Raw genomic sequence first — 55,846 nt, forward strand, 5'->3', positions numbered from 1 at the left:
AGATCTTCGCTTCCTTGAACTTTTCGGCGAACTCGGCGTCGAAGACCTCCTGGAAGATGTCCTTGAAGCGGCCGTCATAGACCTTGAGGATGGTGTTCTTGGTCGAGAGATAGACCGGCACCTTGCGTTGCAGGCCGTAGTTGAACGAGGCGCGGGCGAATTCGGTGATCGAATCGTCGAGGTTGTACATGCCCATGGCGACACCGGCAGACGGCGCGTCGAAGACGTCGTATTCGATTTCCTTGCCGTCCTCGCCGACGAACTTCATCGTAAGCTTGCCCTTGCCGGGGAACTTGAAGTCGGTGGCGCGGTACTGGTCGCCGAAGGCGTGGCGGCCGACGATGATCGGCTTGGTCCAGCCGGGCACGAGGCGCGGAACGTTCTTGCAGATGATCGGCTCGCGGAAGATGACGCCGCCGAGGATGTTGCGGATCGTGCCGTTCGGCGACTTCCACATCTTCTTCAGCTTGAACTCCTCGACGCGGCCTTCGTCCGGGGTGATCGTCGCGCACTTGACGCCGACGCCGTACTGCTTGATGGCGTTGGCAGCGTCGACGGTTATCTGATCGTCCGTCGCATCCCGGTTCTCGACGCTGAGGTCGTAATACTTCAGGTCGATGTCGAGGTAGGGGTGGATCAGCTTTTCCTTGATGAACTGCCAGATGATGCGGGTCATCTCGTCGCCGTCGAGCTCGACGACCGGATTTGCGACCTTGATCTTAGCCATGAAATTCCTCGCTGCCTGATGGGGGCGGACTGCCCCGTTTCGTGAAAGGACGGATCGTGTGCGCCTATAGCATCGCGCGTGCGCAAGGCAAAGGCAGCGCGGCCCGCGCAGGGATTATTTTCCATTTCGCCATGGCTTCGACTATGGTCCGCGCCGCCTCATGCCGGCTGCGTCGCGAATTGATTCGCGTTGCCGGAATTTGTCCCAATTGACGCTGTTAGGCTTGGCGCGTGACGAACACGATAGGGCCTACCGGCCCGATAGCCGACCTGCTCGGGAGACGACCATGATACGAATGAGCCTTGCTGCCGCCCTTTTCGCCCTGCCGTCGTTGGCCGTCGCGGCCGACGCAACCGCGCCGGTGCGCGAAATCATGGACGTGGCGACGAAAAACTGGGCCGACGTGGCCGACGACAACGCGACGCCGCCTGATTATGTCGATTACTTCGACGACACCTTCCTTTCGCGGCTTTACAGCAAGGATTTTGTTACGAAATATCGGGACGCCGCCAAATACCCGGTCTTCGAGGACAGCGGCTCGCCGTTCGACTACGACGTCATCGCGATGGGGCAGGACGGCTGCTCCTTCAAGGATCTGAAGATCGAGGCGCAGCCGCCCGTCAACGGCATGACCGTGGTCAAGACGACGTTCGACAACACCTACTGCTTCGGCGAACGTGAACCGGACTGGAAGCCGTCGGAAGTCGATTTCAACGTCATCGATGAAGACGGCCGCGCGGTGATCGACGATATTCTTCGTCCGCAGGATGGCGATCCGGGCTCGCTGAAGGCGGAGATGCAGGAGATCAGCACCGAAGGGGCCTCCATGCCGCAGGATGGCGGCGGTGAGGAAGGTGCCGGCCCGAACGGCGCAACGCAGGATGGTCAGTAGGCTTCTGCGAGGAAGGTGGCAGCGATGCCGTTGCACTGCACACCTTCTCATTTCGCGCCATTTGTGCCAGTGAGGCCTTAAACCGGCACGAAGGATTGAAGACGGCATGGCGGGTACGAACAGCGAGCGGCAACTGATTGCGGAGGGACCGGCGATCATCCTGGTCCACCCGCAACTCGGCGAAAACATCGGCATGGTGGCGCGCGCCATGGCCAATTTCGGCCTTGCCGAACTGCGGCTCGTCAATCCGCGCGACGGCTGGCCCAGCGAGAAGGCGATCTCGGCGGCGAGCAAGGCCGACCATGTGATCGCGGCGACGAAGGTGTTTTCCTCGCTGGAGGCGGCGGTCGCCGACCTCAACTTCGTCTATGCGACGACGGCACGCGACCGCTACGGCTACAAGGAAGTGCGCTCGCCGGTGGTGGCTGCCGAGACGCTGAGGACGCGGTTCCGGGCCGGGGAGGCGACCGGCATTCTGTTCGGACGCGAACGCACCGGGCTGACCAACGAGGAAATCGCGCTTGCCGACGAACTCGTCACCTTTCCCGTCAATCCCGCCTTCGCCTCGCTCAATCTGGCGCAGGCCGTGCTCCTGATGAGCTACGAATGGATGAAGACGGGTATGGGCTCGCTCGAGGAAACCGCCTTTTCCGCCCTGCCGCAACGGCCGGCGCAGAAGGACGAACTGCAGGGCCTGTTCGACCATGTGGAGGAGGCGCTGGATGCGCGCGGCTACTTCCGCCCCGCCGCCAAAAAGCCGAAATTGATAGAAAACCTGCGTTCCGCTCTTACCCGTCCCTCTTTCACCGGTTCGGAAATCCAGGTCTTGCGCGGCATCATCTCCTGTCTCGATCGTTTCACACGGGACGCCCCGCGCGGCACCCCATCGCCAAACCGCACCCGCAACAGAAGGCCGAAGGCCGCGCGTGACGACGAATAGCCCCAAGCCCATACTGGTCTTCGACAGCGGCATCGGCGGGCTGACGGTGCTGCGCGAGGCGCGCGTGATGATGCCGGAGCGCCACTTCACCTATGTCGCCGACGACGCCGGTTTTCCCTATGGCGGCTGGGAGGAGGAGGCGCTGAAGAAGCGGGTCGTCTCGCTGTTCGACAAGCTTCTTGCGCAGCACGACCCGGAAGTCTGCATCATCGCCTGCAACACCGCCTTCACGCTGGCCGGCGCGGATCTGCGCGCGGCCTTTCCGCAGATGCGCTTCGTCGGCACGGTGCCTGCGATCAAGCCGGCGGCTGAACGCACCCGCTCTGGCCTCGTTTCCGTGCTTGCGACCCCCGGGACGGTCAGGCGCGCCTATACGCGCGACCTGATCCAGTCCTTCGCCAGCCAGTGTCATGTGCGGCTGGTGGGCTCGGAGAACCTCGCGCGCATGGCCGAAGCCTATATTCGCGGCGAAACGCTTTCGGACGAGGCGGTCCTTTCCGAGATCGCGCAGTGCTTTATCGAGCAGGACGGCCGCAAGACCGACATCGTCGTGCTTGCCTGCACGCATTATCCGTTCATGGCCAACCTTTTTCGCAGGCTGGCGCCGTGGCCGGTGGACTGGCTGGATCCCGCCGAGGCGATCGCCCGCCAGGCGCGGCGGCTGGTGCCGGCGCTCGAAGCCATTGCGCCCGGCGAGGATGTTGCCGTGTTCACCTCCGGCAATCCCGATTTTTCGACGCGGCGGCTGATGCAGGGCTTCGGGCTGCGGGTGTAGTTTCGCGCCGCTGGCCAAACCTTCCTGTGGGTTTTGTATTTTGGGGTCCCCGCAGGCGCAGTCTTTCATGCTAGGTCTTCGCCGTTTTTCCCGGCCACGCGCGCCGGACGAATCGTTTGGTTGGGCACGAGGGTCGCATGAAGGTCGGCATCGACATGGGAACGGCGCAGGGCGGCGCGCCGGCCGCGCTCGATATCGAGGAGTTGCTTGCGACCCGTCTTCTCGTCCAGGGCAATTCCGGCTCGGGCAAGTCGCACCTGTTGCGGCGACTGCTGGAGCAGTCGGCGCCGTGGGTGCAGCAGTGCATCATCGATCCCGAGGGTGATTTCGTCACGCTGGCCGACAAGTTCGGCCACATCGTCGTAGAGGGCGAGCGCACCGATGCCGAACTGGTCGGCATCGCCACCCGTATCCGCCAGCACCGCGTCTCCTGCGTCCTGTCGCTGGAGGGGCTGGAGGTGGAGCAGCAGATGCGCACCGCCGGCATCTTCCTCAACGCTATGTTCGACGCCGACCGCGACTACTGGTATCCCGTGCTCGTCGTGGTCGACGAGGCGCAGATGTTCGCGCCCTCGGTTGCCGGCGACGTCGGCGAGGAGGCGCGCAAGCTTTCGCTCGGCGCCATGACCAACCTGATGTGCCGCGGGCGAAAGCGAGGCCTTGCCGGCGTGATCGCCACCCAGCGCCTTGCGAAGCTCGCCAAGAATGTCGCCGCCGAAGCCTCCAACTTCCTGATGGGGCGCACCTTTCTTGACATCGACATGGCACGCGCGGCCGACCTGCTGGGCATGGACCGCCGGCAGGCGGAGATGTTCCGCGACCTGAAGCGCGGCTCCTTCGTCGCACTCGGCCCGGCCCTGTCGCGCCGGCCGCTTGCAGTGACGATCGGTGCGGTCGAGACCTCGGCCCGCTCGACCAGCCCGAAACTGATGCCGCTGCCGGAAGCGCCGGAGGATGTCGCCGACCTGATCTTCACGCCGGATCCGGAGGAATTCACGCGTCCGATCTTGCGCCGCGCCCCGCCGCAGCCGCGGCCGACGACCGACATCCTCGCCGAATTGTCACGCGCGCGGCCCGAACCCGTCGCGGTCGAGACCGCCCGGCCCGCGGTCCCCGAAATGCCTGCCGAAGAGCGCGAGGCGATGCTCGATCATGTGCTGGCCGAGATCCTCGACAATCCGGGAGCTGCCTTCCGGGCGGATGCCGAACTGTTCCAGGACTTCCTCGTGCGCTGCCGCATTCGTCGCGTGCCTGGCGCGCCGTTGTCGCTTCCTGCATTCCGTCGCAAGATGGCGGTGGCCCGCTCCGGCGTCGATGCCGAGACGGCGGCCACCGAGGTCTGGCAGACCGCGCTCGACCTCTCCCGCCAGGTGAGCGAGGACCTGCAGGGCGTATTCCTGCTGGTCGCGCAATCGGCGGTACGCGGGCTTGCCTGCCCGTCGGATGCGATGATCGCGCGCGCTTACGGCACGCATTCGGCCCGTCGCGCGCGCCGGCTGCTCGGCTATTTCGAGGAGCAGGGGCTCGTCGTCGTCCACAGCGATATCGCGGGGCACCGCATCGTCGCCTTCCCGGATCTCGCCTGCGAAACGGCGCCGGGCGATCCGAACGCGTCGGACCCCGGCGCCGATTCCCGCGACGCCGCCGAGTAGGGTTTAGGCGTCTTCCGTCAGCGGCTTTGCCTCCTCGTTGCGGGTGGCCCAAAGCGAGCCGACGATGCCGGCGGCAAGGATCGCGACGGTGACCCCAAGGGAGATCATCGGCGGGATCTTCGCAAGACCCAGCATGTCGGCGACGAAGATCTTCGAGCCGATGAAGATCAGTACGGTCGCCAGCGCATATTTCAGATAGGCGAAGCGGTGGATCAGGGCGGAGAGCGCGAAGTAGAGCGCACGCAGTCCGAGGATCGCGAAGATATTCGACGTATAGACGATGAACGGATCGGTGGTGATTGCGAAGATTGCCGGGATCGAATCGACGGCGAAAACGAGGTCGGCGAACTCGACCAGCACCAATGCCAGCAGGAGCGGTGTGACGAAGGTGCGCAGACGGCCTGTTTTCTCGTCGACCTGGCGGACGAGGAAGCGATCGCCGTGCAGCCGGTCGGTAACGGGAAGGCGGCGGCGCAGCAACTTCAGCAGCGGGTTGTTGGCGACGTCATAGGCCTCCTCGGACGAGAAGAGCATCTTGATGCCGGTGAAGACGAGGAAGGCGGCGAAAAGGTAAAGCACCCAGCCGTAGTTCTCGACGACGGCCGCACCCGCTCCGATCATGATGCCGCGCAGCACGATGACGCCGAGGATGCCGTAGAGCAGCACGCGGTGCTGGTAGTGCCTCGGAATGGCGAAATAGCCGAAGATCATCGCGATGACGAAGATGTTGTCCATCGCGAGGCTCTTTTCGACCACGAAGCCGGTCAGATACTCGATGCCGGCCTGCTGGCCGGATTGGAGCCAGACGAAACCGCCGAAGGCGAGGCCGAGCGCGATGTAGAAGGCGGAGAGAAGAAGGCTCTCACGTATGCCGATCTCCTTGTTTTCCTTGTGGAGAACCCCGAGATCGAGAGCGAGGAGGGCAAGGACAATCGCCAGGAAGGAGAGCCACATCCAAACGGCGGTCCCCTGGAAGTCGTGCATAAGAAAATCCATGAAAGGGTTTCCTACGCCGGATATGTTGATGTTTGCAGCTCCGACATCACGGGTCATCCGGCTTCACACGTCAGAGGGGCCCGGTGCTGCGTGAGCCGGCAGATAGGGGCGGGGGTTTCGGTCCGCAAGATGCGTTGACATTCTTGTGAAAACGTCCTACAGACCCGCCCAACGCCGGGCAGCGATGCCCGGTGTTTCATTTGACATGTCCCGTGGTTTTTCCGGTCGCGTATCGTGAGGAACCTGTCAGAAAGCCGAAAACGGCATTCAGAGGAGGGCGTGTTTCCTTGATCCGGATTGGTAACGATCCGGTGTAACACTATGAAAGGAAATGCGATGAGCAAGCGCGCTTCATCCAAGTACAAAATTGACCGCCGTATGGGCGAAAATATCTGGGGTCGTCCGAAGTCCCCGGTCAACCGCCGCGAATACGGCCCGGGCCAGCACGGCCAGCGCCGCAAGTCCAAGCTTTCCGACTTCGGCGTGCAGCTGCGCGCCAAGCAGAAGCTGAAGGGCTACTACGGCGACCTGCGCGAAAAGCAGTTCCGCGCCACCTACGAGGAAGCCAACCGCCGCAAGGGCGACACCGGCGAGAACCTGATCGGCCTGCTCGAGTCGCGTCTGGACGCGATCGTCTACCGCGCCAAGTTCGTTCCGACGGTCTTCGCTGCCCGCCAGTTCGTCAACCACGGCCACGTCAAGGTCAACGGCGTCCGCGTCAACATCGGTTCCTACCGCTGCAAGGCCGGCGATGTCATCGAAGTCCGCGAGAAGTCCAAGCAGCTCGTTACGGTTCTGGAATCGGTCGGCCTCGCCGAGCGTGACGTTCCGGACTACATCGAAGTCGACCACAACAAGATGGTTGCGACCTTCGCACGCGTTCCGGGCCTCTCTGACGTACCGTACCCGGTCGTCATGGAACCGAACCTGGTCGTCGAATTCTATTCGCGCTAATTTCGGCCAAAAGCCTGTCGAATGCGAAAGCCGCCCCGAAACGGGCGGCTTTTTTGTCATACGGAATCTGAATTCGGAGGATTGCCGCATGCCGGACCTGCAGACGATCGTCGGCGAAATACATCGCGAGCTGTCGCCGCGCTTCGGCGAAGGGCGCGTGGCGGATTACATTCCGCAACTGGCAAGGGTCCGGTCGGACCGGTTCGGAATTGCGGTGCAGACGGTCGACGGCGACGTCCATCTTGCGGGCGACGCGGACGTTTCCTTCTCCATCCAGAGCATCTCGAAGGTGTTCACGCTGACGATCGCGCTCGGCAAGCTCGGCGACGCGATCTGGAAGCGGGTGGGGCGGGAGCCTTCCGGCACTGCCTTCAATTCGATCGTGCAGCTGGAGCGTGAGGCGGGCATTCCGCGCAATCCCTTCATCAATGCCGGTGCGCTTGCCATCACCGATCTTCTGCTTGCCGGCCATCCGCCGAAGGAGGCCATCGGCGAGATCCTGCGGTTCGTGCGCTATCTCGCCGACGACGAGGACATCGTCATCGATCACGAGGTGGCCAGGTCGGAGGCGGCGACGGGATACCGTAACGCCGCGCTTGCGAATTTCATGCGCTCGTTCGACCGGCTGAACCATCCCGTCGAGCATGTGCTCGGCGTCTATTTCCACCAGTGCGCCATCGCCATGAGCTGCCGGCAGCTTGCGCGCGCCGGTCTTTATCTCGCCGCCGGCGGCAGCAATCCGCTGACCGGTTATCGCGTAGTCTCGCGCCTGCGCGCGCGCCGCATCAACGCACTGATGCTGACCTGCGGCCATTACGACGGATCTGGCGATTTCGCCTATCACGTTGGCCTTCCGGGCAAGAGCGGTGTGGGCGGGGGCATCCTTGCCATCGCGCCCGGCAAGGCCTCCATTGCGGTCTGGTCGCCGGGATTGAACGAGGTCGGCAACTCCGCGCTTGGCACGGTCGCGCTGGAGATGCTGGCGGCGCGCACAGGCTGGTCGGTTTTTGGCGCTTGATTGTCGCGCCCGTTCGGGGCATTCCAACCCGGACGACTTAACGACGGAAGCTTTGATGACGCTCGCGCTCAGGACCGAGGAAGACGCCGACGATGGCGGCCCGCGCCACCCGCTGTTTTCCGATGCGCCCTCGTCGGTCTCCTTCAACAAGCTGCGCAAAAGGCTCCTGCGGCAGGTGCGGCAGGCGATCGACGACTTTGACATGCTGAAGGGGCAGAAGCGCTGGCTAATCGGCGTCTCCGGCGGCAAGGACAGCTACAGCCTTTTGGCTTTGCTGATGGATCTGAAATGGCGGGGGCTCCTGCCGGTGGAGCTGATCGCCTGCAATCTCGACCAGGGCCAGCCGAATTTTCCAAAGCACGTGCTGCCGGACTATCTTTCCTCGATCGGGGTCGAACACCGGATTGAGTATCGCGACACCTATTCGATCGTGAAGGAAAAAGTGCCGCAGGGGGCGACCTACTGCTCGCTCTGCTCGCGGCTCAGGCGCGGCAATCTCTATCGCATCGCCCGCGAGGAGGGCTGCGACGCGCTGGTGCTCGGCCATCACCGGGAGGACATCCTCGAGACCTTCTTCATGAATTTCTTCCATGGCGGCCGACTGGCCGCGATGCCAGCGAAGCTTCTCAACGACGACGGCGACCTGATGGTGCTCCGTCCGCTTGCCTATGCGGCAGAGGACGACCTTGCCAAGTTCGCCGCCGCCATGCGCTTTCCGATCATTCCCTGCGACCTGTGCGGCTCCCAGGACGGGCTGCAGCGCAATGCGATGAAGGCCATGCTGGCCGACATCGAGGCGCGTATGCCGGGGCGCAAGGACACCATGCTGCGGGCGCTGTCGCACGTGAACCCCTCGCATCTGCTCGATCCCAAGCTTTTCGATTTTTCCTCCCTTGCAACGGTAACTTCAAATGACGATCAACTTTGACATCAATGCGCTTGCGTTCCTGCTGAGTTCGGCAGCGGAAGCCGAGATCCGCCCGCGTTTCCGGGCGCTCGGAAAGGACGACATACGCGAAAAGACGAGTGCCATCGATCTTGTTACGGAGGCTGACGTTGCGGCGGAGCGCTTCATCAAGGCCGGCATGGATGCGGTGCTGCCGGGAGCGCTGTTCGTGGGCGAGGAGAGCGTGGCGGCCGATCCCTCGCTGTTGCGGAAACTTGCCGAGGCGGATCTTGCCGTCGTCGTGGACCCGATCGACGGGACCTTCAACTTCGCAGCGGGCGTACCGCTCTTCGGCGTCATGGCGTCGGTCGTCTCCGGCGGCGAGACGATCGCGGGCGTCATCTACGATCCGATGGGCGACGACTTCGTGCTGGCCGAAAAGGGAGCTGGCGCGTGGCAGACGGGCGGCCATCGTCCGGCCAGCCGGCTTAAGGCCGCCGCTGCGGTTCCGCTCGCCGAAATGACCGGCATGGCATCGACCGGGTTCCTGCCGGCGGACAAGCGCGCCGGGATCATGGCCAACCTCGCCAAGGTGGCATTCGCCTCGAACTACCGCTGCGCCGCGCACGAATACCGTACCTTTGCCGCAGGTCACGTCCATTATCTGATGTACAACAAGCTGATGCCCTGGGATCACCTGGGCGGCACGCTCATCAGTCAGGAAGCCGGCGCCTATGCCGCGCGCTTCGACGGCTCGCGCTACCTGCCGAGGCATGTCGAGGGCGGCCTTCTGATCGCGCCCGACAAGGACAGCTGGGAAATGATGCGCCGGGAAGTCTTCGTTCTCGATTGATCGACCTCACGCTTAACGCAAAAGGCCCGGACGAGCGATCGTCCGGGCCTTTTGCTATTGTCAGTTCGGCCGTCCTCAGGCCGCCTTGTTGTGCGGCTGGAACAGCTTGCCATGCTCGGCGATCAGAACGAATGCCAGGCCGATGACCGATAGCGTAAAGAAGCCCGTCACAAGCGGCAGGGCGGTGCCATTGTAGGCCTGGCCGATGATGCCGCCGATGACCGCGCCGCCGGCGGTGCCCATGAAGCCGAGGACGGAGGAGGCGGTGCCGGCGACGTGGCCCAGCGGCTCCATCGCCAGCGAATTGAAGTTCGAGCCGATCCAGCCGAACTGGAACATCGACAGCGCAAACAGCGTGATGAAGATCGGGAACGGCACGAGGTGGTTTGTCCAGGTCAGCGTCAGGACCAGCCACAACGCGTTGATGGCAAGGAAGCCCAGCAGCGCGCCGTGTGACAGCCGCCGCATGCCGAACTGGCCGACCAGCCTCGCATTGACGAAGGAGGAGAACGCCATGAAGGCCGCGACGCCCGCAAAGGCGACGGGAAACCAGACGCCCAGCTCATAGATGCCGACATAGATCTGCTGCGCCGAGTTGATGAAGCCGAACAGCGCGCCGAAGATGAAGGTGCTGGCAAGCGTGTAACAGAGTGCCACGCGATTGGTCAGCACGATGCGGAAGCCTTCGATGACCGAGGCCGGCGTGAACGGGCGCACGTCTTCCGGCGCCAGCGTCTCGGGCAGGCGCAGGTACATCCACGCGCCCACGACGGCCGCAATGACGCCCATGAAGATGAAGATCAGGTGCCAGTCGCCGAACAGCATGACGACCTGCCCCGTGCCGGGAGCCAGCACCGGCACGACCATGAAGACCATCATGATCAGCGACATTACCTCGGCCATGGCGCGACCGCCGAAAATGTCGCGGACGATCGAGATCGTGATGACGCGCATGGCGGCCGATCCGATCCCCTGGACGAAGCGCAGCGCCAGCAGCGCAGCGAAGGAGGGGACGACGACGGCGGCGAGCGCGGAAACGATGTAGATCGCCAACCCTACGAACATCGGCGTCCGACGTCCGAAGCGATCCGAAATCGGGCCGTAAAGAAGCTGGGCGAAGGCGAAGCCGATGAGATAGGCCGAGATGACGTACTGGCGATGGTTCTCGTTGGCAACGCCGAGGCTCGCGCCGATTTCCTGCAGGCCGGGCAGCATGATGTCGATCGCGAGCGCGTTCAGCGCCATCAGCATCGCCATCAGCGCGATGAATTCCCCCTTTCCCATGCCGTTCAGGCGCTGGGACGCTTCGGGTGAGATTGCTGTCATGATGAAAATCCAAAAATGAGAGAAGGCGCCGTCGGTAACGGCGCCTTGTAACAGTCTGATGATGTCATGCGGTTGACGCTCAGGCGGCGCCCTTCACCGCAATACCTTGTCCCTGAAGATGTGTTTGCAATTCGCCCGACTGGAACATCTCGCGGACGATATCACAGCCGCCGACGAATTCGCCCTTGACGTAGAGCTGCGGAATCGTCGGCCAGTTGGAATAGTCCTTGATGCCCTGGCGCAGATCGGCATCCGCCAGCACGTTGATGCCTTTGTAGTCGACGCCGACATAGTCGAGAATCTGCACGACCTGACCGGAGAAACCGCATTGCGGGAACTGCGGGGTGCCCTTCATGAAGAGCACGACGTCGTTGTTCTTGACTTCGTTGTCGATGAAATCGTGGATGCCACTCATAGTCCGAATCCTTTCCTGCCCGGATTCAAGGTCCGGACCGCGTTTGCCCTTAGATAACATGTGCGAGGCGATTTTCCATCACCCGCACGGAATTGATTCATCAATTGTGATGATGACGGGATCAGCCCCGGCTGCGCTGCTTGCTGCGGGCAGCCGCCGTTCTCCGCCGGCTGACCTGCTTTCGCGCGGGCTTGCTGCGAGCCGACTTGCTGGGCGTGGACCGGGGCTTTAGCGCCGCTTCGACGATGTCCGCGATCAGGCCGCCAGGCTTCGGCTTGGCGGCGCGCCGCCGCGTGCGCCGGGTGGTTTTCCTGACGCCGGTTTTCTTCAGCACTTCCTTCAAGGCACTGCTGACGACACCGGATACGAAATCCTCGATGACACCGGCCATGTGGATCGCCTACTCCGGCGCGGACGTCTGCAGGGCGAGGGCGTGCAGGACGCCCCCCATGTTTCCCTTGAGGGCGTTGTAGACCATCTGGTGCTGCTGAACGCGGGTCTTGCCGCGGAAGGCTTCCGCGACGACCTCTGCGGCATAGTGATCCCCATCGCCTGCCAGATCGCGGATCGTGACCTTGGCTCCGGGAATCCCGGCCTTGATCATGTCTTCGATTTCACCTGGTGCCATGGGCATAATGCGTGCTCCCTTTTGTTTTATTTGGCGGCAGCGGCTGCGTTGGAGCTGCCATCCATGAAGTCAGGGAACCACGATTCATGGGTGTCGCGCAATTGCTCAATCGACACCGCCAGAAGATCGTCGATGACGAGTTCACTGCCGCCGACCTTGCCCAGGCGGCGGAACGGGACGCCCGCACCTTCCGCATTGGCGCAGAGGAAGTTCGCCATGTCCGCGGGCATGGCGACGACGTAGCGTGCCTGGTCTTCGCCGAACAGCAGGGCATGCGCCGGGCCGTTGCAGTCCTTCAGGTTGACCTGCATGCCCTTGCCGGAGGCGATCGCCATTTCGGCAAGCGCAACTGCAAGGCCGCCCGAGGAAATGTCGTGGCAGGCGGAGAACTGGCCGTTGCGGATCGCCGAGCGGACGAAATCGCCGTTGCGGCGTTCCACCACGAGGTCGACTTCAGGCGCCGGGCCGTCGACGATGCCGAGAACGTCGCGCAGGTAGACCGACTGGCCGAGATGGCTGCCGTCGATGCCGATCAGCACGATCTCGTCGCCGTCCCTGGCGCCGCCGACCTTGGCCATCTTGGACCAGTCAGGCAGCAGGCCGACGCCGGCGATGGTCGGGGTGGGCAGGATCGCCACGCCGTTGGTTTCGTTGTAGAGCGAGACGTTGCCGGAAACGATCGGGAAATCGAGCGCACGGCAGGCTTCACCGATGCCTTTGATGGCCATGACGAACTGGCCCATGATGTCGGGCTTTTCGGGGTTGCCGAAGTTCAGGTTGTCGGTGGCCGCCAGCGGCTCGGCGCCGGTGGCGGTAATGTTGCGCCAGCATTCGGCAACCGCCTGCTTGCCGCCCTCGAAGGGGTCGGCCTCGACGTAGCGCGGGGTGACGTCGGAGGAGAAGGCGAGCGCCTTGCTCGGATGGCCCTCGACGCGCACGACACCGGCGTCGCCGCCCGGGATCTGCAGCGAGTTGCCCTGGATCAGCGTGTCGTACTGCTCGTAGACCCAGCGTCGGCTCGACTGGTTCGGCGAGCCGACGAGCTTCAGCAGAGCCAGGCCGTAATCGTTGGGCTCGGCGACCATGGACGCGGGCAGGGGGGACGGCTTGCCCGGCTCGCGCCAGGGGCGGTCGTATTCCGGTGCTTCGTCGCCAAGCTGCTTGATCGGCAGGTTTGCGACCTCTTCGCCCTGGTGCAGGATGCGGAAACGCAGGTCATCTGTGGTGTAGCCGACGATGGCGAAGTCGAGGCCCCACTTGACGAAGATCGCCTTGGCGACCTCTTCCTTCTCGGGCTCCAGAACCATGAGCATGCGCTCCTGGCTTTCCGAAAGCATCATCTCATAGGCCGTCATGTGGTCCTCGCGGACCGGCACGAGATCGAGGTTCAGCTCGATGCCGAGGTCGCCCTTTGCGCCCATTTCGACGGCCGAGCAGGTCAGGCCGGCCGCACCCATGTCCTGGATCGCGATGACGGCACCGGTCTGCATCAGTTCGAGGCAGGCTTCCAGCAGGCATTTTTCGGTGAAGGGGTCGCCGACCTGCACGGTCGGGCGCTTCTCTTCAATCGATTCGTCGAATTCGGCCGATGCCATCGTCGCGCCGCCCACGCCGTCGCGGCCGGTCTTGGCGCCGAGATAGACGACCGGCAGGCCCACGCCCTTGGCTTCGGAAAGGAAGATCGCGTCGGACTTTGCAAGGCCGGCGGCAAAGGCGTTGACGAGGATGTTGCCGTTGTAGCGCTCGTCGAATTCGACTTCGCCACCAACAGTCGGCACGCCGAAGGAATTGCCGTAGCCGCCGACGCCGGCAACGACGCCGGAGACGAGGTGGCGGGTCTTGGGATGATCCGGCGCGCCGAAGCGCAGCGCGTTCATGGCCGCGACCGGACGTGCGCCCATGGTGAAGACGTCGCGCAGGATGCCGCCGACGCCGGTGGCAGCACCCTGGTAGGGCTCGATGTAGGAGGGGTGGTTGTGGCTCTCCATCTTGAAGACGACGCAGTCGCCATCGTCGATGTCCACGACGCCGGCATTTTCGCCGGGACCCTGGATGACGCGCGGGCCCTTGGTCGGCAGCGTGCGCAGCCAGCGCTTGGATGACTTGTAAGAGCAGTGCTCGTTCCACATCGCCGAAAAGATACCAAGCTCGGTGAAGGTCGGCTCGCGACCGATCAGCGACAGAATGCGCTCATATTCATCCGGTTTCAGACCATGGGCGGCAATGAGCTCCGGGGTGATCGGGCGGCTGTTGGAGATGGTCATCGTCTCTCGTCTTGTCCGTGAATGGGGGCTTTGCGGTCTCTTTAGCGCATGAGCACGGACGGCGCGACAGGAAAATGCCCCCCGCCAACAACCTGCGATCCAAAGGAGGTCAGAGGATCTCGTCGACCCGCTCCACGGGACGGCACAGCCGTGCCCCCTTTGCGGATATGACGATGGGCCGTTCGATCAGGCTCGGATTGTCCAGCATGGCATCCATGATTTCTCGATCGGTGCGGGCGGGGTCAAGCAATGCGAGTTGTTTGGCCAGCGGTTCTTTCGTCCGCAGGATATCGCGGGGCTCGGCGCCCATCGAAACGAGGATGCCCAGAAGTTCCTCGCGGGTCGGCGGGTGTTTCAGATATTCGATGATTTCCGGCTCGGCGCCGGTGTCGCGAATTCTGGCCAGCGTGTTTCGGGAAGTGGAACAGCGGGGATTATGAAGGATCTGTATGGTCATGGTGGCCAGAAACGACGCCACCGCCGAAAGGTTCCGGCACGGCGATTTTTTCTTGAGATTATATGAACTTGTAGAAAGCGTGTCAGCTGCAGCCGGTTGCGCCAGCGGCCCAGCGCTTGACGTCGCTGGCAATGCGGGCCGAAACCGGTTCGTCCATCAGCGGGCCGAAGGCACTGAGCCGTGCCGGGTTTCCTTCCGCCTGGACGACGAGGAGGGGGCGCGATTCCGGCGAGCGCCGCGGGACGACCAGGATGCGCGGCTTACCCGAGAAGGAGTTCAGCTCGGGGGCGAGGCGATAGGTCTTGAAGGCTGCGTCGCCCGATTTGAACCAACAACCGTTGGCCCCCAGGGCGATGCGTTCCATCGTCGGCAAGGCTGCGGTATTTGCCTTCGGCGCCGGCGGCGTGGACTGGCAGGCGGCGAGGGATGCAGCGGCTGCGAGCGCAGCCGCGCAGGCGGCCTTTGAGAGGGCATGAGGGCGCATGAAGGGCCTTTCAGACGGGAACACGCGCCCCTGAATAGAGGCTTATGGTTAAGCGGCGATTACGTCGAGCGCGGAAGCGAAAAGGCCGCGTCCGTCCGAGCCGCCATGGGCCGCCTCGATGAGGTTTTCCGGGTGCGGCATCATGCCGAGCACGTTGCCCCGCTCGTTGATCACACCGGCGATGTCGTTCAGCGAGCCGTTCGGGTTCGTGCCCTCGGCGTAGCGGAACACCACCTGGCCGTTTCCTTCGATCCTCGCTGCCGTCTCCGCATCGGCGAAGAAATTCCCGTCGTGGTGGGCGACGGGGCAACGCAGGATCTGGCCCTTCTCATAGGCGCGGGTGAAATCCGTCTCGGCATTGGTCACTTCGAGCCGGATTTCCTTGCAGACGAACTTCAGCGAGGCATTGCGCATGAGCGCGCCCGGCAGCATTCCCGCTTCGAGGAGGATCTGGAAGCCGTTGCAGACGCCCAGCACCTTCACGCCGGCCTCTGCCTTCGCCTTGATCGCCTGCATGACCGGCATGCGCGCGGCAATCGCGCCGCAGCGCAGGTAGTCGCCGTAGGAGAAGCCACCGGGGATCACGATCAGGTCGACGTCGGCCGGGATCTCGGTCTCCGTCTGCCAGACGGTGACGGGCGCCTTGCCGCCGATCTTGGTGAGGGCCGCGATCATGTCGCGGTCACGGTTGAGGCCGGGGAGCTGGACGACTGCTGATTTCATGGGTGTGGCTCAAACTTTGCCTGGGCCTCGGCAAGCTCGCGCAATTCGAGGCGGTTTTCGATACGGTCGAGGCGGGTTTCGTGGCGGCCGAGCACGCCGTAGATGTTGTGAATGTCTTGCTGCATCGAAATCATCGTACCCCGCAGCGCACCCAGTTCCGCCTTTATTTCGGACTGTCCCTGCTTCAGGTTGTTGGTGTCAGCCTGAATCTTCTTCAGCAACTCAAACATCAACTCATTCGTGATCTCGGCCACCGCTGCCTCCTTCAACCATTAGGCGAGGGCGATAGTATAATTCTCGATAACCGTGTTTGCCAGAAGCTTCTCGCACATGTCCTTGAGCTCGGCTTCCGCCTTCGCCTTGTCGGCGGTCTGCAGTTCGAGATCGAAGACCTTGCCCTGACGGACGTGGCCGACGCCGTCGAAACCGAGGCTGCTGAGCGCGCCTTCGATCGCCTTGCCCTGCGGGTCGAGAACGCCGTTCTTCAGCGTCACCGTTACGCGTGCCTTGATCATGTGTTCCTCTTCAGTCGCTTTCCTATATGGCCACACGGGCCCGGCGGGAAAAGTCCCGCCCTTGATTACTTTACCAGAACCGGGCCAGTGCCCCGGATCGGCTCGTTCTCGTTGATGATGCCGAGACGGCGCGCCACTTCCTGGTAGGCCTCCAGCAGTCCGCCCATATCGCGGCGGAAGCGGTCCTTGTCCATCTTTTCCTGGGTGTTGACGTCCCACAGGCGGCAGCTGTCCGGCGAGATCTCGTCGGCGATGATGATGCGCATCATGTCGCCTTCGTAGAGGCGGCCGCATTCGATCTTGAAGTCGACGAGCTGGATGCCGACGCCGAGGAAGAGGCCGGAGAGGAAGTCGTTGACGCGGATGGCGAGCGCCATGATGTCGTCGAGTTCCTGGGGGCTTGCCCAGCCGAAGGCGGTGATGTGCTCTTCGGAAACGAGCGGATCCTCGAGGTTGTCGGCCTTGAAATAGAACTCGATGATCGAGCGCGGCAGAACGGTGCCTTCCTCGATGCCGAGGCGCTTGGACAGGGAGCCCGCGGCGACGTTGCGCACGACGACTTCCAGCGGAATGATCTCGACTTCCTTGATCAGCTGCTCACGCATGTTGAGGCGGCGGATAAAATGGGTCGGGATGCCCATCTTGTTGAGATGGGTGAAAAGATACTCGGAAATGCGGTTGTTCAGCACGCCCTTGCCGTCGATGACGTCATGCTTCTTCTTGTTGAAGGCGGTGGCGTCGTCCTTGAAGAACTGGATCAGCGTGCCCGGCTCAGGACCCTCGTAGAGAATCTTGGCCTTGCCTTCGTAGATACGGCGGCGACGGTTCATGGATTTTTCTCTGTAGTTGGCGCCCTTGGGTAGCGCATATATCAATTCTTCCCGGGTCCATAAACGAATTGTACCAGTTTAACAATCGGTCCGTCGATCGATCCCCTTATTTCCGGGCTTTCACGCAATCGGCATCGTGCGCCTGAAAACTTCACATTGCACTTTTGACAGGCTTTTGATTTATGGATCGTAGTCCCAACCGGAACAGATCCAAATATACGGGAGTCGAGACATGACCGCCATGCAAGATCGCGAAAAGGCCTTCGAAGCGAAATTCGCCAAGGACGAGGAGCTTCGCTTCAGGGCTGAGGCGCGGCGCAACAAGCTTCTGGGGCTTTGGGCCGCTCAGCTGCTCGGAAAGAGCGATGCCGAGGCCTATGCGAAGGAAGTCGTGGCGGCCGATTTCGAGGAAGCTGGTCACGAGGACGTCGTGCGCAAGGTCAAGGCCGACTTCGATGCGGCCGGTGTCGCCAAGAGCGAGGACGATATCCGTCTGCAGATGGTCGAGCTTCTCGGCGTCGCCATCGACCAGCTCCAGAAAGACTGACGGTCGACCGCATTTCGAAACGCCAGACAGAAAGGGCGCAGCCATGGCTGCGCCCTTTCTCATGCGATGCATACAATCGGACTTGCCGGATCAGGCCTCGCCGAAGACGCGCTTGAAGATCGTATCCACATGCTTGGTGTGGTAGCCAAGGTCGAACTTTTCGCGGATCTGCTCTTCGGAGAGGGCGGCCCGCACCTCCTGATCGGCCAGCAGCTCTTCAAGGAAGTCCTTGCCCTGTTCCCACACCTTCATGGCGTTGCGCTGGACGAGGCGGTAGCTGTCTTCGCGGGAAACGCCGGCCTGGGTAAGCGCGAGAAGCACGCGCTGCGAGTGAACAAGTCCGCGGAACTTGTTGAGATTCTTCTCCATATTCTCGGGATATACCACGAGCTTCTCGATGACGCCGGTGAGCCGGTTCAAGGCGAAGTCGAGGGTGACCGTCGTGTCCGGGCCGATGGCGCGCTCGACGCTCGAATGGCTGATGTCGCGCTCGTGCCAAAGGGCGACGTTCTCCATGGCCGGAACGACGGACATGCGAACGAGGCGGGCGAGACCTGTGAGGTTCTCGGTCAGCACGGGGTTGCGCTTGTGCGGCATGGCGGACGAGCCCTTCTGGCCGGGCGAGAAGAACTCCTCGGCTTCCAGAACCTCCGTGCGCTGCATGTGGCGGATCTCGATGGCGACGTTTTCGATCGAGGAGGCGATGACGCCGAGCGTTGCGAAGAACATCGCGTGGCGGTCGCGCGGGATGACCTGCGTGGAGACGGGCTCGGGCACGAGGCCGAGGGCGGCGCAGACATGCTCCTCGACGCGCGGGTCGATGTTGGCGAAGGTGCCGACGGCACCGGAAATCGCACCGGTTGCGATTTCAGAACGGGCTGCGACGAGGCGGGCGCGGTTGCGGTCCATCTCGGCATAGAAGCGGGCGAGCGTAAGGCCCATCGTCGTCGGTTCGGCGTGGATGCCGTGGCTGCGGCCGATGCGAACCGTGTCCTTGTGTTCGAATGCCCGGGCCTTGAGCGCGGCGAGAACACGGTCGAGGCCTGCCAGCAGGATGTCGGAGGCGCGCACGAGCTGGATGTTCAAGGTGGTGTCGAGCACGTCCGACGACGTCATGCCCTGGTGGACGAAGCGGGCGTCCGGACCGACGATCTCCGCCAGATGGGTGAGGAAGGCGATGACATCGTGCTTGGTGACGGCCTCGATCTCGTCGATGCGGGCCACGTCGAAGACGGCCTTGCCGCCCTTGTCCCAGATCGTCTTTGCCGCTTCCTTCGGGATGACGCCGAGTTCAGCCAGCGCATCGCAGGCATGCGCCTCGATCTCGAACCAGATGCGGAACTTCGTTTCGGGCGACCAGATGGCGACCATTTCCGGACGGGAATAGCGGGGGATCATAGGCTTTCTGCTTTCGTTGGAAGGGGCGTTGGCGCCCCTCTACCAAGAATGGCCGAAAAGCTCAACGCATCGCTTTGGCCAGCCACAGGCTCGCGCCGGCAAGGATGGGCAGGCCAACCGGCAGATAAAGCCGCATACCGAGAACGGCGAACTGATAGGAGGCTGACACGGTCGTACCGAAAAGCTGCTTCACACCGATCCTCGAAAGGATCGGCTCGTGCCATTCCGAATAGAAGACGCGGTAGTCCATCGCAAAGAGCAGTGCGGTCACGCCAATCGTGCCGAGGGCCAGCAGCACGAAGCAGGCGGCAAACCTGGTTTCCACTGCCGCGTTTCTTGCGACGAGACCTGCTGCGAGCACAACGAACGGCCAGGCCAGTGCTCCGCCCAGAAAGAAAAGCGTCACCAGTTCCGCCAGATGGAGCGTCTCGAAACCGTTGCGGAAGTAGAGCGAGATCGACGCCGATAGTGCCATGAGGGCGCCCCATGCGAGCGCGCCCGCGACAAGGCGAGTGATGCGGGAGGGGAGCGATACCGAAAGCTTGCTTCCCTGGCCGGCATTCTGGAGGCGGAAGGGCCGGGGCTGCGCGTCCATGGTCAGGGCTTCAGGGGAACGGCGAGCCAGCGGCCGTCCAGCCCCTCGAAACCTAGCCGCAGCACCATCACGAGCGCCATGTGGATGGTCTGCGGCGCGCCGTCATAGGTTACGACACCGGCAATGCGGTAGCCGGTCGGGCAGCCGCGGCTCTGCGGCGTCCGGTCTTCCGAATAGACGGACTGATTGGCAGGCTTTCCGGATTTCTCGGTGAACTCGAGCTGGAAACCGGCGCCCTTCTCGATCAGGCCGCTGCAGATCTCCGGCACCGGCGCAGGCGTTTCGGTGAGCTTCAGAGTGTAGGGCTCGCCGACACGCGGCTCGGCGGGAAAGGCGTAGTATCGAAGCGTGTCGCCGACGGGGCCGACTTCGCTGTAGGGATTGAGGGCCACAAGCTGGCCGGGGTGCTCGTTCAGACTGTAATGCGCAACCGCGGGGCTGGCTTTTGCCGCAGCTTCTGCCCGGACACGGCGCAGGCCGGAATCGTTCTCAGGCGCCTGCACGCGGATCGGAGAACCCGGCAGATACTCGTCCTTGGCGGTGTCGATGAAGTAGATATTGGAGTAGGCGGAGCCGGAACCATCCTGGATCCCGAACTCCTCATAGGCGAAAATCCCGCCATCCGCGGAAAATCCGATCGGCCGAACCTGCGCGAAATCGCCTGCCCAAGCTGTCGCCGGCGCCAGCATCATGCAGGCGGCAATGGCGACAAATACTCCGGTTTTCCTCAATCGCGAGCCCTTTCCGCGTTCGCGCGCAGAGTGTCGATTGTTTTTCGATAGGCGTCAACATGGCCGCCACCGAAGATGGCCGAGCCGGCGACAAAGACGTTGGCGCCGGCTGCGGCGGGACGTGCGATTGTGTCGATGGTGATGCCACCGTCCACCTGAAGCTCGATCGGACGGTCGCCGATCATCTTGCGCACCCGGGCGATCTTCTCCTCCATCGCCGGGATGAACTTCTGCCCGCCGAAACCGGGGTTGACGGTCATGATCAGGATGAGGTCGAGCTTGTCCAGAAGATAATCCAGCACCGCTTCGGGGGTGGCGGGGTTGAGCGAGACGCCCGCCTTCTTGCCGAGGGCCTTGATGGCCTGGATGGATCGGTCGAGGTGGGGACCGGCCTCGGCATGGACGGTAATGCTGTCGCACCCCGCCTTGGCGAAGGCTTCGAGATAGGGATCGGCGGGCGCGATCATCAGGTGGCAGTCGAAGAAGGCGTCCGTATGCGGACGCAACGCCTTGATGACATCGGGTCCGAAGGAGATGTTCGGAACGAAATGCCCGTCCATGATGTCGAGGTGGATCCAGTCGGCGCCGGCTGCGACGACGTCGCGCACTTCCTGGCCCAGCTTGGCATAGTCGGCGGCGAGGATGGAGGGGGCGATCCGGATGGGCGGCGTCATGTTCTGCTCCAGGCGTCAAGGCGTGATGGGTCAGGCGTGCCAATAGCACCGGCGGCAGCGGCGGACAACGCCGGATCGCCGTTCACGGTGTCGCGTCCCGCCATGCCGGCACCAAATCGCCGGCAGAAGGCGTTGCCGCATGGACGCCGCGTGCGATGGCGCGCGCCATCGTCGAGGCCGCGGTGGCGCACAGCGGCACGAAATCCTCCAGCGTCATGGCCTTGCCGCTTCGGCCCGTAGCGATTGCGAAGACGAGGTCGCCGTCGAGCGGGGTGTGCGCCGGCCAGAGCGCGCGCGCAAAGCCGTCATGGGCGGAAACGGCCATCCGCTTCGCCTCGGCCTTGGTGAGGACGGCGTCCGTGGCGATCACGGCGATGGTGGTGTTGTGCAGCCCGGATGCCGGGGTGTTCAGTTTCGTCCGGATCTGCCGGGCATCGTCCGAAAGCGCGGCCGGGAGACCGAGGCCGCCAAATTCGCTGTCTTCCTCCAGTGGCGCCGCCCAGAAATGCTGACCGGTGCCGACAGTTGCCGAGCCGAGCGCATTGACGGCGACGAGGGCACCGACGCTGACGCCGTTTCCGAGCACGGTCGAGGCCGAGCCGAGGCCACCCTTGAATGTGGCAGTCGTGGCTCCCGCGCCGGCGCCCGCCGTTCCGATCGTGAAATCTTCGGCGGCAGCCAGCGTGGCCGCATAACCGAGTTCTCGATAGGGTGGATAGCGACCCCAGTCCTTGTCGCCGCCGTTCGTCAGGTCGAAGAGGATGGCTGCGGGGACGATCGGGATGCGGAACGCGCCGACGGCGAAGCCGCGCCCCTGTTCGCGCAGGGCCGCCTGCACGCCGGAGGCAGCATCCAGCCCGAAGGCGGAGCCGCCGGACAGGCAGATGGCATCGATCGTCTGCACGGTGTTGTGGACGTCGAGCAGATCCGTCTCGCGCGTTCCCGGCGCTCCACCCAGCACCTGTACCGCGGCGACGGAGGGCTGCTCGCAGACGATCACCGTGACGCCGGATTTCAGTTTTTCGTCCGTGGCGTTGCCGACGGTGAGGCCCTTCACGTCGGTGATCAGGTTGCGCGGACCGGGTCGCATCTCAGTTGCTCTCCATGACCGGCACGAAATGGCTGCCCTTCCATTCCATCAGAAGATAGGGGTTCGTCCGCAGCTCATGGTCGGCGCCGAAACCGATCGTGCCGAGCACTGTGGGGAAGGTCTCGCTGGAAAGCGTCTCCATCAGCGGCACACCCGATCTTTCGGACGCTGTGGTGGCTTCCATGAGCAGCGTGACGGCCGCATGCGCAGGCAGGACGTAGCCTTCCGCGGCGATGTCGTCCGCCTTCATCTCGTCTGCAAGGGCTGCGGCTGCCTGCGTGGCGCCGTCGAGCGGCAGGACAATGGCCTGCGCACCCTCCTGCAAGGGCACCGGTCCCTCAGCCGCCATCATCGCTTCGCCGCCAAGGAAGGTGAGGGGCAGCTTCTCGGCGCGCGAATCGCGCTGGATGATCGCCATGTCCCCCCGGTCGCCACCGACGAATATCCGGGTAGCGCCGGCCTTGGCCAGTCGGCGCACGAGTCCGATCTGCTGCTCCTGCGCGGGGCGATAGGTATCGACGAAGACCGGCTTCATGCCGTTTTCCTCGAGCTTGACGCGCACCGCCTCGACCAGTTCGCGGGCGTGGATCGTGCCGTCGTCGATCAGGGCGAAGGGTTCGGCGGCCCAATGCGCGGTAATGATGTCGGCTGCGGCCTCGGCTTCCATCCCGGGTGCGGGGGCCAGCCGGAACAGCGGCCAGCCCTTCTTCAGCGCGTCCTCCATCAGCACGCCCGAGCGGGCCGACAGCGTGAGCGCGGCCATGCCGGTTTCTGCCAGCGCGGGCAGGGCGGCCTGCAGGTCCTCAGTGCAAAGGAAACCGATCGCCGCCGTTGCCCCGGAAGCGCGAATGGTTGCCGCGATGCTCTCATCACCGTCCTCGGTGCATGCCTCGCCGATCTCTACCAGTTCTGCGCCGCCTGCCCGTGCGGCCAAGCGCGCGCCAGCGCGCACCTGGTCGCCGAGGATCGCAAGCGGTCCCTGGTCGGGCGCCACGACGGCGATCTTCGGGGCCGCGGCGGCGGCCTCGAAGGCGAGCGCCAGAATTGCGGCGGCGAGGGGTAGAAGGCGGCGTGGCATGAGCGGGTCCGGGCGATCTGGCTGCAACTTCTGAAGGAATGAAGCGCCCCGGGGGCCGCAGGGGCGCGCGAGGGGCATGACGCAATCCGATGCCGTGCAGGCAAAAGACATTGGAAAACGCCAGCTTCGGGCTTACATATTTTTTTATTCTTTCCATGTATCCCCTTTTGCAACAAGGGAGTTTGTTGTGTTGGACCGACTGTTGCTGGATCCGCCGCTCTACCGCGATGCCATGAGCCGCTATGCGGGGCACGTCCAGATCGTTACCACGGCATTCGAGGGCGAACGGCGCGGTGTGACGATTACCGCGGCCTGTTCGGTATCCGACAATCCGGCAATGGTGCTTGCCTGCCTGAACGTTTCCAATCCGCGCAATGAGATCTTCCGGCGCAGCGGCCATTTCGCGCTCAACGCGCTTGCCGCCGATCAGGTGGCGCTTGCCAACATCTTTTCCGGGCGCGACCCCTCCATTCCCGGCGACCGCTTCACCGAGGGGCAGTGGGGCGAACTCGTGACGGGCTCGCCGATCCTCAATGACGCGCTGGCGTCGTTCGACTGCCGCCTGACCGAGGTGAAGGTTATGGCGACCCACATGGTCCTGTTCGGCGAGGTTCTCGGCCTGACGCACGGGCCGCAAAAACCGGCCCTGATCTATATGGACCGCGACTACCGCTCGCTGTAACTTTGCCTCCAAAGTGGAGGAAGCATGGCAGCCCGTCAGAAGGGGAGCATTCCCCGATCGATCGAAGAGACACAGGAAATGCTCGCCGCCGGCAACTACCTGGCCGGGCGGTCGCTTTCGACCGTTCTGTTCCTGTCGCTGAAGATGCAGCGACCGCTGTTCCTCGAAGGAGAGGCCGGCGTCGGCAAAACGGAAATCGCCAAGGTTCTCGCCAAGGCGCTGGACCGGCCGCTAATCCGGCTGCAGTGCTATGAGGGACTGGATATCGCTTCGGCGGTATACGAGTGGAACTATCCTGCACAGATGCTGGAAATCCGGCTTGCCGAGGCCGCGGGCACCACCGACCGCGAGCGCATCGAAGCCGACATTTTCTCCGACCGCTACCTCATCCGCCGTCCTGTCCTGCAGGCGCTGTCGTCGCCGGACGGGCGCGCGCCTGTGTTCCTGATCGACGAACTCGACCGCACCGACGAGGCGTTCGAGGCTTTCTTGCTGGAGGTGCTTTCCGATTTCCAGGTGACGGTGCCGGAGTTGGGAACGATCCGGGCGGCGGAGCCGCCGATTGTCATCATCACGACGAACCGCACGCGAGAGGTGCACGACGCGCTCAAGCGGCGCTGCCTTTACCATTGGGTCGACTATCCGAAGGCGGAGCAGGAACTGGAGATCATCCGCCGCAAGGTGCCGGGCTGCAACGAGGCCCTGTCGCAGCAGATCGTCGCCTATGTCCAGAAGCTGCGCACGTTCGATCTGTTCAAGAATCCCGGTGTCGCGGAAACCATCGACTGGGCGACGGCTCTGACGGAGCTGGATCGCGCGGCACTCGACCCGGAGACGATTTCCGACACGCTCGGCACGCTTCTGAAATATCAAGACGACATAGCCCGGATCGAGGGGGGCGAAGGGCGCAAGCTTCTGGACGAGGTCAAGTCCGAAGTTCGCGCGACGGGCTGACCATGGATACGGGCGCCGCAGACGGGCTGGTCGTTCCGCCCATGCCTCCGGGCGACGGCAGGCTGGCCGACAACATCGTCCATTTCGCCCGCGCATTGCGCAAGGCCGGACTGCGCATCGGCCCGGCGGCGGTCGCAGACGCCATTGCGGCTGTCCAGGCGATCGGCATCGGCGATCGCGACGAGTTCCATACCGCGCTTCACTGCACGCTGGTTACCCGGCACGAGGACCAGGCGATCTTCGACGAGGCGTTCCGGCTGTTCTGGCGATCCCGTGATCTCGTGCAGAAGATGATCGCGATGATGTCGCCAGCCGTCCGCCGCGATGGCGGGACCGAAAAGAGGAAGGCGGGCGCCTCGCGCGTTGCCGACGCGTTGCTCGCCGCCCAGCGGGAGAGGGAGCGGCCGCGCGACGAGCCCGACGTGGAGGTCGATGCCCGCTTTACCGCATCCGGCCGCGAGCTCCTGCGGAAGACGGACTTTGCCCAGATGACGGCGGCGGAGCTGCGCGAGGCCAAACGTGCGATCGCAAATCTCAGCCTGCCGCTGGATGCGGTGCGCACGCGTCGTTACCGTCCGAGTACGGGGCGTGCGATGGTCGATCCCCGCGCGACGATGCGACGGGCGATGCGCACCGGCGGAACCCTGATCCTGCCCCGCTACCGCGAGCCGAAGCTGGTGCATCCGCCGCTGGTGGTGCTCGCCGATATTTCAGGCTCGATGAGCCAGTACACCCGCATCTTCCTGCACTTCCTGCATGCGATTGCCGAAAGGCGGCGGCGCGTGCATGCCTTCCTCTTCGGCACCCGCCTGACCAACGTTTCCCGGCAGATGCGCAACCGCGATCCCGACGAGGCGGTCGAGGATTGCACGCGCGCGGTGGAGGACTGGTCGGGAGGAACGCGGATCGGTGAGACGCTGAAGGATTTCAACCGGTTGTGGTCGCGGCGCGTGCTGGGACAGGGGGCGATCGTGCTTCTCATCACCGACGGCCTGGAGCGCGAGGGCATAGAAACGCTTGAGGCGGAGATCGACAGGCTGCACCGTTCCTGCCGGCGGCTGATCTGGCTCAATCCGCTGCTCCGCTTCGAAGGCTTCGAGGCGCGGGCGCGCGGCGTGCGCGCCATGCTGCCGCATGTTGACGAACTGCGGGCGGTACACAATCTTGACTCGATGGCAGAACTTGTAGCGGCTTTGTCAGGCGAGGGTGGCGCGAATGCCGATCCGCGCCGCTATCTTGCCGCGATGGAATGACGGAGTTCGCAATGGGCGACGGGTTCGAAACGCTTGATCCGCTGATGGTGGCGGAGAGATGGATGGACGAGGGGCGCGACGTCGCGATCGCGACCGTGATGGAAACCTGGGGCTCTGCCCCGCGCCCGACCGGCAGCCATCTGGTGATTGATGGCGAGGGCAATTTCCACGGTTCGGTGTCGGGAGGCTGCGTTGAAGGCGCGGTCATAACCGAAGCGCTCGACGCGATCGTCAGCGGCGAGCCGAAGATGCTGGAATTCGGTGTTGCCGACGAGACGGCCTGGCGGGTCGGCCTTTCCTGCGGCGGGCGCATCCGCGTCTATGTGGAGCCGCTCGGCTGATGGATCCGATTCTCCTGCGCAGGTTGAACGCCGAACGCCGTGCCCGACGGGCGGTCATCCACGTGACCGAACTCGAAGGCGGGCGCGACCGGATCGTACGCGAGGGCGACACCGTCGCAGGTCCGCTGGGTTCGGCGATCGATGCGGCGTTCCTGTCGGGAAAATCCGGCCTCGTCGAGGCGGAAGGTCGACATTTTTTCCTCAACGTCCATCTGCCGCCCGCTCGAATCGTCGTCATCGGCGCCGTGCACATCAGCCAGGCGCTGGCGGTCGTGGCGAAAGTCTCCGGCTATGACCTGTCCGTCATCGATCCACGCACGGCGTTTGCCACCGAGGAGCGCTTCGCCGGCGTCGACCTTGTCGCCGACTGGCCCGAGGATGTGCTGAAGGTTCGCCCGCTCGACCGCTACACGGCGCTAGTGGCGGTCACGCACGACCCGAAGATCGACGACTTTCCCTTGCGGCAGGCGCTGGAAAGCGGATGCTTCTACGTCGGCGCGCTGGGTAGTCGCAAGACGCATGCCAGGCGCATGGAGCGGCTGCTTGCTGCGGGCGTGCCGCAAGCAATGCTGGAGCGCATAAGCGCGCCGATCGGGCTCGATATCGGTGCGGCCAGCCCCGCAGAAATCGCCGTGGCGATCATGGCGGAGATCATCCAGGCGTTTCGCAGGCGCAACTTGCGCGCGGAGGAGAGGCCATGATTTTCGGCGACGTGCCCGCAGGCTACGCCGCCGGCGCAATTCTGGCGCACGGCATAAGAGCCGAAGCGGTCTCGTTGTCCAAAGGGCATCGCCTTTCCGAGGACGACTGTCGGCGTCTGGTCGGGGCCGGCGTCCAGACCGTCATCGCGGTGCGGCTGGAGCCGGGCGATCTCGATGAGGACGCGGCGGCGAGGCGCCTCGCCGAAGCCATCGGAACGGATCATATGCGGCTGAGCGCTGCTGCAACGGGTCGCGTCAATCTTCACGCCGCAGTCGACGGGCTGTTCCTGGTCGATCGTATGGCGATCGACCGCTTCAATCGGATCAATCCCGCCATCACGCTCGCGACACTGCCGGATCATGCGTCCGTCCGGCCAGGCGACATGGTGGCGACGATCAAGATCATTCCGCTGGCGGTGCCGCAAGATATCGTGGAGCGCGCCGCGGGCGTCCTGGCAGGCGCCGAGGCGTTGCTCGTCCGTCCCTTCCGTCCGCATCGCGTCGGGCTGGTGGCGACCGTCCTGCCGAACCTGAAGACGTCCGTGATGGACAAGACACGGCTGCTGCTGGAAAGCCGTCTTTCACCTTCCGGTAGCCGGCTAAGCGGTGAGGTGCGGGTGAGGCATGAGGCGGGCGCCCTTGCGGATGCTCTGGTCGAGGTGGCGCAGCGCGACGAACTTGTCATCGTCTTCGGCGCCTCGGCTGTTTCGGATCGCGACGACGTCATTCCGGCGGCAATCCGGCGGTCGGGCGGGCGTGTCGAGCACGTCGGCATGCCGGTCGATCCGGGCAATCTGCTGGTGCTCGGATATATCGGTGAAACGCCGGTGATCGGGGCACCGGGGTGCGCGCGCAGTCCGAAGGAGAACGGTTTCGACTGGGTGCTGGCACGCATCCTGGCTGGAGAGAAACCCGACCGGAACGTGCTGACGGGTATGGGCGTCGGCGGCCTCCTTGCCGAAATCCCGTCCCGGCCCCGGCCGCGCGAAGCCAGGGTAGGGAGCCGGCCGGTCGGAGAGCATGCCGGCCGGATCGCAATTCTCGTCCTTGCTGCGGGGCAGGCCCGGCGGATGGGCTCTTCGGGCAAGCACAAGCTGCTTGCGGAATTCGACGGCATGCCGCTCGTGCGCAGATCGGCCGATGCAGCCCTTGCGGCCGGTGCGGAGCGCGTGATCGTCGTGACCGGCCACCGTGCGCAGGAGGTGGAGGCTGCGATTTCCGGCCTGCCGGTCGGGATCGTCCGCAATGCGCTCTACGAAGACGGAATGTCGACTTCGCTCAATGCGGGGCTCGCAGCCGTGGAGGCGGAGTGCGGCGCCGTCCTGGTGCATCTGGCGGACATGCCGCGGGTCTCGTCTGAGGACCTGCGCCTGTTGCTGGCGGCCTTCCGAAAAGCCGGCGGAAACGTCATCGTCCGCGCCGTATCGGGCGGCATGCGTGGCAATCCGGTGATCCTGCCGCGTTCCACATTTGCGGCGATCCGAAACCTTTCCGGCGATGTCGGCGCCCGCCAGATCATCGAGACGTCCGGCCTTCCCGTCATCGACGTCGAGATCGGTCCGGCGGCGCATTTCGACGTGGACACGCCCGAAGCGGTGGCGGAGGCCGGCGGCGTGTTGCGCGACTGAGCGGAAGACATACGCTTTGATCTGGATTTTCGCCAAAAATATGCGCAGGTTCAAAGCCTTGCCCTTTGGAGCGATTGGGCGAGGGCGCGGTCCCACCGCGCAGCGAAGGAACGGGCGGAGGTGCTGGGCATGGATAACGATGCGATCGAGGAGATGTTCCAGTCGCTGGGGCCGGTCACGATCAAGCGTATGTTCGGCGGCAAGGGCATCTATGTCGGCGAACTGATCGTCGCCCTCGAGGTAGACGGCGAAGTGCTCCTGAAGGCCGACGAGGTGACGATTCCCGAATTCGAGCTCTCCGGCAGTCGCCAGTGGGTCTATTCGGGCAAGAAGACGGGCGCGCCGCTGAGGATGCCCTATTGGAGCATCCCGGAGGATGCCTTCGACGACCCGGACCTGATGGCGGAATGGGTGCGTCTGGCGCTCGATGCAGCACTGAGGGCCAATCCGGACAAGCGCTGACGTGCCGCCTGACGGGGGCTTTCGGTAGCGGGAAGCGAACTGTCTCGCACCCCGACACCGGGTATCAACCGCGGGCGTCTCGTTCCAGCAAGGCCGCAACTGCCGCTGCGGTAAAACGCGAAAGCGGACCTGGCAGCCGGTCGAGTGCGAACCAGCCGAATTCCGGCAACTTGTCCGGCTCCATCACCTTCGGCTCGCCGGAAAAATCGTCACAGAGATAGATGACGGAAAGCCAGTGCTGCCGGTCGGTGTGGATGATCTGTTCGGACAGGCAAAGAAAATCTATCCGACCGAAATCAAGCCCGGTTTCTTCCGCGGCCTCGCGGCGCGCGGCGTCGGCGGAATGCTCCATGTGGTCGACCTTGCCGCCGACGATGTTCCAATGCCCGGCTTCGGGCGGTCGGGTGCGGCGATAGAGCAGCAGCTTGCCATCGCGCACGATCGCAAGCCCGCAGCCTACGCCGGGGACGTCAATGCCTGGAACGGGCATGGGAAAACGATCAGGCTTTGCCGGCGATCAGCATGAAGGCGGGGATGTCGTCGCCGAAGCCGACCGGCGTCGGACCGTCGTCGTCGTCGCGACGATAACGGTTGCGACGGTCGCGGTTGTCGTCGTTGGCAGGACGCTGGTTGCGTACCGGTTGGCTCGGCCTGTTTTCGTTCCGGCGTTCTGCTTTCACGCTATCGCTCCCTTTGTCCGCCACGATGGCTTCCTTGCCATTGTCGTCGCGACGGTTGTCGCTTTTATGACTGTTTGTGCGTTCGCGATCACTGCGTTCGCGTTCGGCGCCCCGCTCACCCCGTTCGCTCCGGTCACGGTCGCCACGGTCACGGCCGCGGCCCCTGCGCGGCTTCTCGCGTTCGTCGCTCTCCATGGGGGCGGGAAGGGCAGAAAGGTCGCCGTCCAGCCATTCGACCTTCTGCTCGATCAGCTTCTCGATGGCCTCGGAGAACTTGGTGTCGCGTTTGGTCACGAGCGTGAAGGCGGCGCCCGAGCGGCCGGCGCGGCCGGTGCGGCCGATGCGGTGGACATAGTCCTCTGCGTGGATCGGCACGTCGAAATTGAAGACGTGGCTGACGGCGGGGATGTCGAGGCCGCGAGCGGCGACGTCCGAGGCGACGAGCAGCTTGATGTTGCCGTCCTTGAAATTCGCCAGCATCGTCATGCGCGAGCGCTGGTCCATGTCGCCATGCAGCGCGCCGACGGAGAAGCCGTGGCGGTCGAGCGACCGGAAGAGATCGGCCACGTCCTTCTTGCGGTTGCAGAAGATGATGGCGTTCGTCAGGTCTTCCTGGGCACGAATCAGATCGCGCAGCTTGGAGCGCTTCTCGTAGTCCTTGGCATGGGCTGCCACGAACCGCTGCGTCACCGTCTTGGCGGTCGAGGAGGGGCGGGCGACTTCGATGCGTTCCGGATTCTGCAGGAAACGGTCGGCGAGCTTCTGGATCTCCGGCGGCATGGTGGCCGAGAAGAACAGCGTCTGGCGCGTGAACGGGATCAGCTTGGCGATGCGCTCGATATCGGGAATGAAGCCCATGTCGAGCATGCGGTCTGCTTCATCGATGACGAGCACTTCGACGCCGGTCATCAGCAGCTTGCCGCGCTCGCAATGATCGAGCAGGCGGCCGGGGGTGCAGATCAGGACATCGGCGCCGCGCTCGAGCTTGCGATCCTGCTCATCGAAGGAAACGCCACCGATCAGGAGCGCGACATTGAGCTTGTGGTTCTTGCCGTACTTGTCGAAATTCTCTGCCACCTGGGCGGCCAGTTCGCGGGTCGGCTCCAGTATCAGCGTGCGCGGCATGCGAGCGCGGGCACGGCCCTTCTCCAGCAGCGTCAGCATCGGCAATACGAAGGAAGCGGTCTTGCCCGTACCCGTCTGTGCGATGCCGAGAATATCGCGGCGCTGCAGGGCAGGCGGGATTGCGCCGGCCTGGATCGGGGTGGGGATCGTATAGCCCGCGTCGGTGACTGCGGAAAGTACCTTTTGGCTCAAGCCAAGATCAGAAAAAGTGGTCAAAGGGAAATCTGTTTCCGTTCCGGTTCTGGCGAACGCTTGGGGTTTCAGCTTTTGTCGTGGCCGCTGGATGCAGCGCACATATGCTGAAAGCGCCGGAAAGTCAAGGAAACGCGCGGTTATTGCAGAATTGCAAGTAAAACTGGTGCGAAATGGGGTCGCCGCATCCCGTACGTCCTGTCAGTTCATGTAGTCCGAGAGCTTCATGCCGGCCGAGAGGAAGCGGGCCGGGTCGGTCGCGCGGCCGTCCCGGCGAACCTCGTAGTGAAGGTGCGGACCTGTCGAGCGGCCGGTCGTGCCCGACAGTCCGATCGCATCTCCGGTGTCGACCGTGTCACCGGCCTTGACGAGCGAGCGGGACAAATGCGCGTAGCGCGTCACGATGCCGTTTCCGTGGTCGATCTCGACGAGAATGCCGTAGCCGCCGCTGCGCCCCGCCGTCAGCACCGTTCCGGCGCCCGTGGCGTGGACTTGGCTGCCCGTCGGCAGGCGGAAGTCGATGCCGGCATGCAATGCCAGGCGGCCGACGAAGGGATCGGTGCGATTGCCGAAGCGGCTGGTGATCTGGCTGCCGGGCGAGGGGTTGGCGAAGGGCAGCCTGCGGGCCGTGTCGCGCATCTCGTCGAGGCGGTTGAGCGCCGTGTCGAGACCGCCGAGCGTTTGCTCGAAACTGTCGGTCGCCTCCGGCTCGACGAACGGGCCGCCGATGGCGTCGGCGGCTTCCGCGGACTTGTCGGCGACGTCGATGCCGGTACGGGTCAGGATGGATTCGATCGCGTCTGCGGTCTGTTCGGCGCCGGCCGTCAGCGCCTGGATGCGCGACAATTGCTGGCGTTCGATGTCCTTCAGCGAGAGCGTCACCCTGGAAAACATCCGATCGGCGCGGTCGGCGACTGATTCGCCCGTGCCGGCAGAGGGGGCGGCGTAGGCAAGGGCTGCTACAGAAGCCTGCTTCGCCCCCGCGTCGGTGCGTCCGAGCAGACGGTCGATGGCATTCTGACCTGCGGAGGCCTGCCGACCGTATGCCTGCGTCGCCTGCACGTCCGGCGCGGGTGCGGCTTCCAGCGCCGGGTCCGGGAGGCCGGCGTTGCCGGCGCGGTTCAGAAGCGTATCGAGCTTGCCGTTTCGTTCCGTCAGCGCCAGTTGCTGCCGGAAGAGCTTTTCAACCTTCTCCTCAACGACCTGCTGGTCGAGGAGTTGCCGGCTGGTGACCCGGTCGACCTGGGCGCGGAGGGAGGAAATGCGGTCCTCATAGTCGTGCTGCATCCGCGCCTGCCGCGCCATCGTCGCACCGATCAGCCCGTCGCGAAGGACCAGGTAGGAGGTTGCTGCGAGGTAGCCGACGGTGAACATGCCGGCGACGCAGAAGGCGATGGCCGTCATCCACGGGCGGACGGTCATGTGGCGAACACGATCGCCGCTCGCCAGAATGATCAGGTGCTGCTTTTCACGTTTACCGAAAACGCGATTTTCCGGACGATCCGCCAACACAACCCCCGACAACTTACGAGTCTGCCCCTCAATTGTCGGAAATTACACACTGTTAAGGTTAACAAAGGTTTGACGTACGGCGCCGCTAGCTCTGACTGACGGAAACGAGGCTGCGGTAGAAGGACGGCGTCAGGCCGGCTTCGGCGCGCGCCACGTCGTTGAACGGAGCCTTGAGCGAGCCGCGGAAGTTCACGCGCACCAGATCCCTGAACGTGGCGGAGGGGTCCTTCCTCTCCCTGGCGCAGAGGAAGCGGAACCATTTGGCGCCGACGGCGACGTGGCCCTTCTCGTCGTTGTAGATGACGTCGAGAATGTCGGCGCTTTCGATATCGCCCGTCTCGCGCATCTTTTCCTGCAGTACCGGCGTCACGTCGAGCCCGCGCGCCTCCAAGATCAGCGGAACGACGGCCAGCCGCGCGGTGAGATCGTTGCGCGTGCTGTGGGCCGCCTGCCACAGGCCGTCATGGGCGGGCAGGTCGCCGTAGTCGGCGCCCAGCGTGCGCAACCGGTCGCGGATCAACCGGAAGTGCTTGGCTTCTTCGAAGGCGACCTGCATCCAGCCGTCGAAAAAGGAATGCGGCACGCCTTCGGTCGTGAACCGGGCGACGATGTCGAGCGCCAGATCGATCGCGTTCAGCTCGATGTGCGCCAGTGCATGCAGCAGGGCGATCCGTCCCTTGAGCGTGTGTAGCGAGCGCTTCTTCATGTTCTTCGGAGGGACCAGTTCCGGCTTGTCCGGGCGACCGGGACGCTCAGGCAGGGGCGGGTCGAGCGGAGAGCGGATGGAAAGCGTGCGCGCAAACCATCGCCGCGCAGTTTCCTGCGCCAACTCGGTCTTGGTGTCGAGATCGGCGGAGAGGATCGCGAGCGTGGCGCCTCCGCGCAGGCTTACGATCTTTTTTATCTCTTTTATTTCAATTTCATGCGTCATTATTTTAAAGTTCTTTTACGGCATCCAGTACGGCCTCGGCGTGGCCGTCGACCTTTACCTTCGGCCAGATCTTCGCAATGCGGCCGTCCTTGTCGATGAGGAAGGTGGTGCGCTCCACGCCCATGTAGGTGCGGCCGTACATGCTCTTTTCCTTCCAGACGCCATAGGCTTCGAGTACCTGGTGGTCCTCGTCCGAAAGAAGCCTGACCTTCAGGTCGTGCTTGACCTTGAAGCGGTCGTGCTTCTTGACCGGATCGGGAGAAATGCCGAGAACTGCAGCGCCAAAGGCTTCGAACTGGTCCAGAAGCGCCGAGAAGGCGACGTTTTCCACCGTGCAGCCTTGCGTATCGTCCTTCGGGTAAAAAAACAGGACCACCGGTTTTCCCCGCAGGCCGGCGAGTTCCACCTGACCGCCGCCATCTGCCGGCAGCGTGAAATCGGGCGCCTGCTTGCCTTCCGACAATTCTGCCATGGTATTTCCTTTCTTTGGACAGGATTTTCCGCCATGCGGGACCGATCCCCGGTATATAGTCCCTGCGGGAATCGTCCAGCCACAATCAGTCGATCCGATTGCCGTGCCGACGATGCCCGCGCCGACATGAGGAACGGAACAACCGCGACATGAGCGAAATTCGCGGCAAGAAGGTGAAGTTTGGCCGGGGGGATATCGTTTCCCTGCATGACCTTCCGTCAGCCCGCGCGCATGAACCGATCGTCCTGCATTGCACCGACCGGCCCAGCCACCTGTCGGTGGTGACTCGTGTTTTCACGGTGTTCGGCGGCGTGGCGCTTCTTCTCATGATCCTCATCGTCGCCACCGTGGAGAGCGGACTGGTGGACGGTCCGCTGAACTCGCGGGCGCTCGCCGCGCTGAACCGGGCAGTCGGACCGAACCACGAGGTCTCCGTCGCCAAGACCGTGATGCGCTTTTCCGCCTTTGGACTTGCGCTGAAGGCGGAAAACGTCGCCTTCTCCCAGCGCAGCGACGGGGAGAATGTCGCCAATGCCGGCGCCGTCCTGATCGTCCTGGATCCGCTGGCGCTGATGACCGGCCGCGTTTCTCCGACCAGCCTCGATATCGACCGGGCGATGTTCAATCCGGCCCTTCTGCCCAAGGGCCCTCCGATCGACTTTTCCAAGATCAGGCTGGATTCGCTGCCTGGCTATCAGGACATGGCATTCGACCGGCTGGACCAGTTCAAGTCGATGATCATAGGCAGAGGGCTGTCTCGCGTGCGGGTCACCAATCTTTCCCTACCGGTCACGGGATCGGGGGGACGGCTGCGCACGCTCGATATCGAGCATCTCACCTTCAGCCGTTCCGAGGCCGACGAACTGTCGATCGACGGCAGTTTCGGGCTGGATGGAAAATCGGGTACCATCGCACTCGTTGCAGATGGCGAAGGGGACAGGGACCAGCTCCGCGGCAATGTCTCCGGCATTCCGCTCGGGCTGTTCACGCAGCATCGAAACGCCGAGGGAGAGCTTCGAACCGGCCTCGACGCTCAGGTGGACATTGCGCTTTCTGCTACCCGCGGTGCGACCAGCGTCAATCCGAAACTCGAGCTCGACGTTTCCAGCCAGGGGGGCGCGCTTTATTTCGGCGGCATCGCGACCAGCCTGAAACCGAGCAAGGTTTCGGCCTACTACGACTATGAGAGCCGCTCGGTCGAGATCCGGAATTCCGTGATCCATGTCGCGCGGTCCTCTTTTCCGGTGACGGGAGGATTGATCGATCTCGATCGCCTGCCGAATACCGCGCAGCCGGCGCAAGCCGGATATGCGCTCGATCTGCTCGTGCAGAATGCCGTAAGCGCGCCGGAGGATACGACCGAGGAGCCCGTTCGCTTCGATGCCAAGATCAGCGGGCGCATTTTGCCGGGAACGAACCAGGTCCTGTTTGATCAGCTAGGGGTGTCCAGCCCGCGGGGGCAGCTGGCCGGTTCGCTCGGCTTGACCTTCGGTGGGCAAAGCCCCGAAGTGAATTTCGCAATGGTCAGCGACAGGCTGGATGCGACGACGGTCAAGCAGCTCTGGCCGTATTGGCTCGGACGGCGCGCGCGCCAATGGGTGGTCGCCAACATCTACGGTGGCACGGTGACGAACGGGCGGATCGAGGTTTCGATGGCCGCCGACCGGCCGCCGCCGACCAACGGACGCATCGAACTCGGCCGGGGCGAGCTGATGATTTCGTTCGATATCGCCGACACGCGTCTCAATATCGCCGGCAATCTTCCGCCGCTCAGGGATGCCGCCGGCAATTTCGAGCTGAACGGCGAGCGTGTCGACATCGGGCTCAAGGCTGGCACCGCCTATATGGCATCCGGTCGATCGGTGTCGTTGTCCAGCGGAACGTTCACGCTGCCGAACACCTACAAGAAACCGCTGATGGCACAGATCGACCTGAACATCGCCGGTGCCGGCGACGCGATCGCGGAGCTCATCACCTACAAGCCGATCGACGTTCTGAAGCGGACGCCCTACGTGCCTTCGGACTTCACCGGCCCGGTGGAAGCCAACGTCAAGGCGACGTTTGGACTGGTGCGCGACCAGCAGCCGCCGCCGCCGGAATGGATCGCCGACATCGATCTGCAAGGCGTAGATGTCAAGAAGCCGATCGCCGGACGCACGATCACGCATGTCGATGGAAATCTCGTCGTGACGCCCGTCCGCGCCGACCTCAAGGCGAAGGCGCAGATCGACGGCGTGCCGCTCGACGTCGTTCTCCTCGAGCCCGTGAGTACGACGTCCGGGCTGAAGCGGGATCTTTCCGTTTCCGGCACGATATCGGATGCGGACCGCTCACGGCTTTTCCCCGGTCTGAACGACCTGCTGCAGGGGCCCGTCGACCTCGCCGTGACCCTCGGCGATGATGGCCATGAGAAGGTGGAGACGAATCTCGGCCGAAGCGTCGTATCGCTCCCCTGGATCGGCTGGACGAAAGGCGCCGGCGTGCCGGCGAAGGCGCAGTTCACGCTGGAGCGGCAGGACGGGACGACGCGGCTTTCCAATTTCGGCTTCTCCGGTGACGGTTTCTCCGTTTCCGGGGACGTGGCCATCAACGGCGGCGCGTTGAGCACTGCCCGTTTCGGTAAGGTTCGGCTGTCCGCGCAGGACGACTATGCGCTGGATGTCTCGCGGGTGAGGTCCGGCTATGTCGTGAAGGTCAATGGAAGCTCTGCGGACCTGCGGCCCGTGCTCGCCAAGCTGAAGGCCGACCCCACGGGGACCGACAGCGGTGCAAAGCCGGTGTCGGTAACGGTTCGCGCCGGGCTCGACCGTGTCATCGGCTTCAACGGCGAAACGCTCGGCAATGTCCAGCTCACCTATGGGACGAACGGAAGACGGACATCCGCGCTCGATCTGAAGGCGGTGACGGGCAGCGGGCAGGCACTCGTTGCGAAGCTTTCCAACGCGCAGGGCACGGACACGCTGGAACTGACGACGGGGGATGCGGGGGCGTTGGCCCGCCTGGCCAATCTCTACCGCCACATGGAAGGCGGGCTTTTGAACATGCGGCTCAAGGCCGGAGCCGACGGCGGCTGGCGCGGGCCGCTCGACATCCGCAAGTTCACCCTGTCGGGTGAGGAAAAGCTGCGCTCGATCGTGACGACGCCCGCCGGTGGGCGCAGCCTCAATCAGGCGGTGCGAAGCGAGATCGACACCAGCTCGATGCGGTTCGAGCGCGGCTTCGCCTTCGTCTCTTCTAAGGATGGCACGCTGAGGGTCGAAAACGGCGTCGTGCGCGGCGACACCGTCGGTGCGACGTTTCAGGGCATGGTGCGCGATGCCAATGACAACATGGAGCTGACCGGCACCTTCATGCCGGCCTACGGACTCAACCGGCTCTTCGCCGAACTGCCGCTGATCGGCTTCATCCTCGGCAACGGCAGCGACCGAGGGCTGATCGGCATCACCTTCAAGCTCACCGGCCCGTTCGACCAGCCGCGGCTGATGATCAACCCGCTGTCGGTCATCGCGCCGGGCGTGTTCCGGAACATCTTCGAGTTCTGAGGGCGGGGCGTCGTTCCACTTGTAAAAGCAAGAGGCATTTAAGGCCCTGCTTCTTCACGACATGTTGGCCATTCAGTTCGAGCCGGCGCGGCCGGCCACAAGTTTCAGGATGTATTTTGACCTCTGGCCGTCCCAACCACATAGCCTGCAGCGACCGCCTTCAAAACTGTGATAGCAGTTGTCATAGCCATAGAGGTGATGGGAGCACTCGGGGCACAGGGACAGCATCGTGGAGGTCGATGCGATGTACTCGCTTCGACACTCGTCGCACCGTCTCCACTCTTGTGCTCTGTCATCTGTGGACAACAACTCCTCCGATGGTGCTTCGGCCGCCTCAGGCCGGCCGCACCAGAATGTGCTTCTTCTTGCCCAGCGACAGCTTGATGACGCCGTCGGCGGTGACTTCGCCGCTGCCGATGGACATGCGTTCGTCACTGACGGCCTTGTCGTTGATGCGGACTGCGCCGCCCTGGACATGGCGGCGTGCCTCGCCGTTGGAAGCGGCGAGGCCGGCGCGCACGATCAGTGCGAGCAGGCCGAGACCGCTTTCAAGCTCGCCCTTCGCCACCTCGATCGACGGCAGGTTTTCGGCCAGCGCGCCTTCCTCGAAGGTCTTGCGGGCAGTCTCCGCCGCCTGCTCGGCATTCTCGCGCCCATGCAGCATGGCGGTGATCTCGGTGGCGAGGATCTTCTTCACCTCGTTGATCTCCGAGCCGCCGAGCGCCGACAGGCGCGCGATCTCGTCCATGGGCAGCGTCGTGTAGAGCTTCAGGAAGCGCGTGACGTCGGCGTCCTCGGTGTTGCGCCAGTACTGCCAGAAGTCATAGGCCGACAGCATCTCCGGGTTCAGCCAGACGGCGCCGGAGAGCGACTTGCCCATCTTGGCGCCCGAGGCGGTGGTGAGAAGCGGCGAAGTCAGCGCATAGAGCTGCGGCGTGCCCATGCGGTGGCCGAGATCGATGCCGTTGACGATGTTGCCCCACTGGTCGGAGCCGCCCATCTGCAGGCGCGTATCGTAGCGCTTGTTCAGTTCGACGAAGTCGTAGGCCTGCAGGATCATGTAGTTGAATTCGAGGAAGGACAGCGACTGCTCGCGGTCGAGGCGCATCTTGACGCTGTCGAAGGACAGCATGCGGTTGACCGAGAAGTGGCGGCCGACGTCGCGCAGGAATTCCAGGTAGTTGATGCTGAGCAACCAGTCGGCATTGTTGATCATCAGCGCGTCCTTCGGGCCTTCCCCGTAGGTCAGGTAGTTGGAGAAGACCTTCTTGATCCCGGCGATGTTGCCGGCGATCGTATCCGGCGTCATCAGCTGGCGCGCCTCGTCCTTGAAGGAGGGATCGCCGACCATGCCGGTGCCGCCGCCCATCAGCGAGATCGCGCGATGGCCGGTCTGCTGCAGCCAGTGCAGCATCATGATCTGGATCAGGCCGCCGGCATGCAGGCTGGGCGCGGTCGGGTCGAAGCCGATATAGGCCGTCACGGTTTCCTTGCAGAGCAGGTCGTCGAGGCCGGTCTCATCCGAAATCTGGTGGATGAAGCCGCGCTCGCTGAGCGTGCGAAGGAAGTCTGACTTGAAACCCGACATTGGTCTTCTCTCTTGTAGGGGAGCTCATGTGAACGAATGGCGCGGCATCTAGCACTGTTTTTGCGCATAATCACTCCAAAAGTGATTCCGGGATTTCGGCATGGAAAAGATACGGACGGCGATCGGGCTCATGAGCGGCACCAGCATGGACGGCATCGACGTCGCGCTTTTGCGGACGGACGGCGCCGACGTGGTCGAGCGCGGGCCGGCAAAGGGGTTTGCCTACGATGCGGCCTTCCGCAGAAGCCTGCAGGCTGCGTTGGAGACGGCGAAGGCAATTGCCCGGCGCGACGAGCGGCCGGGCGATCTCGCCGCACTCGAACGGGAGCTGACGCTTCGCCACGCGGAGGTTGTCGCGGCCTTCCTTTCGGAGAACGGTCTGGCGGCGAGGGATATCGATGTCGTCGGTTTTCACGGCCAGACCGTGCTGCACCGGCCGGAGCGGGCACTGACGGTGCAGATCGGCGACGGGGAGCTGCTTTCGCGGAAAACCGGCATCGACGTCGTCTACGACATGCGGGCGAATGACATGGCGCATGGTGGGCAGGGGGCGCCGCTCATTCCCGTCTATCATGCGGCTCTGGCCCGCAACCTGCCGGCCAATTGCGCTTTTCCAGTGGTGTTCGTAAATATCGGGGGAATTTCCAACCTCACCTATGTCGGGGCGGACGGCGAGATCGCCGCCTTCGACAGCGGGCCGGGCAATACGCTGATCGACCAGTGGGTGGAGGCGCAGGCCGGCATCCCCTTCGACCAGGGCGGGATGATCGCGAGCGAGGGGCGGGTGCTCGCCAGCCTCTCCGCACGCTATCTCGACCATCCCTTTTTCACCGGCCGCGAACGCCGCTCGCTCGACCGCAACGATTTCTTGCCACCCACCGGCGCGGACGCTTCGCTGGAGGACGGCGCGCGGACGCTGGCGCACGTCACGGCCGCTGCGATCCTGAAGTCGGCGGGCCACCTGCCGCAAATGCCGAAGACCTACGTGGTCTGCGGAGGGGGACGGCTGAACCGGATCATCATGAGTGATCTGGCCGAATTGGCGGCTGCACGGGATGCTCGGGTGATCCCGGCCGAGGCGGTCGGCCTCGACGGGGACAGCATGGAAGCCGAAGCCTGGGCCTACCTCGCGGTCCGGTCGCTGGACGGGTCGCCGCTGACCTTTCCCACGACGACGGGGGTGAAGGCGGCGATCACGGGCGGGCTCGTGACGAGGTCCAATCGGGACGTCATCCTCGGGCTTGTCCCGAGAATCTGATCACCGCCGAGCACGCTTGCGGTGTTTTCAATCTGTCGTAAGCGCACCGGATCCTCGGGACAATCCCGAGGATGACGTCGGTGGGACTTGGAACGGACGGGACCTACCTAATCCGCTTGGCTGCCGGTTCCGGCGTCAGTTCGCCGGCGAGGCGGCGGTCGAGGTAGTCCTCGCATTCGGCCATGAGTGTTTCCACATGGCCGTTGAAGAAGTGGTTGGCACCGGGAATGGTCTTGTGGGTTATCAGGATGCCCTTCTGCGCCTTCAACTTCTCGACCAGGCCGTTGACGTCCTTTTCCGGCGCGACCTTGTCGGCATCGCCGTTGATGATCAGGCCGGAGGACGGGCAGGGGGCGAGGAAGGAGAAGTCGTAGATGTTCGGCTGCGGGGCGATCGACATGAAGCCTTCGATCTCCGGCCGGCGCATCAGGAGCTGCATGCCGATCCAGGCGCCGAAGGAATAGCCAGCGACCCAGCAGCTCTTCGAATCCGGATGCAGGCTCTGCACCCAGTCGAGCGCCGATGCCGCATCGGAAAGCTCGCCCGCGCCATGATCGAACTCGCCCTGGCTGCGGCCGATGCCGCGGAAGTTGAAGCGCAGCGTGGTGAAGCCGCGCTTCTGGAACATGTAGAAAAGCTGGTAGACGATCTGGTTGTTCATCGTGCCGCCGAACTGCGGGTGCGGGTGCAGGATGATCGCAATCGGGGCGTTCTTCTGCTTTGAAGGCTGGTAGCGGCCTTCGAGGCGACCGGCGGGTCCGTTGAAGATGATTTCGGGCATTCGTACTCCGACGTGTTTTGTGGATCAAAAACCGTTTCGACCGCGCTGGAAGTCTTGACGAAACCAGTCAGCTTTTCTAGAAACTAGTTTAGAACCATTCGAAACTTTGCTACGCTGTGCGCGTATCGAGGTTCGTCTCTTACGGCAAGCCCGGCGGAAATTACAAGAAAAATGCTCGCCGCGCTGCCACAGGAGCACCATCGGAGCTGATTTGCGATCATGTCTGGACGAAAGAGGACATATCTGGACTGGAACGCGACCGCGCCACTCTCGGCGCAGGCGCGCGAGGCCGTCCTGTCCGCGCTCGACCTGCCGGGCAATCCCTCTTCGGTCCACGGCGAGGGGCGGGCGGTGCGCGCGGTGATCGACGGCGCACGCCGTGACGTGGCGGCGCTGGTCGGCGCAGAACCCGCGCATGTGATCTTCACCAGCGGCGCGACCGAGGCTGCCAACATGGTGCTGACCCCCGATTTCCGCATGGGACGGACGGCTCTTTCGGTCGGCAGGCTCTATGTATCGGCAATCGAACATTCCGCCGTGCGCGAGGGCGGGCGTTTCGATCGAGAAAACGTCACGGAAATTCCCGTCACGCCGGCCGGTATCGTCGATCTGGACGCTCTCAGGGCTCTGCTCGAGGCCCATGATGCGGCCGCGGGACTGCCGATGGTTGCCATCATGCTGGCCAACAACGAAACCGGCATTGTGCAACCGGTGCGGCAGGCTGCGGAGATCGTCCACAAGACCGGCGGCATATTCGTGGTCGACGCGGTGCAGGCCGCCGGTCGGTTGCCGCTGTCGATCGTCGAACTCGATGCGGACTTCATGATCGTCTCGGCGCACAAGCTCGCCGGGCCGAAGGGTGCCGGTGCGCTCGTCTCGCGCGGCGAGGTGCTGATGCCGAAAATGCTCATCCATGGCGGCGGCCAGGAAAAGGGCCACCGCTCCGGCACCGAAAATGCTGCCGCCATCGCCGGTTTCGCCGCAGCTGCGCGCGAGGCAGGGAGCAGGCTGGAGGATCGCACGACAGCGATTTCACGCCTGCGCGACGGGATGGAAGCGCGAATGACCGAGCTGGCCGGCGATGTGATCATCCATGGCCGCGACGTTTCGCGCCTGTGCAACACGACCTTTTTCAGTCTACCCGGACTGAAGTCCGAGACCGGGCAGATCGCCTTCGATCTCGAAGGGATTGCGATTTCGGCGGGTTCGGCCTGCTCTTCGGGCAAGGTGGGCGCCAGCCATGTGCTGACGGCGATGGGCTTCGATGCCGGGCTCGGCGCGCTGCGCGTCTCACTGGGGTCGACGACGAGCGAGGCGGATGTCGAGTGCTTTCTCGAAGCGTTCGGCAGGATTGCCGGCCGGCGGCGGCAAGGTGTCGCTGCGGCGTGACGAAAGTTGCAAAAGCGCAAGTTTTTGCTTGCCAAAAGGTGTGAAAAGCCCCTTCTGGCGACTACATAACCGGCGGAAACCCGCCAAACGTTGACAAGCTTCCGGACCTTGGATCCGGAAAGATTGGAGAACGAGATGCCTGCGGTGCAGGAAACGATCGATCAGGTCCGTCAGATCGACGTAGACCAGTACAAATACGGATTCGAGACGACGATCGAAATGGAAAAGGCGCCGAAGGGCCTTTCCGAAGAGATCATCCGCTTCATTTCGGCCAAGAAGAGCGAGCCCGAGTGGATGCTCGAATGGCGCCTGGAAGCCTATCGCCGCTGGCTGACGCTGGAGGAGCCCACCTGGGCGCGCGTCGACTATCCGAAGATCGACTTCAACGACCTCTACTACTACGCCGCGCCGAAGAACCAGAGCGGCCCGAAGTCGATCGACGAAGTCGATCCCGAAATTCTCAAGACCTACGAGAAGCTCGGTATTCCGCTGCGCGAACAGGAGATCCTTGCCGGGGTGCAGACCTCCAAGATCGCCGTCGACGCCGTGTTCGATTCGGTCTCGGTCGTCACCACCTTCAAGGAGGAGCTGAAGAAGGCCGGCGTGATCTTCATGTCGATCTCGGAAGCGATCCGCGAGTATCCTGAGCTGGTAAAGAAGTATCTCGGTTCCGTCGTGCCGACGACCGACAACTTCTATGCGACGCTGAATTCGGCAGTCTTCACCGACGGTTCGTTCGTCTTCGTGCCCAAGGGCGTTCGCTGCCCGATGGAGCTTTCGACCTACTTCCGCATCAACGAGAAGAACACCGGCCAGTTCGAGCGCACGCTGATCATCGCCGAGGAAGGGGCCTACGTCTCCTACCTCGAGGGCTGCACCGCGCCGCAGCGCGATGAGAACCAGCTGCATGCGGCCGTGGTCGAGCTCGTGGCGATGGACGATGCCGAGATCAAGTATTCCACCGTCCAGAACTGGTATCCGGGCGACAAGGAAGGCAAGGGCGGCATCTACAACTTCGTTACCAAGCGTGGCGATTGCCGCGGCAAGAACTCCAAGATCTCCTGGACGCAGGTCGAGACCGGCTCGGCGATCACGTGGAAGTATCCGTCCTGCATCCTGCGCGGCGACGGTTCGCGCGGCGAGTTCTACTCGATCGCGGTTTCGAACGGCCACCAGCAGATCGACTCTGGCACGAAGATGATCCATCTCGGCAAGAACACGTCGAGCCGCATCATCTCCAAGGGTATTGCTGCCGGCGTGTCGCAGAACACCTATCGCGGCCAGGTTTCGACCCACCGCAAGGCGGAGAACGCGCGCAACTTCACCCAGTGCGATTCGCTTCTGATCGGCGATCGCTGCGGCGCGCACACCGTGCCCTATATCGAGGCGAAGAATTCGTCGGCCCAGTTCGAGCACGAGGCGACGACGTCGAAGATCTCCGAGGACCAGCTGTTCTACTGCCTGCAGCGCGGCATCCCCGAAGAGGCGGCGATCGCGCTGATCGTCAACGGCTTCGTCAAGGAAGTGATCCAGGAACTGCCGATGGAATTCGCCGTCGAGGCGCAGAAGCTGATCAGCATCTCGCTGGAAGGCAGCGTGGGGTGATGGTGTCCGCTGCGACTGTGACGCTTTTCCGGCCGGTTGGTCTGGAAGAGCTCGAACTGATTAAGGCAAGCGGCTGGAAGGAATTTCCGCCGCGCCTGCCTGATCAGCCGATTTTCTACCCGGTTACGAACGAAGGTTATGCGGCCCAGATCGCTCGGGACTGGAATACAAAGACGGGATCGCGGCACGGCTATGTGACGCGCTTCGAGGTGAGGGCAGAATATGTGTCCCCGTTTCGAACGCAAAGTCGTTGGCGGGCGCGAACATGAGGAACTCTGGGTGCCAGCGGAAGAACTAGAAGAGTTTAACCGAAACATCGACGGGGCGATCGTCGTCACTCAAGAATTCCTACCCACAGAATGAACGATTTGAAGGCCGACATTCCTATCCGATTTCTTCACGCGGATATCCCGGCCGAGCTAGGAACAAGAAGATGCTTGAAATCAAGAACCTGCACGCACGCATCGCCGAGGACGGCACCGAGATCATCCGCGGCTTGAACCTGACCGTCAAGGACGGTGAAGTCGCCGCGATCATGGGGCCGAACGGCTCGGGCAAGTCGACGCTTTCCTACATCCTCGCCGGGCGCGAGGACTACGAGGTGACCGAGGGCGATATCCTCTACAATGGCGAGAGCATCCTTGAGCTCGATCCGTCCGAGCGCGCCGCCAAGGGCATCTTCCTGGCCTTCCAGTACCCGGTCGAGATCCCGGGCGTGGCCACCATGCAGTTCCTCAAGGTTGGGATGAACGAGCAGCGCAAGGCACGCGGCGAGGACGAGCTGACGACGCCGGACTTCATGCGCCGCGTCAAGGAAGCCGCCGCCGAACTGCAGATCTCGCCGGAAATGCTGCGCCGTCCACTCAACGTCGGCTTTTCCGGCGGCGAGAAGAAGCGCGCTGAGATCCTGCAGATGGCGCTGCTCGAGCCGAAGCTCTGCGTGCTGGACGAAACGGACTCCGGCCTTGACATCGACGCCCTGAAGATCGTTGCCGACGGGGTCAACGCGCTGCGTGCGCCCGATCGTTCCGTCATCGTCATCACCCACTACCAGCGCCTGCTCGACTACATCGTGCCGGATACGGTGCACGTGCTCTACAAGGGCCAGGTGATCAAGTCGGGCGACAAGACGCTGGCGCATGAACTCGAAGCCAATGGCTATGCCGATATCATCGGGGCAGCCGCCTGAGCCGGGAAGGACGCGATCCATGAATATCCAAGCAGGGATCAAGCTGACGGCCGCGGAAGCAGCTCTGGTTGAATCCTATAACGAACAGGTCGGCGAACTGCCGGGCGATGGTAACACGCTTGTTGCTCGTGATACGCTGCTGAGCGACCTGAAGACGGCCGGTTTGCCGACGCGGCGTGTCGAGGCATGGCACTATACTGATCTGAAATCATTGCTGAAGACCGTGCCGGCCTTCCTTCGCGGCGCCAGCGCCCAGAGGGTCGAGCCGATTGTGCCGGGCTCCACGGTGCTTTCGGTCGTCAACGGCAAGGCGCATACGCGGGTGCTGCCGGAGGGAATTACGGCGAAGAGCTACGCCGATGCGCTGCTTGACGGATCGGCTGCGGACGGGCTCGTCGCCCGCGACGCCGACGACGTCATCGGGCGCATAAACGGTTCGTTCGTGCGCGACGGCCTGATCGTCGAGGTTGCCGAGGGCGCTGCTTTCGAAGCGCCGATCGAGATCCAGTCGGTGCAGAATTGCGGCCAGGTCAACACGCGCTTTCCGGTGCGGTTCGGTGCGGGCGCCAAGGCAACGGTGATCGAGCGGCATCTCGCGATCGGCGAGGATGCGGCACTTGTCACATCCGTCACCGACATGCGGCTTGCAGACGATGCCGAGGTCACCTGGATCATCTTCCAGTCGGAGGGTGATGCGGATACGCATCTCGCACAGTTCAAGGCTGAACTCGGCGCCAATGCAAAGCTGCGCCTCTATGTCATCAATGGCGGCGGTAAGCTCGTCCGCCAGGAGATCCACATCGCCGTTGCCGGCGAGGGCTCGGACCTGACGTTGCGCGGCATCAATCTTCTCGGTGGCGAGAGCCACACGGACGTGACTTTCACCGTCGACCACAACGTGCCGCATACGACCTCGACCGAAGTCATCCGCAATGTCGTGTTCGACCGTGCCCGCGGCGTGTTTCAGGGGCAGATTCGCGTCGCGCAGGACGCTCAGAAGACCGACGCGAAGATGTCGTGCAACACGTTGCTTCTCTCCGACGACGCCGAGTTCTCGGCCAAGCCGGAGCTGGAAATCTTCGCCGACGACGTCCAGTGCGGCCACGGTGCGACGGTGATCGACATCGACCACACGCAGCTGTTCTACCTGATGGCGCGCGGCGTTCCGGAGAACAAGGCACGCGCCATGCTGGTCAACGCCTTCGTGGCGGAGATCGTCGAGGAACTGGACGACGAGACGCTGGTGGAGGCGCTGGAAGGCGTCATTTCCGACTGGCTCGAAAAGTACGCGTGACGGGATTGTCGAGATGAACCAGATCAAGCCGGTTTCCACCTATGACGTCGAGGCGATCCGCCGGGATTTCCCGATCCTGTCGCGAGAGGTCTACGGCAAGCCGCTGGTCTATCTCGACAACGGCGCATCCGCCCAGAAGCCGCAAGTGGTGATCGATGCGGTCGCGCACGCCTATTCTAACGAGTATGCGAACGTGCATCGTGGGCTGCATTTCCTCTCCAACGCGGCAACGGACGCATACGAGGCAGCGCGCGAAAAAGTGCGGCGTTTCCTCAATGCGCCTTCGGTCGACGATATCGTCTTTACCAAGTCCTCGACCGAGGCGATCAACACGGTCGCCTACGGATACGGCATGCCGAAGATCGGTGAAGGCGACGAGATCGTCATCTCGATCATGGAGCATCATTCCAACATCGTTCCCTGGCATTTCATCCGTGAACGGCAGGGCGCGAAGCTCGTCTGGGCGCCCGTGGACGATACGGGCGCGTTCCACGTCGAGGACTTCGTCAAGTGCCTCACCGAAAAGACGAAGCTGATCGCGATCACGCACATGTCGAACGCGCTTGGTACCATCGTGCCGGTGAAGGAGATCTGCGCGATCGCCCGCGAGCGCGGTATCCCGGTGCTGGTCGACGGTTCGCAAGCGGCCGTCCACCTGCCGGTGGACGTGCAGGACATCGATTGCGACTGGTACGTGATGACCGGGCACAAGCTCTACGGGCCCTCCGGCATCGGCGTGCTGTACGGCAAGAAGGACCGGCTGCGCGAAATGCGCCCGTTCCAGGGCGGCGGAGAGATGATCGTGGAAGTGACGGAAGACATCGTTACCTACAACGATCCGCCGCACCGCTTCGAGGCCGGCACGCCGCCGATCGTGCAGGCGATCGGGCTTGGCTACGCGCTCGACTACATGGAAAAGGTCGGGCGTGCGGCGATCTCGGCGCATGAGGCGGACCTTGCTGCCTATGCGCACGAACGTCTGTCGTCGATCAATTCCTTGAAGATGTTCGGGACCGCGCCCGGCAAGGGCTCGATCTTCTCCTTCGAGCTGGAAGGCATCCATGCCCATGACGTCTCGATGGTGATCGATCGGGCAGGCGTCGCCGTCCGCGCCGGTACCCATTGCGCCCAGCCACTCTTGAAACGCTTCGGCGTGACCTCCACATGCCGCGCATCGTTCGGCATGTACAACACCCGCGCCGAGGTCGATGTCCTGGCCGATGCGCTCGACCATGCCCGCAAGTTCTTCGCCTGAGGAGTTCGAAATGTCTGTCGATGCCACCGAAGACAAGACCGATGCCCGTGACGGGATCGTCAATTCGGCAATCCCCGGAGATGAGCTGGCGCGCCTCAGCGACGATATCATCTCGGCCCTGAAGACGGTCTACGATCCCGAAATTCCCGCCGATATCTTCGAACTTGGCCTGATCTACAAGATCGACATCGAAGACGACCGCATGGTCAAGATCGACATGACGCTGACCGCGCCCGGTTGCCCGGTGGCAGGCGAGATGCCGGGCTGGGTCGAGAATGCGGTGAGCGCAGTCGAAGGCGTCTCGGGCGTCGAGGTGAAGATGGTGTTCGATCCGCCGTGGACGCCGGATCGCATGTCCGAAGAGGCGCAGGTGGCGGTCGGCTGGTACTGACAGGGGTCGCCGACGGGCGAGGCACCCAATCGATTTGATGGTGCCAAACTATTGATCCCGCAGGCGGCCGTCTCTACATTTGATTCGGAAACCGCCGGGCCTTGAACCCGGCCGGTGAAGGAGAACTGGCTGATGGCCTTTGCAGTGATGACCCTTACCAATGCTGCCGCCGATCGCGTGAAGGCGATCGTGGACAATGCCGGCGGCGACGCCAAGGGCATCCGTGTCGGCGTGAAGAAGGGCGGTTGCGCGGGAATGGAATATTCCGTCGACCTCGTAACGGCGCCGAACGAGAAGGACGACCTTGTCGAGTACGCCGGTGCCCGTGTCTGGATTGCCCCGGAAGCGGTGCTCTACCTGCTGGGTACGCAGATGGATTTCGAGGTGACGAAGCTCCGCTCCGGCTTTACCTTCAACAATCCGAACCAGACGTCTGCTTGCGGCTGCGGCGAATCCGTCGAGCTGAAGCCGGCAGACCTCGCAGCTCTGGCTGCTGCCGGTGCGCCCACCGTGCGCGTCGGGTAAGTTCGGACCTCTGCTGAGCACGGTTTTTCGTACGCCCAATCGTTTCTTCCGGCACGCTTAGCTTGCATTCATCTCCGATCCGCGTTGATACTTGCCGGTATGGCCGAGCAATGGGTTTTGGGCTGCCGGCCGCGCAACCATTGTACCGATTGGCCGATGCTCCCGGGAGGTGGCGTTCACTGACATGCAGTCGCCGCAGGACTTTTCTGAATCGCTCTACGAATCGATGCCGTTCCCGGTGATCCTGACGGATGCCGCGGGCACCGGCTTTTTCCTGAACGATGCGGCACGCAGGGCACTTGGATGGAAGGGGGACGGCAGCGAACCGCTTGCTGCGGTTCTCGGACAAGCCGACCTTGTACCCAGGTTGCAGGGCTATGCGGTGTCCGGCCGGGCGCACAGTCACACACTTCGCTTCAACTGCGCGGACGAATCGGACTTCGAGGCGGCCGCGCATGTGATCTCCATAAGGAGCACCGAGGGCGAGGCAGGCTATGCGCTTCTGCTGCGGAGCCTTTTGACGGGGGGGAGCCACGGCGAGCAGGTTCTGCTCGGCAGCCGCATCTACTCCGCTCTGGACACCATTCCCGAGGGTGTCGCGATCTTCGATCGCGACGAGAAGATCCTGGTCTTCAACCGCGCCTTTCGTGACGGGTGCGGAGCCGCGAAAGATGCCGTTCGCGTCGGGGCAACGGTTGAAAGCATTATCCGGGCCAATGTCGGCGCCGGCAACTACCGGGGCATTGTGCCGGGAACGCCCGACGCGGAGGCCATGATCCAGTCCCGGCTGAGAGACCATCGTAGGGAGACTGGGCGGGTGCACACCGTGCAGCGTGCCGATGGTCGCTGGATTCGTTCCGAGAGCCACGTGATGGACAGCGGCGAGGTTGTCGGCCTGAGAATCGATATCACCGATCTCAAGGCGATCGAGCATGAGCTGGAAATCAAGCACAGACAGTACACGAAGCTTCTGCAGCTTCTGCCCGACCTGATCGTGCGGACCGACAAGGACCTTGTGATCCAATTCTGCAACGAACCCTACGCAACCTTTTATGGCTCGACGCCCGAAAAGCTCGTCGGCACGCATGTAATGGACCTGGTTTCCACCGAGCAACCGGTTCTTGATGAGCTCGAACGGCTGACGCCCGACAATCCCCTTGCGACGGTGGAGCTTGCAATCCGCAATGCTGAAGGCGAGGAACGTTGGCTTTTGTGGACCGCAACGGCCATTTTCGAGGATGGTCTGCCAACGGAATTTGTCGGCGCCGGACGCGACGTGACCGAGTTGAAGCGCCAGCATGAGCGTCTTGCCGAGCAGGCGCGGGAATTGCAGCGGAAGAACGAGGCACTGAACCAGTTCGCCGCGACCGTCTCACACGACCTGAAGTCTCCGATCCGGCACATTGCATCCTTTGCCGAGATGATCCTGGACGACGTAGAAAGCGGTCAACTGGGCGATCTGTCCACGCATGCCGCCTATGTGCGGCGGGCCGCGTTCCGGATGCAGAAGCTGGTCGATCGTCTCCTGGAGTATGCGCAGATCGCCTATCAGATCCGGTACGTGAAGTCCGTGCCGCTCGACGCAGTCGTTGCCGACGCCCTGACGTTGCTGGAGGGGCATATCCGGGAGTCCGCCGCGACGATCGACGCCAAACCTCTTCCCCGAGTCAAGGGTGACCCTGAACTGCTGCGACGCCTGATGCAGAACCTGATCGGCAATGCGATCAAATATCGGCGTCGGGACTCCAGGCCGTCCGTACGAATCTATGGGGAAGGGACCGCCGACAGCGTGCGTATCGTTGTTGAGGACGACGGCATCGGCATCGATCCGAAACATGCCGAAACGATCTTCGGGCTTTTCCAGCGGTTGCATCAGGACGAGAAGATATATGACGGGACGGGCATAGGCCTGGCGCTTGCGCAGCGGATCGTCGAAAGCCATTCCGGTACGGTGACGCTCGATACGTCCTACCGGGACGGGGCCCGTTTTATCGTCGTGCTACCTCGCGGGTAGAAGCTGGGCGAATCTCGTTGGCACCCGGTCGGCGAAATTGCGGGCCGCGGCGGTCGGCTCCAAGAAGACTCGACGGTGCAGGCGATCCATTCCGAGAGGCTGGCTGACCCCGGCCCAAAGGGCCGAGGTCAATGCTGAGATGCTATTCCGCCGCTTCCGCGTAGCTTTCCAGCGGCGGGCAGGAGCAGACGAGGTTGCGGTCGCCATAGACATTGTCGACGCGGTTGACCGGCGACCAGTACTTGTCGACGCGGAACGCGCCAGGCGGGTAGCAGGCCTGCTCGCGCGAATAGGGGCGGTCCCATTCGCCGACGAGGTCTTCCACCGTGTGGGGCGCGTTCTTCAGCGGGTTGTTGGTCTTGTCCATCCGGCCGTCCTCGATGGCGCGGGCCTCCTCGCGGATCGCCAGCATCGCATCGCAGAAGCGGTCGAGTTCGGCCTTGGTCTCCGATTCGGTCGGCTCGATCATCAGCGTACCCGCCACCGGCCAGCTCATGGTCGGCGCGTGGAAGCCGCAATCGATCAGGCGCTTGGCAACGTCGTCGACCGTTACGCCGGCGCTCTCGACCAGCGGGCGTGTGTCGATGATGCATTCGTGCGCGACCCGGCCCTTGGACGACTTGTAGAGCACGTCATAGGCTCCCTTCAGGCGGGCCGCGATGTAGTTGGCGTTCAGGATCGCCACCTTCGTCGCCTGCGTCAGGCCTTCGCCGCCCATCATCAGGCAGTAGCTCCAGGATATCGGCAGGATCGAGGCCGAGCCAAAGGGAGCCGCCGAGACGGCGCCGGCCTCGGCGGTGCGCGGATCCTTCGGCAGGAAGGGCGCCAGATGCGCCTTCACGCCGATCGGGCCCATGCCCGGGCCGCCGCCGCCATGCGGGATGCAGAAGGTCTTGTGCAGGTTCAGGTGACTGACGTCGGAGCCGATGTCGCCGGGGCGGGCAAGCCCGACCATGGCGTTCATGTTGGCGCCGTCGAGATAGACCTGGCCGCCGTGCCTGTGGACGATCTCGCAGACCTCGCGCACGTTTTCCTCGAAGACGCCGTGCGTGGAGGGATAGGTGATCATGCAGCACGAGAGGTTTTCCGCGTACTGCTCTGCTTTCGCGCGGAAATCATCCATGTCTATATCGCCGTCGTCGCTGACCTTGACGACGACGACCTGCATGCCGGCCATCTGCGCGGAGGCCGGGTTGGTGCCGTGCGCAGAGGTCGGGATCAGGCAGACGTCGCGATGCGGATTGCCGCTCGCGATATGGTAGTCGCGGATCGTCAGCAGGCCGGCATATTCGCCCTGCGCGCCCGAATTCGGCTGCATGGAGACCGCGTCGTAGCCGGTGACGGCGCAGAGCTTGGCCGAGAGATCGTCGATCAATTCCTTGTAGCCTTCCGCCTGGTCCGCGGGGACGAAGGGATGGATCTCGGAGAATTCCGGCCAGGTAATCGGCAGCATCTCGGCGGTCGCGTTCAGCTTCATCGTGCAGGAGCCGAGCGGGATCATCGAGCGGTCGAGCGCGAGGTCGCGGTCGGCGAGCCGGCGGATGTAGCGGGTCATCTCGCTTTCGGCGCGGTTCATGTGGAAGATCGGGTGCGTCAGGTACTCGCTGGTGCGCAGCAGATCCCCCGGGAGGCGGTAGTCGGCTTCGAAGTCGGACACCTTGAAGTCGCCGCCGAAGGCGCGCCAGACGGCTTCCAGCGTGACCGGGCGCGAACGCTCGTCGAGGCTGATGCCGATCCGGTCGTCGCCGATCTGGCGCAGGTTCACTTCCTCGGCGACCGCGGTCTTGAGGATGATGCCCTGCAGCTTGCCGACATGGACGGTGATCGTGTCGAAGAACACGTCGGGCTCGACGGTGTAGCCGAGCTTCTCCAGACCCTTGGCCAGAAGCACGGCCTTGCGGTGAACCTGCTGGGCGATCGCCTTGATGCCCTGCGGGCCGTGGAAGACGGCATACATGGAGGCCATGACGGCGAGCAGCACCTGGGCGGTGCAGATGTTCGACGTCGCCTTCTCGCGGCGGATGTGCTGCTCTCGGGTCTGCAGCGACAGGCGGTAGGCTCGGTTGCCGCGGGCATCCACCGAGACGCCGACGAGGCGGCCGGGCATGTTGCGCTTGTAGGCGTCCTTGACCGCCATGTAGGCCGCGTGCGGGCCGCCGTAGCCGACCGGTACGCCGAAGCGCTGGGTGGTGCCGATGGCGATGTCGGCATCCATGTCGCCGGGCGACTTGAGGAGCGCCAGTGCCAGCGGGTCGGCGGCGACGACGGCAATCGCGCCGGCCGCATGCAGGTCGGCGATGACGCCGGTGAAATCATGCACGTGGCCAAAGGTACCGGGATACTGGAAGATCGCGCCGAACACTTCGGCCGGAACCAGATCCCCGAAGGGATTGCCGACCACGATCGACCAGCCAAGCGGCTCCGAACGGGTCTTGAGAAGGGCGATCGTCTGAGGGTGGCAGTTCTCATCGACGAAGAAAGCGGTCGCCTTCGACTTGGAGACGCGCTCGGCCATGGCCATGGCTTCTGCTGCAGCCGTCGCCTCGTCGAGAAGCGAGGCGTTTGCGATGTCGAGGCCGGTCAGGTCGCAGACCATCGTCTGATAGTTGAGCAGCGCCTCGAGGCGGCCCTGGCTGATCTCCGGCTGGTAGGGCGTGTAGGCCGTGTACCAGGCCGGGTTTTCCAGGATGTTGCGCTGGATCACCGGCGGGGTAATGGTGCCGTAGTAACCCTGGCCGATCAGTGAGACGAGCTTGCGGTTCCTGTTGGCCGTCTCGCGCAGCTTATCCAACGCTTCGCGCTCCGACATCGGTGCGCCCCATTGAAGCGGTGTCGTCTGGCGGATCGACTTCGGCACGGTGTCGTCGATCAGCGCGTCCAGGCTGTCGTAGCCGATTACCTGCAGCATCGCCTCCATTTCCGCCGGCGAGGGGCCGATATGGCGGCGGTTGGCGAAGTCGTAGGGCTGGTAGTCGGTGAAGGTGAAGTCCTTGGGCAGGTTCATCAGCCGACGAGCTCCTTGTATGCGGCCTCGTCCAGCAGGCCGTCCGCATCGGCGGTGTTCTTGAGCTTGAGCTTGAAGAACCAGCCGGCGCCCTGTGGGTCGCTGTTGACGAGGGACGGGTCGTCCACAATCGCCTGGTTGACCTCAACGATCTCGCCGTCGAGCGGGCTGTAGACGTCGGAGGCGGCCTTGACGCTCTCGACGGTGGCGGCATCGCCGCCCTTGTCGAAGCTTGTGCCAACATCAGGGAGTTCGACGAAGACAAGGTCGCCGAGCTGCTCGGCGGCATGGGTGGTGATGCCGACGGTTGCGACGTCGCCGTCGATCTTGAGCCACTCGTGTTCTGCGGTGAATTTCAACATGTCGGTTCCTCTCTGGGAAAGTCTGTTTGTGAAACTGTGCGGTTGCCCCTCATCCCCCTGCCGGGCCGTTCTCCCCGCAAGCGGGGAGAAGGGGGCTGGCGCTCCCATGTCCGCTCCCTCTCCCGGCCTGCGGCGAGAGGGTCAGGGTGAGGGACAATCGGCATGCAAAGGCAATCATCGGTCAGCGCTTGAAGGTGTTGGGGACGAAGGGCAGGGCGGCGACGGTGACGGGCAGGTACTTTCCGCGCACCTCGGCGAAGAGCGGCGTTCCCGGCGCTGAGAGCGCGACCGGCACGTAGCCCATGGCAATGGGGCCCTCGATGCTGGGGCCGAAGCCGCCGGAGGTGACGTGGCCGATCTCGGTCTTGCCGTCAGCGTCCGAATAGAGTTTGGCCGGCGGGCGGACGGGGGCCTTGCCGTCGACCTTCAGGCCGACGCGGCGGCGGGCGGCGCCCGAGGCGAACTGGCCGAGGATGACGTCCGCGCCCGGGAAGCCGCCGGCGCGGTCACCGCCGGTACGGCGCACCTTCTGGATCGCCCATTCGAGGGCCGCCTCCACCGGTGTCGTCGTCGTGTTGATGTCGTTGCCGTAGAGGCAGAGGCCGGCCTCCAGCCGCAGCGAATCGCGGGCACCGAGCCCGATCGGCATCACGTCCGGATGGTCGAGGAGGTGGCGACAGACCTTTTCGGCCTGGTCGGCGGGGATGGAGATCTCGAACCCGTCCTCGCCGGTGTAGCCAGAGCGGGAGACGATGCAGTCGGCGTCGTGCAGGTCGCAGGCGCGCACGTCCATGAAGCGCATGCCGGCAATGTCGGCCCAGAGCTCCGCCAGAACCGGCTCCGCGCGCGGTCCCTGCAGGGCGATCAGCGCGCGGTCGGCCAGCATCGTCACCTCGCAGCTGTCGCCGATGCGCTCCTGCATGTGCGCGAGGTCCGCCTCCTTGCATGCGGCGTTGACGACGACAAAGAAGTGGTCGCCGCGGTTGGCGATCATCAGGTCGTCGAGGATGCCGCCGTCTTCGGCGGTAAACAGCGCATAGCGCTGGCGGCCTTCGGGCAGGCCTGCGACATCGACCGGCACAAGGCTTTCCAGCGCGCGCGCCGCGTCGGCATTGTCGCCGGAACGGGCGCGGGCGATCACCTGCCCCATGTGCGAAACGTCGAAGAGGCCTGCCGCAGCCCGGGTATGCAGGTGCTCCTTCAGCACGCCTGCGGGAAACTGCACCGGCATCTCGTAGCCTGCAAACGGCACCATGCGTGCGCCGAGC

At 63.7% G+C, this 55,846-nt stretch carries 55 protein-coding genes (1 of these 55 cut by a window edge); 26 read left to right on the forward strand and 29 right to left on the reverse strand.

Annotated features, from left to right (window positions below; translation table 11 throughout):
* The coding region (locus HV823_RS10960; RefSeq protein WP_176949769.1) for an NADP-dependent isocitrate dehydrogenase at positions 1-727 on the reverse strand (727 nt) is incomplete at its 3' end.
* Between the two features lie 286 nt (positions 728-1,013).
* Here HV823_RS10960 and HV823_RS10965 point away from each other — a divergent pair.
* The 4 genes from HV823_RS10965 (at position 1,014) to HV823_RS10980 (ending at position 4,986) form a co-directional block, all read left to right on the forward strand.
* Positions 1,014-1,619 (forward strand): hypothetical protein, encoded by a 606-nt coding sequence (locus HV823_RS10965; RefSeq protein ID WP_176949770.1) that lies wholly within the window; start codon positions 1,014-1,016, stop codon positions 1,617-1,619.
* Between the two features lie 106 nt (positions 1,620-1,725).
* The gene (locus HV823_RS10970) at positions 1,726-2,559 is read left to right on the forward strand and encodes an RNA methyltransferase (RefSeq protein WP_176949771.1); all 834 of its coding nucleotides are present in this window, start codon (positions 1,726-1,728) and stop codon (positions 2,557-2,559) included.
* Positions 2,546-3,334, forward strand: coding sequence for a glutamate racemase (murI, locus tag HV823_RS10975; protein ID WP_176949772.1), 789 nt, complete (start codon positions 2,546-2,548; stop codon positions 3,332-3,334). The genes HV823_RS10970 and murI overlap by 14 nt, the downstream gene beginning before the upstream one ends.
* A 137-nt stretch (positions 3,335-3,471) precedes the next feature.
* Positions 3,472-4,986: a helicase HerA domain-containing protein gene (locus HV823_RS10980; RefSeq protein ID WP_176949773.1), complete on the forward strand. Its 1,515-nt coding sequence runs from the start codon at positions 3,472-3,474 to the stop codon at positions 4,984-4,986.
* Between the two features lie 3 nt (positions 4,987-4,989).
* On the opposite strand, the gene HV823_RS10985 is transcribed toward HV823_RS10980, so the two are convergent.
* The gene (locus HV823_RS10985) at positions 4,990-5,982 is read right to left on the reverse strand and encodes a TerC family protein (protein WP_176949774.1); all 993 of its coding nucleotides are present in this window, start codon (positions 5,980-5,982) and stop codon (positions 4,990-4,992) included.
* Positions 5,983-6,318: 336 nt separating this feature from the next.
* On the opposite strand from HV823_RS10985, the gene rpsD reads away from it, so the two are divergent.
* From rpsD to HV823_RS11005, 4 genes are all read left to right on the forward strand, one after another.
* The gene (rpsD, locus tag HV823_RS10990) at positions 6,319-6,936 is read left to right on the forward strand and encodes a 30S ribosomal protein S4 (RefSeq protein WP_176949775.1); all 618 of its coding nucleotides are present in this window, start codon (positions 6,319-6,321) and stop codon (positions 6,934-6,936) included.
* An 88-nt stretch (positions 6,937-7,024) separates the two neighbouring features.
* Positions 7,025-7,954 (forward strand): glutaminase, encoded by a 930-nt coding sequence (locus HV823_RS10995; protein ID WP_176949776.1) that lies wholly within the window; start codon positions 7,025-7,027, stop codon positions 7,952-7,954.
* 55 nt (positions 7,955-8,009) lie between these two features.
* Positions 8,010-8,882, forward strand: coding sequence for a tRNA 2-thiocytidine(32) synthetase TtcA (gene ttcA / locus HV823_RS11000; protein ID WP_176949777.1), 873 nt, complete (start codon positions 8,010-8,012; stop codon positions 8,880-8,882).
* A complete protein-coding gene (locus HV823_RS11005) occupies positions 8,866-9,693 on the forward strand; it encodes an inositol monophosphatase family protein (protein ID WP_176949778.1) in 828 nt (275 codons plus the stop codon). Before ttcA ends, HV823_RS11005 begins: the two co-directional genes overlap by 17 nt.
* 75 nt (positions 9,694-9,768) lie before the next feature.
* On the opposite strand, the gene HV823_RS11010 is transcribed toward HV823_RS11005, so the two are convergent.
* From HV823_RS11010 to purC, 11 genes are all read right to left on the reverse strand, one after another.
* Positions 9,769-10,977 carry a multidrug effflux MFS transporter gene (locus tag HV823_RS11010; RefSeq protein WP_176950072.1) on the reverse strand — a complete coding sequence of 403 codons (1,209 nt, stop codon included), beginning with the start codon at positions 10,975-10,977 and terminating at the stop codon, positions 9,769-9,771.
* 121 nt (positions 10,978-11,098) lie between these two features.
* The gene (grxD, locus tag HV823_RS11015; RefSeq protein ID WP_097140950.1) at positions 11,099-11,434 is read right to left on the reverse strand and encodes a Grx4 family monothiol glutaredoxin; all 336 of its coding nucleotides are present in this window, start codon (positions 11,432-11,434) and stop codon (positions 11,099-11,101) included.
* A 121-nt stretch (positions 11,435-11,555) separates the two neighbouring features.
* Positions 11,556-11,825 carry a hypothetical protein gene (locus HV823_RS11020; RefSeq protein ID WP_176949779.1) on the reverse strand — a complete coding sequence of 90 codons (270 nt, stop codon included), beginning with the start codon at positions 11,823-11,825 and terminating at the stop codon, positions 11,556-11,558.
* A 9-nt stretch (positions 11,826-11,834) separates the two neighbouring features.
* Positions 11,835-12,068 (reverse strand): BolA/IbaG family iron-sulfur metabolism protein, encoded by a 234-nt coding sequence (locus tag HV823_RS11025; protein WP_097140948.1) that lies wholly within the window; start codon positions 12,066-12,068, stop codon positions 11,835-11,837.
* Positions 12,069-12,088: 20 nt separating this feature from the next.
* Entirely contained in the window at positions 12,089-14,326 is a 2,238-nt protein-coding gene (gene purL, locus HV823_RS11030) for a phosphoribosylformylglycinamidine synthase subunit PurL (protein WP_176949780.1), read from the reverse strand.
* 109 nt (positions 14,327-14,435) lie between these two features.
* Entirely contained in the window at positions 14,436-14,804 is a 369-nt protein-coding gene (gene arsC, locus HV823_RS11035; RefSeq protein ID WP_343051850.1) for an arsenate reductase (glutaredoxin), read from the reverse strand.
* A 61-nt stretch (positions 14,805-14,865) separates the two neighbouring features.
* Positions 14,866-15,267, reverse strand: a complete 402-nt coding sequence (locus HV823_RS11040) for a hypothetical protein (protein ID WP_176949781.1) — start codon at positions 15,265-15,267, stop codon at positions 14,866-14,868.
* Positions 15,268-15,315: 48 nt separating this feature from the next.
* The gene (purQ, locus tag HV823_RS11045) at positions 15,316-15,990 is read right to left on the reverse strand and encodes a phosphoribosylformylglycinamidine synthase subunit PurQ (RefSeq protein ID WP_176949782.1); all 675 of its coding nucleotides are present in this window, start codon (positions 15,988-15,990) and stop codon (positions 15,316-15,318) included.
* Entirely contained in the window at positions 15,987-16,244 is a 258-nt protein-coding gene (locus HV823_RS11050) for a hypothetical protein (RefSeq protein WP_176949783.1), read from the reverse strand. The genes purQ and HV823_RS11050 overlap by 4 nt, the downstream gene beginning before the upstream one ends.
* A gap of 18 nt (positions 16,245-16,262) precedes the next feature.
* Entirely contained in the window at positions 16,263-16,505 is a 243-nt protein-coding gene (purS, locus tag HV823_RS11055) for a phosphoribosylformylglycinamidine synthase subunit PurS (RefSeq protein WP_176949784.1), read from the reverse strand.
* A gap of 65 nt (positions 16,506-16,570) precedes the next feature.
* Positions 16,571-17,335 carry a phosphoribosylaminoimidazolesuccinocarboxamide synthase gene (gene purC, locus HV823_RS11060; protein ID WP_097140942.1) on the reverse strand — a complete coding sequence of 255 codons (765 nt, stop codon included), beginning with the start codon at positions 17,333-17,335 and terminating at the stop codon, positions 16,571-16,573.
* 232 nt (positions 17,336-17,567) lie between these two features.
* Between purC and HV823_RS11065 the strand changes: the two genes are divergently transcribed.
* A complete protein-coding gene (locus tag HV823_RS11065) occupies positions 17,568-17,882 on the forward strand; it encodes a DUF1476 domain-containing protein (RefSeq protein ID WP_176949785.1) in 315 nt (104 codons plus the stop codon).
* A gap of 90 nt (positions 17,883-17,972) precedes the next feature.
* Here HV823_RS11065 and purB read toward each other — a convergent pair whose 3' ends face one another.
* From purB to HV823_RS11095, 6 genes are all read right to left on the reverse strand, one after another.
* Positions 17,973-19,280, reverse strand: coding sequence for an adenylosuccinate lyase (purB, locus tag HV823_RS11070; RefSeq protein ID WP_176949786.1), 1,308 nt, complete (start codon positions 19,278-19,280; stop codon positions 17,973-17,975).
* 61 nt (positions 19,281-19,341) lie between these two features.
* Positions 19,342-19,875, reverse strand: coding sequence for a hypothetical protein (locus HV823_RS11075; protein ID WP_176949787.1), 534 nt, complete (start codon positions 19,873-19,875; stop codon positions 19,342-19,344).
* A 2-nt stretch (positions 19,876-19,877) separates the two neighbouring features.
* A complete protein-coding gene (locus HV823_RS11080; RefSeq protein WP_176949788.1) occupies positions 19,878-20,606 on the reverse strand; it encodes a DUF2259 domain-containing protein in 729 nt (242 codons plus the stop codon).
* Entirely contained in the window at positions 20,603-21,280 is a 678-nt protein-coding gene (gene rpe / locus HV823_RS11085) for a ribulose-phosphate 3-epimerase (RefSeq protein WP_176949789.1), read from the reverse strand. Before rpe ends, HV823_RS11080 begins: the two co-directional genes overlap by 4 nt.
* Positions 21,281-21,362: 82 nt before the next feature.
* Positions 21,363-22,370: a P1 family peptidase gene (locus HV823_RS11090; protein WP_176949790.1), complete on the reverse strand. Its 1,008-nt coding sequence runs from the start codon at positions 22,368-22,370 to the stop codon at positions 21,363-21,365.
* A gap of 1 nt (position 22,371) precedes the next feature.
* Complete coding sequence (locus HV823_RS11095; RefSeq protein ID WP_176949791.1) at positions 22,372-23,448, reverse strand: ABC transporter substrate-binding protein; 1,077 nt, start codon at positions 23,446-23,448, stop codon at positions 22,372-22,374.
* A 187-nt stretch (positions 23,449-23,635) separates the two neighbouring features.
* Between HV823_RS11095 and HV823_RS11100 the strand changes: the two genes are divergently transcribed.
* The 7 genes from HV823_RS11100 to HV823_RS11130 all read left to right on the forward strand — a co-directional run bounded on the left by HV823_RS11100 (position 23,636) and on the right by HV823_RS11130 (position 29,469).
* A complete protein-coding gene (locus tag HV823_RS11100) occupies positions 23,636-24,130 on the forward strand; it encodes a flavin reductase (protein ID WP_343051851.1) in 495 nt (164 codons plus the stop codon).
* 24 nt (positions 24,131-24,154) lie between these two features.
* Positions 24,155-25,084, forward strand: coding sequence for an AAA family ATPase (locus HV823_RS11105; RefSeq protein WP_176949793.1), 930 nt, complete (start codon positions 24,155-24,157; stop codon positions 25,082-25,084).
* A 2-nt stretch (positions 25,085-25,086) separates the two neighbouring features.
* On the forward strand, positions 25,087-26,337 hold the full coding sequence (locus tag HV823_RS11110) for a vWA domain-containing protein (protein WP_176949794.1): 1,251 nt from the start codon (positions 25,087-25,089) through the stop codon (positions 26,335-26,337).
* Positions 26,338-26,348: 11 nt separating this feature from the next.
* Complete coding sequence (locus tag HV823_RS11115; RefSeq protein ID WP_176949795.1) at positions 26,349-26,678, forward strand: XdhC family protein; 330 nt, start codon at positions 26,349-26,351, stop codon at positions 26,676-26,678.
* On the forward strand, positions 26,678-27,379 hold the full coding sequence (locus tag HV823_RS11120; protein ID WP_176949796.1) for an XdhC family protein: 702 nt from the start codon (positions 26,678-26,680) through the stop codon (positions 27,377-27,379). Before HV823_RS11115 ends, HV823_RS11120 begins: the two co-directional genes overlap by 1 nt.
* Positions 27,376-29,007: an NTP transferase domain-containing protein gene (locus HV823_RS11125; protein ID WP_176949797.1), complete on the forward strand. Its 1,632-nt coding sequence runs from the start codon at positions 27,376-27,378 to the stop codon at positions 29,005-29,007. Before HV823_RS11120 ends, HV823_RS11125 begins: the two co-directional genes overlap by 4 nt.
* A gap of 129 nt (positions 29,008-29,136) precedes the next feature.
* On the forward strand, positions 29,137-29,469 hold the full coding sequence (locus HV823_RS11130) for a TfoX/Sxy family protein (RefSeq protein ID WP_176949798.1): 333 nt from the start codon (positions 29,137-29,139) through the stop codon (positions 29,467-29,469).
* Between the two features lie 64 nt (positions 29,470-29,533).
* On the opposite strand, the gene HV823_RS11135 is transcribed toward HV823_RS11130, so the two are convergent.
* The 5 genes from HV823_RS11135 to bcp all read right to left on the reverse strand — a co-directional run bounded on the left by HV823_RS11135 (position 29,534) and on the right by bcp (position 34,381).
* Positions 29,534-29,959, reverse strand: coding sequence for an NUDIX domain-containing protein (locus tag HV823_RS11135; protein WP_176949799.1), 426 nt, complete (start codon positions 29,957-29,959; stop codon positions 29,534-29,536).
* Between the two features lie 10 nt (positions 29,960-29,969).
* Positions 29,970-31,490, reverse strand: a complete 1,521-nt coding sequence (locus HV823_RS11140; RefSeq protein WP_176949800.1) for a DEAD/DEAH box helicase — start codon at positions 31,488-31,490, stop codon at positions 29,970-29,972.
* A 177-nt stretch (positions 31,491-31,667) separates the two neighbouring features.
* Entirely contained in the window at positions 31,668-32,975 is a 1,308-nt protein-coding gene (locus tag HV823_RS11145) for a M23 family metallopeptidase (RefSeq protein WP_246301164.1), read from the reverse strand.
* A gap of 88 nt (positions 32,976-33,063) precedes the next feature.
* Positions 33,064-33,909 (reverse strand): ferritin-like domain-containing protein, encoded by an 846-nt coding sequence (locus HV823_RS11150; protein ID WP_176949801.1) that lies wholly within the window; start codon positions 33,907-33,909, stop codon positions 33,064-33,066.
* A gap of 4 nt (positions 33,910-33,913) precedes the next feature.
* Positions 33,914-34,381 (reverse strand): thioredoxin-dependent thiol peroxidase, encoded by a 468-nt coding sequence (gene bcp, locus HV823_RS11155; protein WP_176949802.1) that lies wholly within the window; start codon positions 34,379-34,381, stop codon positions 33,914-33,916.
* Positions 34,382-34,530: 149 nt separating this feature from the next.
* Here bcp and HV823_RS11160 point away from each other — a divergent pair, with 149 nt between their 5' ends.
* On the forward strand, positions 34,531-37,923 hold the full coding sequence (locus HV823_RS11160) for a YhdP family protein (protein ID WP_176949803.1): 3,393 nt from the start codon (positions 34,531-34,533) through the stop codon (positions 37,921-37,923).
* A gap of 334 nt (positions 37,924-38,257) precedes the next feature.
* Here HV823_RS11160 and tyrS read toward each other — a convergent pair whose 3' ends face one another.
* Complete coding sequence (gene tyrS, locus HV823_RS11165) at positions 38,258-39,511, reverse strand: tyrosine--tRNA ligase (protein WP_176949804.1); 1,254 nt, start codon at positions 39,509-39,511, stop codon at positions 38,258-38,260.
* A gap of 100 nt (positions 39,512-39,611) precedes the next feature.
* On the opposite strand from tyrS, the gene HV823_RS11170 reads away from it, so the two are divergent.
* Entirely contained in the window at positions 39,612-40,769 is a 1,158-nt protein-coding gene (locus HV823_RS11170; protein ID WP_176949805.1) for an anhydro-N-acetylmuramic acid kinase, read from the forward strand.
* A gap of 103 nt (positions 40,770-40,872) precedes the next feature.
* On the opposite strand, the gene HV823_RS11175 is transcribed toward HV823_RS11170, so the two are convergent.
* Positions 40,873-41,550: an alpha/beta hydrolase gene (locus tag HV823_RS11175; RefSeq protein WP_176949806.1), complete on the reverse strand. Its 678-nt coding sequence runs from the start codon at positions 41,548-41,550 to the stop codon at positions 40,873-40,875.
* Between the two features lie 219 nt (positions 41,551-41,769).
* Here HV823_RS11175 and HV823_RS11180 point away from each other — a divergent pair, with 219 nt between their 5' ends.
* From HV823_RS11180 to HV823_RS11215, 8 genes are all read left to right on the forward strand, one after another.
* Positions 41,770-42,939 (forward strand): cysteine desulfurase family protein, encoded by a 1,170-nt coding sequence (locus tag HV823_RS11180; RefSeq protein WP_176949807.1) that lies wholly within the window; start codon positions 41,770-41,772, stop codon positions 42,937-42,939.
* Positions 42,940-43,074: 135 nt separating this feature from the next.
* Positions 43,075-44,544 carry a Fe-S cluster assembly protein SufB gene (gene sufB / locus HV823_RS11185; protein ID WP_176949808.1) on the forward strand — a complete coding sequence of 490 codons (1,470 nt, stop codon included), beginning with the start codon at positions 43,075-43,077 and terminating at the stop codon, positions 44,542-44,544.
* A 433-nt stretch (positions 44,545-44,977) separates the two neighbouring features.
* Positions 44,978-45,733, forward strand: a complete 756-nt coding sequence (sufC, locus tag HV823_RS11190; RefSeq protein ID WP_176949809.1) for a Fe-S cluster assembly ATPase SufC — start codon at positions 44,978-44,980, stop codon at positions 45,731-45,733.
* 19 nt (positions 45,734-45,752) lie between these two features.
* Positions 45,753-47,027, forward strand: coding sequence for a Fe-S cluster assembly protein SufD (sufD, locus tag HV823_RS11195; RefSeq protein WP_176949810.1), 1,275 nt, complete (start codon positions 45,753-45,755; stop codon positions 47,025-47,027).
* Positions 47,028-47,040: 13 nt separating this feature from the next.
* Positions 47,041-48,282 (forward strand): cysteine desulfurase, encoded by a 1,242-nt coding sequence (locus tag HV823_RS11200; RefSeq protein WP_176949811.1) that lies wholly within the window; start codon positions 47,041-47,043, stop codon positions 48,280-48,282.
* A 10-nt stretch (positions 48,283-48,292) separates the two neighbouring features.
* Positions 48,293-48,673 carry an SUF system Fe-S cluster assembly protein gene (locus HV823_RS11205; protein ID WP_176949812.1) on the forward strand — a complete coding sequence of 127 codons (381 nt, stop codon included), beginning with the start codon at positions 48,293-48,295 and terminating at the stop codon, positions 48,671-48,673.
* Positions 48,674-48,805: 132 nt separating this feature from the next.
* Positions 48,806-49,198 carry a Fe-S cluster assembly scaffold SufA gene (gene sufA, locus HV823_RS11210; protein ID WP_176949813.1) on the forward strand — a complete coding sequence of 131 codons (393 nt, stop codon included), beginning with the start codon at positions 48,806-48,808 and terminating at the stop codon, positions 49,196-49,198.
* Between the two features lie 169 nt (positions 49,199-49,367).
* Positions 49,368-51,212 (forward strand): PAS domain S-box protein, encoded by a 1,845-nt coding sequence (locus tag HV823_RS11215; RefSeq protein WP_176949814.1) that lies wholly within the window; start codon positions 49,368-49,370, stop codon positions 51,210-51,212.
* Between the two features lie 142 nt (positions 51,213-51,354).
* Here HV823_RS11215 and gcvP read toward each other — a convergent pair whose 3' ends face one another.
* The 3 genes from gcvP to gcvT form a co-directional block, all read right to left on the reverse strand.
* On the reverse strand, positions 51,355-54,216 hold the full coding sequence (gene gcvP / locus HV823_RS11220; RefSeq protein WP_176949815.1) for an aminomethyl-transferring glycine dehydrogenase: 2,862 nt from the start codon (positions 54,214-54,216) through the stop codon (positions 51,355-51,357).
* Complete coding sequence (gcvH, locus tag HV823_RS11225) at positions 54,216-54,578, reverse strand: glycine cleavage system protein GcvH (protein WP_176949816.1); 363 nt, start codon at positions 54,576-54,578, stop codon at positions 54,216-54,218. Before gcvH ends, gcvP begins: the two co-directional genes overlap by 1 nt.
* A 181-nt stretch (positions 54,579-54,759) precedes the next feature.
* Positions 54,760-55,846: the 3' portion of a glycine cleavage system aminomethyltransferase GcvT gene (gene gcvT / locus HV823_RS11230; protein ID WP_176949817.1), read on the reverse strand. The gene runs 53 nt beyond the window's last position; only the last 1,087 of its 1,140 coding nucleotides appear in the window; its start codon lies beyond the right edge, outside the window — the gene reads right to left on this strand; its stop codon occupies positions 54,760-54,762.

This window comes from Mycoplana rhizolycopersici, from assembly GCF_013378445.1.
Classification (GTDB): domain Bacteria; phylum Pseudomonadota; class Alphaproteobacteria; order Rhizobiales; family Rhizobiaceae; genus Mycoplana; species Mycoplana rhizolycopersici.

Excerpts from the sequence above, each read along its gene's own strand:
- HV823_RS11065 (WP_176949785.1), top strand. The coding sequence starts at position 17,568 with ATGACCGCCATGCAAGATCGCGAAAAGGCCTTCGAAGCGAAATTCGCC.
- sufA (WP_176949813.1), top strand. The coding sequence starts at position 48,806 with ATGGCCTTTGCAGTGATGACCCTTACCAATGCTGCCGCCGATCGCGTG.
- HV823_RS11180 (WP_176949807.1), top strand. The coding sequence starts at position 41,770 with ATGTCTGGACGAAAGAGGACATATCTGGACTGGAACGCGACCGCGCCA.
- HV823_RS11200 (WP_176949811.1), top strand. The coding sequence starts at position 47,041 with ATGAACCAGATCAAGCCGGTTTCCACCTATGACGTCGAGGCGATCCGC.
- HV823_RS11120 (WP_176949796.1), top strand. The coding sequence starts at position 26,678 with ATGGATCCGATTCTCCTGCGCAGGTTGAACGCCGAACGCCGTGCCCGA.
- rpe (WP_176949789.1), bottom strand. The coding sequence starts at position 21,280 with ATGACGCCGCCCATCCGGATCGCCCCCTCCATCCTCGCCGCCGACTAT.
- HV823_RS11115 (WP_176949795.1), top strand. The coding sequence starts at position 26,349 with ATGGGCGACGGGTTCGAAACGCTTGATCCGCTGATGGTGGCGGAGAGA.
- HV823_RS11005 (WP_176949778.1), top strand. The coding sequence starts at position 8,866 with ATGACGATCAACTTTGACATCAATGCGCTTGCGTTCCTGCTGAGTTCG.
- HV823_RS10970 (WP_176949771.1), top strand. The coding sequence starts at position 1,726 with ATGGCGGGTACGAACAGCGAGCGGCAACTGATTGCGGAGGGACCGGCG.
- bcp (WP_176949802.1), bottom strand. The coding sequence starts at position 34,381 with ATGGCAGAATTGTCGGAAGGCAAGCAGGCGCCCGATTTCACGCTGCCG.
- sufB (WP_176949808.1), top strand. The coding sequence starts at position 43,075 with ATGCCTGCGGTGCAGGAAACGATCGATCAGGTCCGTCAGATCGACGTA.
- sufC (WP_176949809.1), top strand. The coding sequence starts at position 44,978 with ATGCTTGAAATCAAGAACCTGCACGCACGCATCGCCGAGGACGGCACC.
- sufD (WP_176949810.1), top strand. The coding sequence starts at position 45,753 with ATGAATATCCAAGCAGGGATCAAGCTGACGGCCGCGGAAGCAGCTCTG.
- tyrS (WP_176949804.1), bottom strand. The coding sequence starts at position 39,511 with ATGTCGGGTTTCAAGTCAGACTTCCTTCGCACGCTCAGCGAGCGCGGC.
- HV823_RS11135 (WP_176949799.1), bottom strand. The coding sequence starts at position 29,959 with ATGCCCGTTCCAGGCATTGACGTCCCCGGCGTAGGCTGCGGGCTTGCG.
- HV823_RS11160 (WP_176949803.1), top strand. The coding sequence starts at position 34,531 with ATGAGCGAAATTCGCGGCAAGAAGGTGAAGTTTGGCCGGGGGGATATC.
- HV823_RS11040 (WP_176949781.1), bottom strand. The coding sequence starts at position 15,267 with ATGCGCCCTCATGCCCTCTCAAAGGCCGCCTGCGCGGCTGCGCTCGCA.
- HV823_RS11090 (WP_176949790.1), bottom strand. The coding sequence starts at position 22,370 with ATGCGACCCGGTCCGCGCAACCTGATCACCGACGTGAAGGGCCTCACC.
- HV823_RS11125 (WP_176949797.1), top strand. The coding sequence starts at position 27,376 with ATGATTTTCGGCGACGTGCCCGCAGGCTACGCCGCCGGCGCAATTCTG.
- purL (WP_176949780.1), bottom strand. The coding sequence starts at position 14,326 with ATGACCATCTCCAACAGCCGCCCGATCACCCCGGAGCTCATTGCCGCC.
- HV823_RS11170 (WP_176949805.1), top strand. The coding sequence starts at position 39,612 with ATGGAAAAGATACGGACGGCGATCGGGCTCATGAGCGGCACCAGCATG.
- HV823_RS11075 (WP_176949787.1), bottom strand. The coding sequence starts at position 19,875 with ATGGACGCGCAGCCCCGGCCCTTCCGCCTCCAGAATGCCGGCCAGGGA.
- HV823_RS11175 (WP_176949806.1), bottom strand. The coding sequence starts at position 41,550 with ATGCCCGAAATCATCTTCAACGGACCCGCCGGTCGCCTCGAAGGCCGC.
- HV823_RS10965 (WP_176949770.1), top strand. The coding sequence starts at position 1,014 with ATGATACGAATGAGCCTTGCTGCCGCCCTTTTCGCCCTGCCGTCGTTG.
- HV823_RS10980 (WP_176949773.1), top strand. The coding sequence starts at position 3,472 with ATGAAGGTCGGCATCGACATGGGAACGGCGCAGGGCGGCGCGCCGGCC.
- HV823_RS11020 (WP_176949779.1), bottom strand. The coding sequence starts at position 11,825 with ATGGCCGGTGTCATCGAGGATTTCGTATCCGGTGTCGTCAGCAGTGCC.
- purQ (WP_176949782.1), bottom strand. The coding sequence starts at position 15,990 with ATGAAATCAGCAGTCGTCCAGCTCCCCGGCCTCAACCGTGACCGCGAC.
- HV823_RS11025 (WP_097140948.1), bottom strand. The coding sequence starts at position 12,068 with ATGCCCATGGCACCAGGTGAAATCGAAGACATGATCAAGGCCGGGATT.
- HV823_RS10985 (WP_176949774.1), bottom strand. The coding sequence starts at position 5,982 with ATGGATTTTCTTATGCACGACTTCCAGGGGACCGCCGTTTGGATGTGG.
- HV823_RS11150 (WP_176949801.1), bottom strand. The coding sequence starts at position 33,909 with ATGACGCATGAAATTGAAATAAAAGAGATAAAAAAGATCGTAAGCCTG.
- ttcA (WP_176949777.1), top strand. The coding sequence starts at position 8,010 with ATGACGCTCGCGCTCAGGACCGAGGAAGACGCCGACGATGGCGGCCCG.
- HV823_RS11105 (WP_176949793.1), top strand. The coding sequence starts at position 24,155 with ATGGCAGCCCGTCAGAAGGGGAGCATTCCCCGATCGATCGAAGAGACA.
- HV823_RS10995 (WP_176949776.1), top strand. The coding sequence starts at position 7,025 with ATGCCGGACCTGCAGACGATCGTCGGCGAAATACATCGCGAGCTGTCG.
- purB (WP_176949786.1), bottom strand. The coding sequence starts at position 19,280 with ATGATCCCCCGCTATTCCCGTCCGGAAATGGTCGCCATCTGGTCGCCC.
- HV823_RS11010 (WP_176950072.1), bottom strand. The coding sequence starts at position 10,977 with ATGGGAAAGGGGGAATTCATCGCGCTGATGGCGATGCTGATGGCGCTG.
- gcvP (WP_176949815.1), bottom strand. The coding sequence starts at position 54,216 with ATGAACCTGCCCAAGGACTTCACCTTCACCGACTACCAGCCCTACGAC.
- rpsD (WP_176949775.1), top strand. The coding sequence starts at position 6,319 with ATGAGCAAGCGCGCTTCATCCAAGTACAAAATTGACCGCCGTATGGGC.
- gcvH (WP_176949816.1), bottom strand. The coding sequence starts at position 54,578 with ATGTTGAAATTCACCGCAGAACACGAGTGGCTCAAGATCGACGGCGAC.
- HV823_RS11110 (WP_176949794.1), top strand. The coding sequence starts at position 25,087 with ATGGATACGGGCGCCGCAGACGGGCTGGTCGTTCCGCCCATGCCTCCG.
- purC (WP_097140942.1), bottom strand. The coding sequence starts at position 17,335 with ATGAACCGTCGCCGCCGTATCTACGAAGGCAAGGCCAAGATTCTCTAC.
- HV823_RS11130 (WP_176949798.1), top strand. The coding sequence starts at position 29,137 with ATGGATAACGATGCGATCGAGGAGATGTTCCAGTCGCTGGGGCCGGTC.
- grxD (WP_097140950.1), bottom strand. The coding sequence starts at position 11,434 with ATGAGTGGCATCCACGATTTCATCGACAACGAAGTCAAGAACAACGAC.
- purS (WP_176949784.1), bottom strand. The coding sequence starts at position 16,505 with ATGATCAAGGCACGCGTAACGGTGACGCTGAAGAACGGCGTTCTCGAC.
- HV823_RS11205 (WP_176949812.1), top strand. The coding sequence starts at position 48,293 with ATGTCTGTCGATGCCACCGAAGACAAGACCGATGCCCGTGACGGGATC.
- HV823_RS11095 (WP_176949791.1), bottom strand. The coding sequence starts at position 23,448 with ATGCCACGCCGCCTTCTACCCCTCGCCGCCGCAATTCTGGCGCTCGCC.